Here is a 57,671-nt window from a genome sequence, read left to right on the forward strand (position 1 = left end):
ATGTTACCGATGTTATCGGTGTCCAAAACATGGAGCTGGAAGTGCCTGTGAAAATGGATGCGCTGCCGTCAGGACAATACGCATCGCTTTCGGCTTCCTTTCACATTCCGAAGTATCTATCTGTAACTGGAGTGGAATTCAAATCTGAAAATATCGTGGGGGACCCTTCATTTACTTATGCCGATAATCGGCTGCAGGTAAAGGTTTCTGGAGAAAATGTGAATTTCACACATCAAGCTTCCGATTTGTTTGCGACAATTAAGCTGAAGGTTGAAGGCTTCGTTCCGACGGATCAAACGGCTGCCATCCAGACCGATTACATTCAGGTCGAGGGCGGGAATATTGGCTACAATGTCCATGAAGCAGTGGCAAACGTAGGATTAAAGAAGCTGGATACAGGCGCCATTGCCAAAATCCCAGGGTATTCCAATCCGCTTATGGACCATAAATTAGGGGCGGACCCCTATGCCTTGGCTTATAACGGAAGGGTTTATATTTATATGTCAAGCGATGATTACGAATATGACAGCAACGGAAACGTGAAAGACAATACGTTCAGCAATCTGAATCGAGTTTTCGTCATTTCTTCTGATGATATGGTCAACTGGACAGATCACGGTGCCATTCCGGTGGCGGGACCTTCTGGTATTGCCAAATGGGCAACGTTCTCTTGGGCACCGGCAGCCGCACATAAGCAAATAGACGGCAAGGATAAATTCTTCCTTTATTTTGCAAATGGTGCAGGAGGTATTGGGGTACTCACAGCGGATAGTCCGATCGGTCCGTGGACAGATCCGCTAGGAAAAGCACTGATTACGGGCAATACTCCTGGCGTTCCTGGCGTTGTATGGCTTTTTGACCCGGCCGTATTGGTTGACGATGATGGTAAAGGTTATCTGTATTTCGGCGGAGGAATTCCTGGCGGTAACAATCCGACGCAAGCGCAAGTTGCAAATCCTAGAACGGGCAGAGTCATGGCATTAGGCGATGATATGGTCTCTACTGTTGGGGAAGCGGCTTTAATCGATGCTCCTTTCTTGTTTGAAGACTCGGGTATTCACAAGTATAACGGTAAATATTATTACTCATATTGTTCGAATTTCGCCGGTACGCATCCGGAAGGGACACCTCCTCCAGGTGAAATTGCTTACATGGTGAGCGATAACCCGATGGGACCTTTCACTTATGTCTCGCCTATTCTGAAAAATCCTTATGAATTCTTTGGCGTAGGCGGCAATAACCATCATGCGATTTTTGAATTTAAAAACGAGTGGTATGCGGTATACCATGCCCAAACCGTCAGCAAAGCGCTTCTAGGTGACGGAAAGGGATACCGTTCTCCTCATATTAATAAGGTTGAGTTCTACGAAAATGGATTAATCAAGGATATCAAAGGTGATATGGAAGGTATTTCGCAGATTGCGGAACTTGATCCATATAAGAGAACCGAGTCTGAAACGATTGCTTGGAATGCCGGCATTCTGACCGAGAAATCAGGCGCGCCTGGCAGTCTGGTAGAAAGCGTTAATCTTCATGTCACGGACATTGATAATGGAGACTGGTTTGCCGTAGCAAACGCTGACTTCGGAGAAAAGGGAGCGGCATCATTCGAAGCCAATATTGCGGCTGCAGCAGGAGGCACAATCGAAATTCGCCTGGATAGTCCGATTGGCGAAGTGATTGGCACTCTTGACATCGCTCCTGCAGGCGGAGAGCAAGTATGGCAGCTGCTGAAAACAAACGTAGATCATGTCAAAGGGATTCACAATGTCTTCTTTATGTTTAAAGGAGCGGGTGCTCGTAACTTATTTAATATGGATTATTGGAAGTTCACAGCTGTTGATCCGGGACCAAATGTAACTCCTGTACAATCCGTTAGTATCACAAGTGAGGCGACAGGGGTTAAGGTGGGGGAAACATTAACGGCAGGCTCGACGATTAATCCATCCCATGCAACAAGCCCGATTTATCAGTGGACATCTAGCGGAAAGATAAGCATCGTTGGCGACAGCAACAAAGCTGCGGTTGTCATCAAGGGAGTTTCTGCCGGAACCGGCACGCTTACATTAACGGTCACTGCCGGCGGTTCGGAAAAGAAAGCCGAAATGGAATTCACGGTTACCTCTGCGAATAACGGCGGCGACGGTCCACCGGCTGCTCCGCCTGTTACCGGCAATACAGTCGTCGATATTCTTATCAACGGCAAAGCCGAAAGTGCGGGTACGGCTGTGAAATCCGAAAGGAATGGCCAATCGGTGACCACGATTGCAATTGACCAGAGCAAGTTGGGTCAATGGCTTGCAGCGGATGGAGAACAAGCAAGTATCACCATTCCGGATAATAGCGAGTCCGATATCGTAGCCCTGCAGTTGAATGCGCAAATGGTCAAAGAGATGGAAGCGAAGAAAGCGGTACTGGAAATACAAACGAATCGGGCAACGTATACCGTTCCTGCACAGCAAATCGATAGCAGCGCAATTTCTAAGCAGTTCGGCGCATCGGTCGCTTTGAAGGACATGACGATCCAGATCGAAATCGCCGTACCGGATGCGGCAATGGCAGAACTAGTTGAGAATAAGGAAATCAATGGAGAATTTACATTGGTTGCGCCGCCAATTAACTTCACGGTTACAGCCCGATACGGTGACAAGATCATCGAAATTTCGAAGTTCAACGCTTATGTAGAGCGAATGATTGCGATTCCGGACGGCGTCGATCCAAACAAGCTTACAACAGTCGTTGTGGTCGAACAGGATGGAACGGTACGCCATGTGCCGACAAAAATCGTCACAATTGATGGCAAGCTTTATGCTAAGGTGAACAGTTTAACGAACAGCACATACGCTGTTATCTATCATCCGGTAGAGTTCTCGGATGTCGCTCAGCATTGGGCGAAGGATGCTGTAAACGATTTGGGTTCGCGGATGGTCATCACCGGTATCGGGAATGACCGGTTTAATCCGAGCGCAGATATTACGCGTGCCGAGTTCGCGGCAATTGTCGTACGGGGATTAGGCTTGAAGCAGGAGAACGGTACAACGCCATTCTCGGATGTGAAAGCTAAGGATTGGTACAGCAGCGCCATAGTGACGGCACAGTCATACCAGCTGATCAATGGCTTCGAAGATGGCACCTTCCGTCCGCAAGACAAGATTACGAGAGAACAGGCTATGGTTATCATTGCCAAAGCAATGACGATCACCGGCCTGAATGCAAATCTTGAGAACCAAACAGCTGATGTTGTATTGCGCCTTTACAAAGATGCTGCAGATGCGTCAAGCTGGGCGAAGAATGCAATCGCTGACAGCATTCAAGCAGAAATCGTCTCAGGAAGAAGCGCAGCAGTGCTTGCTCCGAAAGCTTATATTACAAGAGCCGAAGTTGCTAAGATTGTACAACAGTTATTGCAAAAATCTGACTTAACTTAAAACAGAAGAGCAGTATCAATTCTATGAGCATATAAAATCAAGCAGAGTCACATGGTGACTCTGCTTGATTTGTTGTGCCCGGAATGGAGAAAGGTAGCAGCCAGCGAGCTCCTATATTACTCTGCAGGAAGATTGGGATAAATCATAACTTTAATGCTGGTATCTTTCCGTGTACGCGCCGTCTCTACCGCTTCTTTGATATCCGTCAGTCCGTACCGGTGCGTGATGATGGACTCGATGTCTACGGAAGAATGCTGCAAGGCCTGGATAGCTGCCGGATAAGTGTTTGCATACCGGAATACGCCATAGGCGTTGATTTCGCCATCGATTAGGCTGGCCATATCCATGGGCACCTCGTCGGAAGCCGGGAGCCCGACAAATACAATCCGTCCGCCACGCTTGACCAGCTTCACCGTATCAGCCATCGCTCTGGCATTGCCCGACGATTCTACGACGAGCGTGATGCCGGCACCTCCGGTCAACTCATCCAGTCTCTCGGCTACCTGATCCGTGGATGGATCGAATACCGCCTTGAAGCCCATCTCAAGCGCAAGCTCCCGCCTATAAGCTACCGTATCCGTTCCATAGATTTCGGTTATACCGAACAGCTTCGCCGCCTGTCCGGCTAGCAGGCCGATCGGACCCAGTCCCGTTATCAGTAGGCGATCGAAAGGTTTGGCTTCACCGCGCTGCATCGCATGGAATCCGACCGATAGCGGCTCGAGCAGCGCCCCTGCCTCAAAGCTCATCGAATCTGGCAGCTTGAACAGGTAGTCGCTCGGCATAACGATATATTCCGCCCAAGCCCCGTTCACGGGTGGAGTCGCTAGAAAGATAACATCGGGGCACAGATTGTAGCGACCGGATTTGCAATACTCGCAGCGCCCGCATGTCACGCCAGGCTCCACGGCGACCCGGTCGCCCGGTGCTAAATGCGTGACCGCTTTACCGACCTCCACGATCTCGCCGGCCACCTCGTGGCCAAGCACAATCGGCTCCTTCACGACATACCGTCCGATTTGGCCATGCTCGTAGTAATGAATATCGGAACCGCACACGCCGATGCAGTGAACTTTAACCAATGCTTCGTTATCCCCCGGAATGGGGATGTTCACCTGCTTAACCGCTATAGATAAAGGTTTGTCCATAATTGCCGCATTCATCATGCCTGACTTCATTTGCTTTCGCTCCTTTGGATTATAAAATTTTCACGAGTGTCCCGGTTCGGACTCAAACCACCTGAAATACGGGATGAACCGGTATAAAGTGTACCGGAAGACCAGGATACGATTCCTGCAGCCGTTCTGCCAAATAACGCATGCCGGACTCTTCGCTCTCGGCATGTCCCAGTACAAGCAGCGATTTCGGCAAGCCCTGATACGTAGAGTCCCCCACATATTCGGGTGTTTCCCATTCAGGTCCCTCGCCCGCGATAATCAAGTCGAGCTTCTTCTCGCGGAATAGTGGAATGGCGTTGACGCCTCCCCCTCTGTAGCCCACTAGAATTCCGATGCGGCTGCATGTCATGTGCCGATCGCCAGCGATCCGTACATAAGGGATAGAAAGCTGTGTTTTGGCGTATTCCGCAATTTCTATGGCACGCATTTCAGGTATACGAAGCACTGCTGCCGCAGGCATCATTTCCTCCACGCAAGATTCCCACTTCAGGTTATGAAGCAAACCGGCCATGATGGTATCGGGCTCCATCCTATGGCAATAATCATGATGACGATAGATAGCGAGGCCGGATTGCTGAATAAGTTTTTCCTTGTTTTGAAATATCGGATCTTCGTTCAAGAGCCCGTTCGACATCCGATGGCTGTAGTAGGCGCTCTCATGGGAGATAAGTAAATTCACGCCCAAGGACAAAGCCTGTTCGATGACCTGCTGGGATGCCATATGCGTCGTCGCAATCCCAAGTACTTCGGTTCCGGGATTGCCCGGCTCCAAACCATCGACCGTGTTCTCAATCGGTTGGACGGAAGAGCGCAGTCGATCGATTACATTTTGAATCGTAATCCTCATGGTTACTATTCCTTTCTACGAGAGTTAATCCGTCCTCCTACACTTCGATGCCTAGAGGCGTACTCCTTGTTTTCTTAGCGTCGATATTAAATAATGGCAATCAGTTTCAAATTGTACATTGACTTGATTCGAAATTGTCGGTACAATCCACGAATTGCGGAATGGAATCAGAAGATCGGTTAGGTATAAAGTAAATCAGCCATCAAAGACCAGAACGAATATGGGGGAGAGGGTTATGTTGCGTCAATACGTACTTTTACCGTAAAAGAGGAATCGCCGACGAGCAGGGACGAAAGATTTATTAGAGACCTGTATCGCGATAAGGGTTAATAATTCGATAGATCCAACCTAAAGAAACGGCAGAAATGCCGTTTTTTTGTCGTTTAGTACCGTATAAGCGCTAGCTGAAAGTAAACCGAACATGACAAAATTGTAACTATTCCCCTCCTGCTTATCATCTGAATCGAACGACAGTGCTTTATGGTTTCCATACAATAAGGATGCTGGAACTGCCCGTTCATTCTGACTTGGTTAACCCAAATTTAATGAAAGCAAGGAGAGGATTTTAGTTGAATAAAATGCCGGAGATATACTTGGCTTCAGTTCGCTGCTATGGCTGCTGCCTGACCGGAAAACGGGTGTCTTCGCTCTTCTTACCGTTATTTATTTATTATCGCCGTATTGTGAGGTCGGCGTTGTAGCGATTAAGCCACCGAAGGGCCGTTTATAAAAAAATAGGAAGTAGGGACCTCTTGTCCAGACTTGCTGTTTTTTTCTATTTTATTGCGTGTTTCTAAATACATAAAGTTATGAATTTATTCACATGAAGATTTTGTAATAGCGTAAGTCGGCGCGTTTTAGTATCTTTAGTAATAAATGCTTTCATTAAAGAAAGTTATATAGAGATCTTTAAGAATTAGAGGGGGTCATGTGATGAAAGTGGGGAGTCAAAGAAGAGGGGGCACTTTATTTACCCATCTGATTATTTCATTCACCTTACTGGCCGTTGTCTTGATCGGTCTTGTAGGAAGCTACCTATATGTCCAAGCTAATCGCTTAATGATTGATGAGATCGCTAGGGACAGCAAGCAACGCTTAGTGACATCGAGCGATTTTGTTAAAAATACGGTGCTGCAAAAATACGAGAACAGTATCCGGAACCGTACGGTATCCACCTTATCATTAGAGAGCCAATCCATGCTGAATTATTTGCTGGACAGCCATTGGGAAGGCAATACGAGCGGGATATTGGCTTTTCGCAAAGACCTTGAAATTTTCAAGGTTGCAAATGAAGGCGTTTACAAAATATCCGCGTTCTTCGAGAAAGGTAATTATATCGTAGATAACAGCCAATTTTACTCGAAGCAGGACAATTCACCGGATGCCGCGTTCTTGAAAGACTCGCTTCGATCCGCATTAAACCGTTGGACGTATAGAACGTTACCTGACGGAGAAGAAGTATTGACTTATGCAATTGCCCTTCCATACGGTACCATGTCGAACATGTCGGAAGGGGCTATGTATATTGACGTTAGCTTGGAATATATCAATCAATTGGTTTCCAGCACGATGAGCTCGCCGATGGAAAAGCTGTACGCCTTTAACGATGAGGGCAGCTCTATTATCCATACAGGCCTGAATGACGAAAAGGGTCTTTCGATTGCGAAGCAGTGGATGGAGTCAGATCGGGAAGATAAGGATCTTCATTATAATAAACGCGAGAAATACGTGTTGTCCTACATGGAAGAACAGGCAGCGGATACTCATTGGAAATATGTATTAATACGGCCGATGAACACCTTCGTATCCTCGTCGGAGCAGCTGAAGGGCCAAATATTCGGCAGCTGCCTTCTCGTATTGCTAATAGGCTTGCTTATTTCTTATGTGATTTCCAGACGCGTATATGTTCCAATGAAGGCACTTCTATCCAGCATTCGCGGCTTCTATCATCCGGGAACTGCCTATTCTTCGCAAAATGAGTATGCAATTATTGGAAGCGCAATAACGACGTTAGGGCAAAAAATAGAAACGTTAGAATCCAAAGCTAAAGTGAATGAATTAAAAAACCTCGTTTTAGGCGCAGGGATTGGTTCGGAGTATAACGATTATTTGCCGCTGCAATGCCATTACTTGATAAGCTATATTCGTATTTTGGAAGGTGATGGCGAAGTCTTCAAGGCTTATTTTGAACAGCATGCTATATATAGCTATTATAAATTCGTTCGATTAAATGCTCAGGAAGCGGCAGTTATTTACTTCTGTGAGCAGAACTCCGCTAAGGAAGAGCTGGAGCAAACATTGCTGACCCAACTGAACCGCATAAAAAATATCGCAGCCGAACCATTACGCTTTGGCGCTGCCATCGGTTCGCTCGTTCAAGCTCCTGAAGACATACCTTTCTCTTATCAAAGCGCCCTTCATGCGTATCGCTATCGGTTTTTCTATGGTTCAGAAGCCGTTGTATTGCATTCCCATATCCCATCAACGCCATTGAAGCCGCAGTTATTATCCTTTGAGATTTATAAAAATGCGATAAAGGCGGGGAATGAAGTTGCCATGAATCGCTTTTTAGATGATTTTCGAAAGGCTACGGAGAATGGCGATATCCAATTGGAAACGGTCGAGCTTGGGCTTCTCCAATTGGTTACGGTTTTGTATGAGTCCGTTATTGAGCTTGATCTACAACAAATCGTTCCGCCTTCAAGCTTGTTTGATGAGTTGAAGAAGGAGACGCTGGCAGACACGCTTGAATCCATACGGGCCCTGTCCGCTCGAATTACGGCTCATGTTCAAGAAATCGGCAATCATGCCCATACGGAAATCATTCTTAAATTAAAAATGTTTATCGATGACAATATCCATGAGGATTTATCGCTTCATAAACTTTCCGAAATCGCCTCATTGGCGCCATCTTATATTTCCACTTTGTTTGGATCCGTCATGAACGAATCATTTACTGAATATGTGACCCGAGTGCGGCTTGAGAAGGCTGCTGCTTTGTTAAGAGAAGATAAGAGGATTTCCGTTGCGGAAATATCGGGGCTCGTTGGCTACCGCAATCCGCAATATTTTCACAACAAATTCAAAACGCGTTACGGCGTCACGCCCGTCCAGTACCGGAACGTTGCGGAAACAAACGCTTAGCCTGCCCATGATCTGGAAAAAAGCAATCGCCCATGCGATTGCTTTTTCTTTTGCCTATAAAATCATAGCGGCTATGCGATGAATCTTTAGTGATTTTAATGAAATTGCAATAGAAAAAGCGCTTACAATGACCTAATGTAAGGGGTGTTCAGACCAAGTCTCAACGCAAAATCGTATTCGGAAGGAGAAAACAACTATGAACCCGGCAAGCGCTGCTGGCATTCACAAACAGGGAGAAAGCCTTGAACCTAAAGTCTCGGGGTGGACACTCACTTGGCGGCAATATAAGAAAAATAAATATTTATTTTTGTTGTTAGCTCCCGTGCTGGTCTGGTATGCCGTATTTGCATATGGCCCGATGTATGGCATTCAACTAGCTTTCAAAGATTATTTTATCCGTGATGGGATCTGGGGCAGCCCATGGGTAGGCTTCAAGCATTTCGAATATTTGTTTACGGCTTCGCCCGACTTTTGGAAAATCATGAGAAACACGATCATTATCAGCTTTTACCATATATTATTCGGGTTCCCGGCACCGATTATATTGGCTCTTTTATTTAATGAGCTCAGATTCTCACTATTTAAGAAAATTGCGCAGACGATATCGTATTTGCCCCATTTCCTATCCTGGATCGTAATCGGGGGCATTATGATCACTCTTTTATCCCCAAATTCGGGTGTCGTCAACTATATTATTCAATCGTTCGGCATGGATTCGATTTACTTTCTGGGCGGCGAAAAGTATTTCCGGTTTACTCTCGTTATGTCAGGAATATGGAAGGAAATAGGATGGGGGACGATTATTTATTTGGCTGCTTTGACGAGTATCGATTCCCAGATGTACGAAGCGGCAGTCCTGGATGGAGCGAATCGCTGGAAGCAAACATTATACATTACGCTTCCTTCTATTCTTCCGGTCATTGCAATCCTGCTCATCTTGCGGGTGGGCGGTGTGCTGGATGCCGGATTTGATCAAATCTTAACGCTCTATTCGCCTGCCGTATATGGAGTAGCGGACACGCTCGATACGTATGTGTACCGGATCGGTTTGCAAAACTTCCAGTTCAGTCTGACGACGGCCGTAGGATTATTCAAAAATGTTGTCGGCCTCATGCTGGTTTTGTTTGCAAACGTAATAACGAAAAAAATGGGGCAGGAAGGTCTCTATTAACCTATGCAAGAAAGGAGCGGCAAAAATTGAAAATATCCGCTGGAGAAAAATTATTTCAAGTCTTTCTCATTTTATTTGTAATCGCGCTTAGCGTTACGATGATTTATCCCTTTATGCACGTGCTCTCCATCTCGTTTAGCACACCTGCGGAAGCTTTGCGGCCAGGCGTTCATTTCTTTCCGAAAGAGGTTTCTTTCTTTGCTTGGAAGCGCGTCTTGACGACGGAAACGGTGTGGCAAACGATGGGGAATACCGTTTTCCGCACGGTTGTGGGAACGGGACTGACACTCGTTTTCCTGTCGCTGGGCGCCTATCCGTTATCTCGCAAATATTTGCCGCACCGCGGATTTTATACGATGTTCATTGTCGTAACGATGTTTTTTGGCGGCGGTCTTATTCCTACCTATCTGCTGATCAAAGGACTGGGACTCATTAATTCGTTATGGGTGTATGTTATCCCTGGGCTTCTCAGTACGTTTAATCTTCTGCTTCTCCGCAACTTCTTTATGGGCATACCCGAGGAATTGGAGGATTCAGCGAAGATCGATGGCGCCAATGATATGCGAATCCTATTCACGATCATTATCCCCCTCTCGAAACCGGTATTGGCGACGCTTGCGCTTTGGACTGCCGTCGGCCACTGGAATGCCTGGTTTGATTCCATGTTATACATGCAGGACCAATCAAAGATTGTGCTTCAGCTCTTCTTGAGACGGCTCGTCATTTCGGCTGAAGGAGACCCGATGCTGCCAGTTCCTACGAACGAACAGGCTCCTGAAATGGTTAAAGCTGCGATCATTATGTTCACGGCGCTGCCTATTTTAATGGTCTATCCCTTTCTTCAACGGTTCTTTGTCAAAGGAATTATGGTTGGGTCGCTTAAAGGCTAATTTTGACGGAACGGTTTAAACAGACCGCTATATCCGCGAGCTGTCTAAATATATAATAGGAATAGAAAAGGGAGGAAGTAAAAGAAATGAACCACACAAAAAAGAAATGGCTGGGATTTGCTGCGATAGCCCTATCGGTATCGCTTGTCATGAGCGGGTGCAGCAGCAATAATACGGGGAATATCAGTACCAACGAGCCGAAGTCGACGAACAATGGGGAATCGCCGGCAACAGAGGCGTCGATCGAAATTACTTGGGCAAATAACTTTAATACGCCCGAGAAGGACGGCAACTATGTACAAACCGAGCTTGAGAAGAAATTCAATGTCAAAATCAAAAACGTCAAATTGGAGCGCGGTACTTGGAAAGAGCAATTTTCGGTGCTGCTAGCCTCAGGCGATATTCCCGATATTTTCCCGATTGATGCAAATGAAACAGATATGGTGCAATGGGCAGATCAAGGCATCATTGCGGTTATTGACCAAGCTGAAATTGAGACCTATATGCCGAAATTTACGGCAGCATTAAATTCGGTTGATTCCGGCGCATGGGGTGTCGGCCAATACAACGGCAAAAACTGGGGCATTCCGAAAGTTTGGCCAGGCGGCCTTGACGGATTTATCCCGGGCTACAATGAAGCATGGCTGAAAAATATCGGCTACTCCGCGCCTCCTAAGACACTCGAAGAGGTGGAGGACGTACTTACGAAATTCGTTAATGACGATCCTGATAAGAATGGGAAGAAGGATACGTATGGCCTGATCGGCCGAGGCAAGCTTACGGAGCAATTATTTACCAGCATTTTCTCGGCGCATGGCGTTTCGCCATATCAGTTCAAGAAGGACGCAGCCGGTAACGTCGTTTATGGCGGTATAACGGAAGAGACGCGTACAGCATTGACATTACTCAGCAAATGGTACAAAGCGGGTCTTATCGATCCTGAATTCATTACTAGCGATAATAACGAGATTAATATTAAATTTGCCGACCAAAAAATAGGTATGGTTGATAACGGGAAGTGGGGCAATTTTTACAAAGATTCAGGATTTGTCGCAAAACCCGGCCTTGAGAAGGGACAAATATTCCAGCCTGGAACGCCGTTTACGGCACCAGACGGCGTTGCTTATTCTTTCGCGTATGGCGCAAGACAGGCGCCTGTATTGTTCGGCGTTCAATTAGAGAAAGAGGATAAGAAACGTCAAAAGATTATGGAAATCCTTGAGTATGTAGCAACGGATTCCGAAGGTTTTCTGCTGACGGGCTTCGGTCAATTAGGCGTAAGCTATGACATGGAAGGGGACCTCGCCATTGCCAAAACGGATGAAGCGGTTGCCGCTCCGAAAATGGGAGCAGGTAACTTCTATAATCCGTTAAGCTCCACGGACGTATCGATGCAGAAGCATACGACAAAACAAGAGCTGCTGGATCTGAAGGATAAGCTAACTGTAGGAGTCACGCCGTTGCTTGATGTACTGGGTCCGGCCGTATTGACAAGCAAACCAAAATATTGGGGCAATCTGAAAACATTGCAGGATACGTATGTTATTAAGGCGATTACAGGAGAAGCGAACACCGGGAAAGATTTTGACGGTTTCAAAGAAAGCTGGTTGAAATCCGGAGGACAGGAAATAACCGATGAAGTAAGCAAAGTGTTAGCGGAGCGTAAATAGCAGACTTATACGGGGATAGAGCAGTAATGATAGGCTGGAGCATGAATAGGCTTCAGCCTATTTATTGATGCCTGAAGCATAAGAACCCTTGCGTAATGGAGGTAGAGATGAGCGAATTAATTATTTATGGGCAACCGGATGGGGCTATTGGAATAGACGATTTTACAGTGAGTGCGCGAAAGCCCGGCGGGGCGTGGCGATCGCTGTTTGTTTTTGAAGCGAAGGTGGACATGCACCATGTTCGCAGAGCATCTATGGTTTATTTTGATATGGAAGGTACTATAGAGGTCACTGTTATTTCCAACAAGCAGCGGATTGAGCAGGCCGTTATTCGCCCTTTGTCGGCCCAAATCCCGTTTCAAATCGAAGGGGATGCCATCACTTTTACATTGGATCGGCCGTGCAAGCTTTCGATTGAAATCAATGAGGAACGCTTTAGCAATTTGCATCTGTTCGCTAATCCGATCGAGACAGCGCCGCCTATGCCGGACGATGCAAACGTACTGCGTGTTCATGCAGGAACACATAAATTTGCGGATATCGCCGAAAATGTACGGGGTATGTCCGAGTCTGCTGACGGAGAGCAAAAAACGATTTATTTCATGCCGGGGATTCATCATTTTGAAAATCCGATGCTGCATATCCCGTCGGGAACAACGGTGTATATTGCCGGAGGCGCTGTACTTTACGGTTCCATGATCTGTAAGCATGCAGAGAATATCGTTATACGCGGTAGAGGCGTGTTGTATATGTCCAATATGGAGAAAACCACTTATTTAAGAGGCGTACAGATCCAATTTTCTAAACAGATTGAAGTCGAAGGCATCATCACGCTTGATCCTCCGCATTACAGCATTTATATAGGGCAGTCCGAACATATTCGCATCCATAACTTCAAATCGTTCAGTACTCGCGGGTGGTGCGACGGAATTGATATGATGGCCAGCTCGAACGTGGATATTCGGGATGTTTTTCTGAGGACCTCCGATGATTGCATAGCGGTCTATGGCAGCCGCGGTGAATATTATGGTGACTCACGCAACATAACCGTCAGCAATTCCGTATTTTGGGCGGATGTCGCCCATGCCATGCATGTGGGCATTCATGGCGATCACCAAAATAATGGGGATACCGTAGCCAACATCCGTTTCGAAAATATCGATGTGTTGGAGCATCATGAACCACAGGAAAATTATTGGGGGGTCATGGCCATATGCGCCGGGGATAACAACACTGTTCGCGATGTGACATTTAATCAGATCAGGGTGGAAGATTTTGAACTCGGACAGCTGTTCGATGTCCGCGTAGTCTGGAATCAAACCTATAATCCGGTACCAGGCAGACAAATTGAGAACATTGTGTTTAGCAATATCACATATAACGGCAAAAACACCAATCCTTCGCGTATCTTCGGTTATGATGAGGAGAGGCGGGTATCAGACATTCTTTTTTGCAATGTTCAAATTAACGGCGAAGTTATTACAAGCCTGCAAAACAAACATTTTTTAGTGAATGAATTTGTTAGCGGTATTTATTTGCAGGTATAGTTTAATAGAAAAGGTGAAGATGGTGCCGGGTGATTGTCGCCTAACCGCCCTCCGATGAATACATCTGAAGCATAAGATGTAACAGGAGAGGGTGTTAACTATGCAAGCTGTTCCTCATGATCTCGTTCAAGGATGGATCGCTTACACGTCGGACCGCGGAGGAAATTTCGACATTTGGCTGTACCGGCCGCAGGACGGTCTTACGATGCAGCTTACACAGGGGCTTGGTGCAGAATTTTCCGTTCCTTATTGGTCTCCGGACAGCAGGAGGATTGCCTTTATCGGCATCGGCAACGTGGTCCACGTGCTGGATACCGTTACGCTTTCCGTCGCCCGAATCGACCAAATCGAAACCTCCACGCTGCTGGACTGGTCCCCGGACAGCCGTTTTCTTGCGTATGTCAAAAACGGGAGCATTGTCATTTATAATACTTTCTCACATAGCAGCTACGCGATCCGGGAGCCGGGAGCCAGCGATGTCCAGTGGTTCCCTTCGGGGATGGAACTGCTCTTTGCGGCGCCGGATGCCACGGGCAACACCCAGCTCTTCCGCATTCGGAACGATGGCACCGACCGGAGACAAATGACTCAAAATACCGACGGACCGCTCCATGACGTTCGGCTTTCCCCAGACGGAACCTTCGCGCTATATACGTTTCCCGGTGCGAGCATCTCTATCATTGCAACGGTGGATCTAGCCACCGGCAATATTTACACGCTGGAAGGCGGACCACTTGCCAAAAACTATTTTCCTGCATGGTCTCCGGACTCCCGAAGCATTGCCTACAGCGCAACCGCCTATCAGGAGCCGAATTATTATTCACTCATCCAAACCGACAGCCGTACCGGTCAGAGCCAAAGGACGTTAGCGGTATCCGACTGTTTCGCCACTACTGTCGGCTGGTCGCCTGACGGTGGCAGGATCGCGTATTTATCGGGATGCGCGGGTGTAGAAAGCGCAAGTGAGCTGTGGATCGTCGGAGTCAAGGAGAAGGCTCCGGCAATCGTCCTCAGAGGCGGCCGGATTACCGCCTTGCAGTGGTCTCCTGGCGTCAGAAGAATTCCGGAAAACATCTACACGAGTTTCGTATACCGGGTATCTTTTCCGTATCCCGCAAGCTGGCGACGGGTCAGCGAGGAGAGGTATGAAGGGCCAAGCGGATTTTTTCAGGTATCCGCGATCTCAGCGGGGGACAGGATTTCCGAGGTATGCCGTTCCGAAGCTTTTCATCCATTGATGCCATATGGCTCATCTCCTCGCATTGTTATGACAACGATTCAAAACCAAGAGGCATGCTTCATTTTTCCGTCGGCTGACCAACCGGCGGAGATGAACACACAGGCCGCCCTTATTGTGAGATATCCCCGCCCAGTCCAGATCGGGGAAACGTTCTACAATTATTTTATCCTGTGGGCCGACGTCAACCATATCCGCCAAATTGGAAGGAGGCTGTCGTTCCTTTAACCAATATGGGCACCCGCAGCCTGCGGCGATTGTTGCCTTCAATGACGGCATTGTCACAAATGAGTTCCGTTAATCGTCATGAATGCATTAGACCGGAAAGGATTGATATTCATGACACAGAATCGTACGGAATCGAAATGGGACATTGTTATTATTGGAGGCGGCATTGCCGGATTAACCGCTTCGATTTATTTGGCGCAGGCAGGCCGGAAAGTAATGCTGCTTGACAAAGGCACGAAGCTCGGCGGACGCGCCGCTTCGAACGAGATTGCCGCAGCGCGCGTAAACTTAGGTGCGCATGCCCTTTATAAGAGCGCGCTCCCTATTTTGCGGGAGGTTGGCGTTACACCCACTGGAGGGATGCCGAAGCCGACAAGCACCTTCGTGTTCAAAGGCGCAAATGGCGGGAACGAAGCGCTCCCGTTCTCGCAGCTGCTGCTCGGATCGTTCCTTAAGTGGCATGAGAAAACCCAACTGCTTCGATTTTACAGCCGGCTCCGCAAGACAGACACCGCTGCTTTGCACAAGGTTAGCCTGCAAGCTTATTTGGAATCCCAAATCTCCAGTCCGCGCGTGCGCAATGTCGTGCTTGCGCTCGTTCGCGTGTCCACGTACTGCGATGCTCCGGAGCTGCTAAGCGCCGGCGCCGTATTCGAGCAGCTCAAGCAAAGCCAAGTGATGTACGTGGACGGAGGCTGGCAAACGCTTGTGAACAAGCTGACGGAACAAGCGCAGCAGGCAGGGGTTTCGATCCGTACGGGCTCACCCGCGCGGGAAATTACCGGCAGCTATCCCCGAATGACGGTCACTTTAAAGGATGGAACGCAGCTGATGGCCAGTTACGTGTTATCCACTGCCGGACCAGCCGATACGCTGGCTCTCCTTAATCCGGCGCTTACCCCTGCGGAAGCCGCAGCCTATGAGCAGCTGATTCCCGTTCGCGCGGCATGCATGGATCTCGTCGTTGCCGGGCTGCCTCAACCAAAAACGAAATTTGCATTAGGCGCCGATTATCCATGGTATTACTCCAACCATTCCGCCGTTTCCGCGTTTTCCGATAATCCGGCACACGCGGTTATACATGTCATGAAATATTTGCCGGCTTCGAAGGATTCGGAGCCCTTGCAGGATGAACGCGAGCTGGAAGGCTTTCTCGATTTAATACAACCGGGTTGGCGCAAGCATGTCGTTCAGCAGCGCTTCCTGCCGCGAATGCTAGTTTCGCATGCTGTCGTAACCGCCGCGAACGGCGGTCTCTCGGGCAGACCCGGTCCTGCGGTCGAAGGACGGCCCGGGCTCTATGTCGCCGGCGATTGGGTCGGATCTTCGGGCATGCTGCTAAATGCATCATTGTCTAGCGCGAAAGAGGCTGCTCGGAGTATAATAGCCGGTAAAGAACAAGATAAAGAAGGAATGCATCGTGGAGCTTGATTCCGTGTACCGAAAGTACAGACCGCTTCTTCTCTCTATAGCCTACCGGATGTTAGGGTCTGTCACGCATGCCGAGGATTTGGTGCAAGATGCTTTCGTAACGGTGCAGCAGCAGAATAGCAATAAGGAAGGCGGGCCCGTCCGCAACCTGAAAGCATACTTATGCAAAATCGTTACGAACCGCTGTCTTGATTACTTGAAATCCTCGCGCAACAAAAGAGAGGTTTACGTCGGCCCCTGGCTTCCGGAGCCTCTCGTACAAAACTACGCGTCCGTGCCTGGCGCGGCCTCTGCCGAGGGACAGGATCCCCTCCAGATGGTCGTGCTGGAGGATACGATATCGTATGCTTTCCTATTCTTGCTCGAGAGGCTTACTCCCATAGAGCGCGCGGTATTCATTCTTCGCGAGGCCTTCGAATACGATTATCGCGATATTGCGGATTTCGTTAACAAGACGGAGCTTGGATGCCGCAAGATCTACAGCCGTTTGAAACGGAAGATCCAAGACGAGCCGCCCGCCGAGCAGATCTCCAGCACGCAGTCCGAACAACTCGTGCTGCGATTCCTCCATGCGACGGCGACGGGAGATATGGAAGGGCTCTTCGCGATGCTCGCCGAGGACATCGTGCTGTACAGCGACGGTGGCGGTAAAGCCATGGCGGCGATTAATCCTATTACATCAAGCAAACGCGTCCTCGCATTCATTCAAGGACTTACGTCCAAGGGCGACGGACAAGGAAGCGTAAGGCTCGTGATAGTCAACGGCCAGCTTGGCTTTGTTCTAAGCAGTCCCTCCGAGCCTTATCCCACCGTCGTCAGCCTGGAGTTCAAAGACGACCGCGTTCAGCGGATTTATCTCGTGCGCAATCCGGATAAGCTGCGGCATTTGAATCTGGGATAGAAAAATAACCTCCCTAAGTTAGTATTCCACTCGCAAAAAGCCATAATAAACGAAAAACAGCCCGTCATGGGCTGTTTTTTTATGCTGCCAAAACGGATAGGGGGAGGGATGTCTAACCTTTAAAAAACGCCGCAAGCTCGGCTGCAATGATTTTAGCATCGAGTTTTTTCGTATGGCCGAGTCCCTTTTTACTAAGCAGCTGAGCATAGGGGAGCACGCGGGCAAGTGCTTGGGCACCATGGCGCAGCGCAGACGGGCTTTCCGTACCTTCGAGCACTAGCGTCGGCATCGTGACTTTGCTCCACAAGTTGGCAGGGAGCGGTTTTCCGTCCATATATCCATTCAATAAAGCCGCATCATAGGGAAGCGTGTGGGCCACGGCCATGAGTCTGGCCCACACCCCCGGCATGATGCGCATCAAGCTTACGACGAATGAAGGCGCACCCATACCCTTGGTCATAAAATATTGGATGGCCTCAGCGCGGCGGTTAGCGGAAATCAGCTCATTAATATGGGCTGTAAAATTTTTCGGCGGCTTGCGGTCCGCATCATCGACCACGAATGGAGGTTCATGCAGGGCCAGTTTCTGGATGTTTACCCCTGACGCTGCAGCCTGCAGGGCAAGAACCGCGCCGGATGACAGCCCCCAAACATTTGCCGTGCCGCCGGCTTCATCGATCAAGGCCTGAAGATCTTCAATCTCTCGCGCGATATCATAGGGCTGCGTGTCTCCGCTGTCGCCGCGGCCGCGGCGATCGTAGTTGTAGACCGTGAAATGCTCGGACAGCAGCTGAGCGAGCTGCACCTGCCCCGGAAATTTCCGATAGCTGAATGCACCTGTTACCAGTAGGAGTGCCGGTCCTTGACCAGATTTGTCATAAGCGATTTTGGTTCCGTCTTTTGAAATGAATGCGTACATGGTAGGTCTCCTTTGCCGAGGTTTTGGGCTTATATGAAGACGACGATCCGCAGACGGAAAAATCGACACCTCCGGAAAATTTTTTCTGAAAATGGTTCGACGGATCCAATAAGTTTATTTTCACTAATAAAGGACATGCTGATAAGGAGGGAACGCATGTTCTTTTCCATGTGGTCTAAACCCTTAATGAATCGGAAATGAGATGATGATATGTTTGAGATTATTGAGGATATTGAAACGAAAATTATCGGGCTGCAATCACAAATAACAAACCGGAAATCTTTTGAGAGGTTTAATTTCAGTTACGAATCAGATAACCAATATAAAATCTTTGTATTGACCTTGGAGCTGGAGAAGTGGGAAGCATTACTGAACCTGCTGGTGCAATACCAGAAAAAGAGATGTATCCCGATCACAAGAAAAAGCAAAGATTTCGAGAAAACAATCCAGCTTCAATTGAAAGACGTCCCTGGAACCATTAGAAGAGAAACATGTTCATCTATGATTGAATACATGAAGCAATTGGAATGGGAAATCGAGAATAGGAACGGCATTTTATTGGAAGGTTCGGGGAATTAGGGCTATCCATGGATATAATTCTTCTTCGATTTTTATGAGCGCTTCTATTGACGGCGGAGAGCAGCGATTATTATAATTGATGTTAGTCAATACCGATTTTATCCAATAAACGGTACATCCCCCTCCACAGATCCTCCTGGTCATTGCTGCCCGCGAGGGTCCAGCTAAGCGTAATTTATGGTCGCACAAATGAACGGCGCCGTTAAATGGGCTGGATCAATCGGAGGTATGGTAATGAAAGCAATCTTATGCCCGGAATACGGTTCACCTGATGTGCTTCAGTTCAAAGAAGCTGAAAAACCTGCTCTTAAGGACAATGAAGTTCGGATAAGAGTTTTTGCGGCAATCGTAACGCAAGCGGACTGCTCCTTCCGTAAGGCCGACCCATTTATTATAAGAATAGTGTTTGGCCTTATGAGACCTAAATATCCTATATTGGGGGTTGAGCTGGCCGGGGAAATTGAAGCAGTCGGCAAAGATATTAAATTATTCAAAGAAGGAGACCAAGTTTTTGGCATGAGCAATGCTAACTTTGGGGCTTATGCCGAATACAAATGTCTGTCTGAAAGCGCCCCGTTGGCCATAAAATCAGCTGCCATGACTTATGAAGAAGCCGCCGCTATCTGTGATGGGGCGACAACCGCGTTGACGTTCCTTCGGGATACCGCGAATATTCAGCGCGGACAAAAAGTACTTATTAATGGCGCTTCCGGTGCAGTAGGCGCGTATGCTGTGCAGCTTGCCAAGTACTATGGGGCAGAAGTTACCGGAGTATGCAGTGCCGTAAATTCAGAATGGGTGAAGACTCTGGGAGCAAGCAAAGCAATAGACTATACCAAAGAGGATTTCACCCAAAACGGTGAGCGCTATGACGTGATTTTCGATACGGTAGGCAAACGTTCATTTTCACAGTGTAAAGATTCGTTAACGCAAAAAGGAGTTTATCTTACAACGGTCCCGTCGCTGGCCGTTATGGCTCAAATGGCTTGGACCGCTAAGTTCGGGAGTAAAAAAGCGGTTTTTGTGACGGCGGGATTAAAGCAGAATAAAGAGAATTTAAATTTCCTTAGGGAGCTTTTTGAGGCGGGGAAAATAAAAGCGGTTATCGATAGATGTTATCCGTTGGAGCATACTTCCGAGGCTCACAGGTATGTTGAAAAAGGACATAAAAAAGGAAACGTAGTCATCACGGTATGAAGGAGAGGCTGGAATAGGCCCCTCCACGATGTTCTTTCTGGCACCCGTGCGCATCGTATTCGATTTGTGTTGGCAGGCCATTACTTTACAATCGAATAGACCGGGCAAGACGGAAGCCGAGGTCATCGATGCAAAATGACGGATGGCTGCGACGACGGCAGGTTGCCCCGCAGCCTCTGGCCTCTTCAGCCCAGCTGCCGCCGCGAAAAATCCGATAGGTGCCATAGACCTCTTCATCATATAGATCCCAACACCATTCCCATACATTTCCCAGCATGTCATATAATCCCCATGCATTCGGCTCCTTACTGCCTACTTCATGAATCCTGCCTTCTGAATTTTCATTGTACCAGGCAATCTTGTCTATTTCCCCATATCTATAGCCGGCTGTTCCTGCTTTACATGCGTACTGCCATTCGGCTTCCGTAGGAAGGCGATAGCCGTCGGAGTCCCAGTCGCAGATGATCCTTTCACCATCGATACTTTCGGAATAACAAGGCTCCAGCCCAGCCTTCCGTGAAAGCACATTACAAAAAGAAATGGCATCCTGCCAAGAAATATTAACAACCGGCGTTTGATCTCCGTCAACAGAAATAAACGGGTTTTGGATGTTGGCAAAATACAAATCGTTAGTCACGGGATGCGGGGCAAGTAGGAAGGGGCTTATTTCGGCCTTCCATTTGCTTTTTTTCCTATCGTCTCGTAATTCAATTTCTCCGCCGGGAATTTTGACCATTGGATAAAGTAGGGTAAACATAGGGAGGCTCCCGCCTTTCATTTGTGTCCATTGTCCGCGTAGTCTGCGGCGCGTTTCTTGAACACCAATATACCGTCATTATTTTGTTAAGTCCATTAAAAAAATGGAATTATTAGGTTTTTTTATGTTTTTCCGAAGGGAGATAGGATGGGTCCATTCACCTCTCCGATCAAGCCTTTACAAAATCTACTTTCCTATTTAACAGATAAACTATACTTCACCTATACCATTAGAGAGGAAGCATCGAATTTGTATAAACCGGGAGGAGAAACGCGATGAAATTAGTACTAATGGGAGATTTGCATTATCACGAAATCGATCATTCGATTCTGGGATTGCCGGAGGCGCGCACAGCATTCTATCATACCTTGCTTGAACGTTTTCTGGATATCAACGCAGATTTGCATATATCGCTCGGAGATCTTACCAATTTGGGATCGTCCTTGGAGCTCCAAGAGGTATACGAGTTATTAAGGCTTAAGGATAGAACGTTTATTCACGTGCTTGGCAACCATGATCTCTATACGCAGACGAGAAGGGAAGTACTGGAGATTACGGGCCAGCATCGTTATCACGCCATGGATACCGAGAAAGCGATGCTGATCTTTCTGGATACGGCGAAGGAGCTGGATTTCGAAGACTGGGGCGGCTGGATCGATGATGAACAGCTGCAATGGCTTGAGAGGATGGTCGAAGCTTCGGGCTCGAAGCCGCTGCTTGTATTTGGCCATCATCCTGTGTATAACACAACGGCAAGATCAGAGAAAGACAAGGGCTCGATTCATCCAAGCATCGATATGTGGCGCATTTTGAACCGGAAAAATGGGGTTGGCATCTATTTCAACGGCCACACGCATGTAGATTCAATCATCACGCAGAATAACTGGACATTCGTACAGCTATCCGCCTGTCTGGATCAGCACGGATTCCGAATTCTAGAGTTTACGGATAATGAGATTCGGATCTCGGCCATCGATATCGCGGACGAAGACGTTCAGAAGCATGCTTCTATGCTGCATCAGCATATGAAGCACTTCAAACCTAATCCTGACGCCCGGGGAAAGGATTCGGATCGGGAAATTATGGTTTCCTTGATGATGAGGGAGCAACCGCAAATATAGAAGCGAGGTTATAGGGATGAAGAACGCAGGCCATCATGACGCTTTCTTGAAACGGCTCGCCACGCATAAAAAGATCGCTTCGATTAAAGATCCGAGGCATATCGAAACTGCGCTGGCGTATCGCAGCCAATTAAGCGGCATTTTTCTACTGACAGGGCACATCGGCATCGTGAAAAGCTACGTTGACTTGTTCAAGGACCATCAACTGCCCATTTTCCTGCATCTCGAGAAGATAGGCGGACTCAGCACGGACAACTACGGTCTCGAATACTTGGCGAAGGTCATTAAACCGACAGGCATTATTTCGACGAAAACCAATGTAATCAAAACAGCGAAAAGATTGGGCCTGCTAACCATTCAACGCTTCTTCCTCGTCGACACGGAGGGGCTTGATAATATTGCCAAGAGCTTGTGCCAAACCGAGCCGGACATCATTGAGGTCATGCCTGCCCGGATTCCCGACATGATCGGCAAGGTGAAGGCTTTTACCTCCATTCCTATTATTACCGGGGGCTTATTGTATGAGCAAAGCCATGCGGAGGAATGCCTAAAGCACGGTGCAACCGCGATCTCTTCTTCGAAGCCCGAGCTTTGGAGCGGCGCGGAGCCGTTACCAAGCAAGAAGAAAGTTAGACAAATCATATAGTCTATCGGCAATAGAATGAATTCATATAATCTTTGCAATCAGATAACATAGTTTTAATAAACATCGGTTATGATTCATTATGAAAAGTAAATAGCAATCGGTTGGAGCATTGGAGAAACCTTATCCGCTGCGGACGCTTATGTCCTCGGCAGGATTAAGGTTTCTTTTTTTGATGCTTTCGGCCACAGAGACAGGCATCAGCCAATTAAAAATGGAAAAGGTGGAGTTGGACAATGGTTAAAAGGTTAACGGCACTAACGCTTGCTATTTTCATGGCAGTAGTACTCGCGGCATGCGGGTCAAACGGTACGGCAGCGAACAGCGGCAACGCTAGCAGCGGAGTTAACGCGGAGAGCGCGGATGCCGCAGCGTCCGAAAAGATCACCATTAAGTATTGGTACGCATTCGGCGACAAAATTGAAGAGGCAAAGCTGCATATGGTCAAAGAGTTCAATGAATCCCAGGATAAAATCGAAGTGATAGCCGAGCATCAAGGCGACTACGAAGATCTTCATGCCAAAGTGCAGGCGGCATTCGCAGCAGGTGATGCCCCTGCCGTTACCGACCTCGAAATCGCGTCTACCGGCGTATTCGCTCGCTCCGGCATGCTGGAAGAGCTGACGTCTTACGCGGAGAGAGATAAGGATCAGCTTCAGCTTGAAGACTTTAATCCCGGTCTAATGGGCAACGCCTACGTAGACGACAAGCTGTACGGGCTTCCGTTTATGCGCAGCACCCCGATTTTGTACAAAAACGTCACGATGCTGAAAGACGCCGGTCTTGATCCGGCCGGTCCTAAAACATGGGATGAGCTTGAACAGTATTCCCGAGTGTTGAAGGAGAAGGGAAAAGTAGGCATGACGGTAGCGGCCGATATTTGGTTCTATGAAGGCCTGGTTGCCCAAAGCGGCGGACAAATGCTTAGCGAAGACGGCAAATCGGCTGCGTTCAACTCGCCAGAAGGCGTGGCGCCGGTAGAGTTCTGGAAGAAGCTCACCAGTGAAGGGCTTATCAAAATGCCTGTAGGCGATGAAGCGGGAGCGACAGCGGATAAAGATTGGGCAAATCAAGTGTCTGCCTTTAAGTTCGGCTCCACTGCCGGCGTAACAGGCAGCCTCGAAATCGCAAAGGGCAACGGCTTTGAATTGGAAACGGCGTTTATGCCTGCTAACGTCAGCTACGGCGTTCCGACCGGCGGCTGTCAGCTCGTGATGACGTCAAAGAGCAGCGATGAAGAGAAGGAAGCGGCTTGGGAATTTATCAAATGGATGACTTCCAAAGAAAATACGATCTACCAGCATAAGCATGTCGGTTACCTGCCGACCCGTCTATCCGCTGTGGAGAGCGATGAGCTGAAGAAGCATTTTGAAGAGTATCCGCAGTTCAAGGTAGCCGTGGACCAATTGGAATATGCAAGGCCGCGTCCGATGGAGAACGCTTATCCGGAAATCGCAAAAATGATCAAGGAATCGATTCAAAAGGCCATTATCGATCCAAATACGACTCCGCAGGACGCGCTTAACCAAGCTGCGGAGAAAGCCAACAAGCTGCTTAGCAAATAAGGAAAGCTTCGCGATGACAACTGTTCCGCCGGGAGAGGGCATCAGGCTTGAAAGCCCTCTTCCTCCCATTATATAAGCTGAGAGGTACATCCTATGATCAACGAAAAATGGTTGTCTGACATAAAAATCATTATTTTTGATATGGACGGCACGCTCTATCAGGAAGACAAGTTTCTGGAACGGTATATTCGCCATTTGCTGGCAGGAACGGAGTACGAGGGGGAGACAGAGGCTGCCATTAGCGCGGGCAGGGACATTTTGACGGGGAAGCATCCCTTCCAATTCGGACATTTCTATCATAAGCAGGACGATTTGACGCTGGTGCGGAACGAGGATGGTTTCATTCAAGGCTATACATGGGAGGGCACCGCGATTGAAGAGCGCGCACTCGCGTACGGACCGCTGTCCTCGCAAGCCCATCATCTGATTCAAATTGGCGATCCGTGGGGAATCGCGGCAGTCGTCAGCCATAAATACAAGCTTCCCGAAGAGAAGCTGCAATCGGCTTTCAAGCGTGTTCGCAGGGAGATGCTCCTCGAACCTTATCAGTTCGAACTGCACAGCGGTTTATTTGAAGCCATAGAGGAGCTTACGGCTAGCCATCAAATCATTCTCATGACGAATACGTTTTTGGAATCCGGAATCGATTTCCTGAATTACATGAAAATCCGTCATTTGTTCGAGGAAGTGTATTGCGGCGCCGAGAAGCCGCTAGGGATGGATAACTATATCTCCACGCTGCTTGCACAGGGGTATCAGGCACGTGAGATTTTGTCGATTGGGGATAACCCGTGGAATGATTTGCATCCGGTCAAGCGTAAGGGCGGCAGAACCTGCTTTATATCCCCTTACCCGAGCAGTGATCCGGAAATCTGGGATTTGCGGTTGACATCTCTCGATGAGCTGGCGCAGCTCATGCAAGCGATTCGGAAATCCATTACAAGGAGGCCAATATCGGATGGCGAAGATCGAACTGAAGCATATCAGCAAGAAATTCAAAGATGAAACCGTCATTGAAGATCTGAATTTAACGATTAAGGACGGCTCGTTTACCGTGCTCGTAGGACCGTCCGGCTGCGGTAAGTCGACGACGCTTCGCATGGTAGCCGGGCTGGAGAAGCAGTCATCCGGAGAAATATGGATCGACGGCAAATGCGTGAACGATACCCCGCCTGGACTGCGTGACGTCGCGATGGTTTTTCAAAATTATGCCCTGTACCCAACGATGACCGTACGCGGCAATATCGAATTCGGCCTAAAGAATAGAGGGATTCCGAGAAGCGAGCGCGAGAAGCTGATACAGGATATTTCGGAGATTGTCGGGTTAACGCCGCATCTGAACAAGAAGCCGCAGCACCTGTCCGGCGGACAGCGTCAACGGGTTGCCCTCGCCCGGGCGATGGTGAAGAAACCCAAGGTGTTCATTCTCGATGAGCCGCTTTCCAATCTGGACGCCAAGCTGCGCAACCAGATGAGGACGGAACTCATTCAGCTGCATAAGCGGCTTGGAACCACCTTTGTCTACGTAACGCATGATCAAGTAGAAGCCATGTCGATGGGTGATGAGATTGTGGTGATGAACAAAGGGGTCATTCAGCAGGCCGACTCGCCGATGAAGCTCTATCACGATCCGTCCAATCGATTTACCGCGGAGTTCATCGGAACTCCAGCCATGAACATGATAAATAGATCGGATGTCCATGGACTGGATATTCAGACGAACGCCAGCATCGGCTGTGTCGGGTTCCGTCCCGAGCAGGCGCTCCTCGGCGGAAACGCGGCGGACGAAGGGTTTGTCATAGAAGGCAAGATATTAACCCGCGAGAGCCTGGGCGCGGAGCATATTTATCAGATTCAAGCGCAGGCTGGCATCTTTTTTGTCAAAACGTTCTTAACCCCGGTTGAGACTGCCGAGCATGTGAAGGTTACGGTTCCGCATGAACATCTCTATTATTTTGGGCGGAGCGGAGAACGGCTCCGAGGCATTCAGGCCGGCACGAAAAGTCTGATTGCTGCTGGAGGGATCTGATATGACCGTATGGGGAAAGCTGCGTCCTTACGGCATGGTTGCACCGGCTATTATCATTTTTTCGTTGTTCTTCATCTATCCGATCTTTTACATGATCTATTTGAGTATGTTCGATTGGAATTTTATCAGCCCGACCAAGACATTCGTAGGCTTCCAGAACTTTATTGATCTGATCTCGGAGCCGGATTTCCGGCAGGTGCTCACCAACACGACGATCTATACGGTGATGACGGTAACGCTGACGACAGGTTTCGCTTTGCTGCTTGCGTTATGGCTGAATGGGAAGAGCTTCTTCCACGGGTTCGTGCAGGGGGCTATCTTTAGCCCGCATATCATTTCGCTTGTGTCCATCTCGCTGCTGTGGAGCTGGCTGATGGATCCCGAATACGGCCTGCTGAACTGGGTGATCGGACTCTTTGGCTTCGGCAAGCTGGACTGGTTGTCCCATCCGAGCACGTCGTTGATCTCGCTGGTCATGGTAGCCGTTTGGAAAGGGCTCGGATACAACGCCCTAGTGTTTATTGCGGGTTTGCAGAGCATACCGGCCGATATTTACGAAGCAGCGTCCTTGGACCGTTCGAAACCTTGGACCACATTCACGAAGCTGATTCTGCCGATGCTGTCGCCGACGATCTTTTTCCTTGTGATCATCAACATGATCGGATCGTTCCAAGTATTCGAGACCATCGCGATCATGACGCAGGGAGGCCCGGTCAATTCGACCAACACGCTGGTGTATTACATTTACGAATACGGCTTCCGGTTTTTCAAGATCGGCTATGCTTCCGCTGCAGGCGTCATTCTGCTGGTCATCGTAGGGATATTAACATTGATTTATTTCAAGCTGCTGTCGAATCGCGTTCATTACCGTTAGAGAGGAGTGGAGGTCTTGAAAGCCGTAAACCGTTCAATCGGCAGCAAGCCCGCTTTGGCTGCCGCCGATGACAAGTTGACTTTCATACGCAGTAAACGGGTGATTTTGCAAAAAGCTTTATGGGCCGCGCTGCGTGTATGTAATGTAATAGGGCTGCTGGCGCTGGTACTGATTTTCGCCATGCCTTTTATTTGGATGTTCTCCACCTCGCTGAAGACGCTGCCGGAGACGATGGTTTTTCCGCCGGAATGGATTCCGGATAAAATGGTTTGGCAAAATTACGCTGACGCTTGGAACACGGGGCCTTTCCTAAGTTATTTCATGAACAGCGTCATTATCGCGGTAGGCATACTCGTTTTGCAGATGCTGACGATTATTCCGGCTTCTTATGCTTTTGCAAGGTATAAATTCAAAGGCTCAAGTTTTCTATTTGGCATCGTTATGGTGACGTTGATGATTCCGGCCCAGCTCATCTTTCTTCCGGTTTACTTGGAGCTCAGCGCCTTCAAGCTGCTGAATACGCATCTCGGGCTCATTCTTCCGTTTGCTTCGAGCGCGTTTGGCATCTTCCTGCTGCGGCAGGCGTTCATGCAAATTTCGGATGAACTGCTTGAAGCGGCAAGGCTTGATCAAGCAGCCGAGTGGAAAATCATTGTGCAAATTATGGTGCCGATGGTAAAGCCGGTGCTCATCACCTTTGCTTTATTCAGCTTTATTGCCCACTGGAACGACTACTTCTGGCCGCTCGTCATGACAACGAACGAAACGGCAAGAACGCTGCCTCTCGGCATCGCCAAGATTAGGGAAGTAGAGGGCGTAACGACATGGAACATTCTGATGGCCGGCAACATGATACTGGTCGCTCCGATTCTGGTCGTGTTTTTCCTATCCCAGCGTCAGATCATTAAGGCATTTGTTTATAACGGGGTTAAATAAAAGTGCGGAAGGAATGAGTTCATATGATAACAATCGTTGCACACCGCGGATGGTCGGGAGAAGCGCCCGAGAATACGATCGCAGCTTTCAAGCTGGCTATGACGGACCCGGATATTCCGATTATCGAGCTCGACGTGCACTTGTCTAAGGACGGAATCCCCGTCGTCATTCACGATCATGTGCTGGACCGGACAACGAACGGTACGGGTTCTGTCAAAGCGTTTACCTTGGAAGAATTGCGCCGATTGGATGCGGGCAGCTGGTTTGCTCCATCGTTCGCAGGAGAGAGGATTCCGACGCTGGAGGAGGTGCTTCTGCTTGCCAAAGGACGCTGCAAGCTTCATGTGGAGCTGAAGTCGATGGGCGACGAGTATGAAGGCATCGAAGAGAAAGCGATTGCGATCATTCAGCGCTGCGGCATGCAGGAGGAGGTCCATCTCTCTTCCTTCGATCATGATTCGATGAAGCGTGCGAACGAAATCGATCCTACAATCCGGACGGGGCTTATTTTCTTAGGCAAGCCTACGCTTCTGATCGAACAGCTTCGGTATACGGGAGCTGCGAGCGTGTCCATGCATTACGCATTCATTACGAGCGATTTCGTAGAAGAGATGATGCAGAACGGCATCGATATAGGCGTGTGGACGGTCGATGACCCGGAGATTCTTGCCCGTATCATCGATCAATACCCCGATATGCGCATTACGACGAATCATCCGGACCGCGTGCTTCGAATCGTGAGAAAGGATCGCGTTAATTCGTAAGCCGGCGCTTCACACTTAAGAAAAAAGGAGGAGGAGCAATGGCCAGTCGAAGAGCATCCGTGGTATGGCGTAAGATCGGATTGGTATTGTTCATCCTATGCAGTGCGGCACTAACGATGTCTGCAGCCGGTTCCCATTCGGCAGAGGGGTTTCTTATCATCGCGCATCGCGGGGCTTCCGGTTATGCCCCCGAGAACACGATGGCTGCCTTCGAGCTGGCCGAGCGGATGGGCGCCGATTTCATCGAATTCGATGTACAAATGAGCAAAGACGGAGAGCTTGTCGTCATCCATGACGTTACGGTGGATCGAACGACGGCTTTCACAGGCAATGTAAGCCGCTATACGCTCAGCGAGCTGCAAGGAATGGATGCGGGAAGCTACTCCCATGCGGATTATGCGGATGAAACGATCTTATCCTTTCAAGAAGTGATGAGCCGATTCGCTGGGAAAATTGGCTTGTTGATCGAGATAAAAGAACCGTCGCTCTATCCTGGCATTGAAGAAAAAGTAGCGGATGCCGTACGGCGGTACGGGCAAGGGCTACAAGTCGCGGGATTAAGAGATACGGATCGTTTACAGCGAATGGCGAACATTGAAAACAGCCCAGCCATTATTATTCAATCTTTCGACCGCGTATCGATTCGTAGAATGCATGCCCTGCTGCCCGAAATTCCCGTTGCGGTTCTGGTTCACAAGGATCAACATCCATTGCCTGCCGGGACGCTGGATGAACTCGCTTCATACTCGTCCTACATCAACTACAGCCATGATCTGCTTGACGGGGAGCTCGTACGGGAAATCCATAAACGCAACCGTAAGGTAATGGCCTGGACCGTAAGGAATGAACGGGATATGGAGCGGATGAAGAAGCTTGGCGTGGACGGGATTATTACAGATTTTCCGGGTTAATGCAAACAAGAAATCCATGGCATGCTGCAGCAGGCCTTTGATTAGGTGCTGCATGTTATGGTTTTTTTTATGCTGCATCTGGAACCATTTCCAATTAACAATAACTTCAAACGCCGATAATACAGCTCTGATTTTTTGTTCCTATCATTAAGTTTGGAAAATAAATCCTGAAGAGAGAGGCTGAAGGATTAGTGTTCGTGCATAAGGCAATTACAATCTAAAGAAAAGAGTTGATTGAAGTTGAAATTGAAGGGCAAGGAAAGAAAAACGGCGCAAAAAATCATGTCGGTCATGATTGCGGCAGCCGTTATTTTTGCGGGTACGGTTCCTGCTCCGTCAACGTTTGCGGAGGATATCGGTTCATTGCAGGGCGATGCTGGACAAGCTGCCATTGCAAGCGAGACAGAAAAGCCGGTCATTACCTTTGTACCGAATACAACACCGATCGAGCAGCAAGATTATACCGTTACGGCTTCCGTATACGAGAGCAATGGCGTTCCGAACGTGACCTTGAACTATGAAGGCGAAGACGGCGCTTTCGTGCCGGTTCCCCTGACAAGCGGTCCGAATGTGGACGGTACAGCCGCATACTCGGGCGTTATCCCAAAAACGGCCATGAACGGCAGGACAAGCCTATCCTATTATTTGGAAGCGAATAACGGAACTTCGGCTGTACGCAGTCCGGAAGATCCCGCTAACTTTTACACGTTGAATATTGAGCCGGTGGAAGGCAAAGGCCCTTATTTGCTAATTACGGAAATCGTTTCGAATGCACGCGCTGCCGGCAAAGACCTGCCGGAAAGCTGGGAATATGTCGAGCTTTACAACAACAGCAATCGGACGGTTCCGCTGAACGAATATAAGGTCTTATACGGCTATCCGAACCTGGCCACTGCGCCGGTTCAGCTTGATTTGAAGACGGAAAAGATGCTGCAGCCAGGGGAAACCGTCGTGCTGTGGAACTGGATTGAAGGGTCAAGCGGTGACCTTGCGGGTTTTAACGCCAATTACGGAACCAGCTTGACGGAAGACCAAATCATAAGATTCGGCAATTATAATTTTAAAAACGATTCCGGACGAAGCGTTTCGATCGCTACCGATGCGGGCGAGGTTATTGCAACTGCCCGTTACAATGACAGCGCAGACGGTTCCAGCTTTGTCGAAAGCGGTACCCATGACAACTTGGACCATTCCAGCATCATTTACAAAGCCCATGCAGACGGCAATGCGATGATGGCGAAGATCGGCTCCAAAGTGAAGCCGGCAACGCCAGGCAGACTGCTGGCCGAGCAGCAGCCGGAGGCGGGAATGACGATTCCCGAAGATTTCCTGAAGCCGACGGTTGAGCATGAAAGGCCGTTCTCTTCGACGGTTGCGGAAGACCTGGTCCTTACCGCCAAGGTAAGGGACGATCAGAAGCTTGAGAGCGTGAAGCTCATGTACAAAAAAGTGGATGCGCCTGAATTCACGTCATTGCCAATGACGCTGACCGATGTTCAGGACGTATATGGCGCTTTGTTAACTAAGGATAAGCTGCTCGGCGCAGGCATGATTCTCTACTACTTCGAAGCGGCTGACGGTGCCAATACGGTTCGTTATCCGGCAAATAATACGTTGAAGTTCCAAGTGACGGATACGCTTCAGCCGGTTGCATCGCCGCTTCTTATTACGGAAGTGCTGCCTGACAATAAAGGCGGCGATGCCTATGAGTACGTGGAAGTGTACAACAATACGAACAGCTCCATTCAGCTGAAAGACTATCATATCCGTTATACGAGCCGCTATGGCGATTACGTGGCCTGGGATATCAATACGGACACGGTTATTCCGGCACAGCAAACCGGTTTGATCTGGGTGCAGTCGGCAGCGAGCAAAGACAAGCCGGTCACGGATTTCCTCAGCCATCATAAAATTAGCTTCGACAGCTCGCGCGTAGCGGTACTTTTCGCTGACGGCATGTCCAATAGCGAAGAAGGCCGAATTGTATTGACAACCGATGCGGGAGATATTGTCTCGCAGGCCTGGTTCAGTATAGCGGAGGATCAAGCCTTCGATGACGGCACGTCGATCGTATACGAATATCCGCAAGACGGCGGCAATCGGATGGTCGAGCGCGGCTTTAAGCAAGCATCGACGCCGGGGCAGCTGCTCAGCGGACAAGTTCCTGCCGATGCGATTCAGCTGGAGGCGGATACGGAACAGCCGGTTATTACGCATTCCTCAGCCGCTGACCCGCAAGCCCGGGGCAATCTGTCGCTCGAAACGACGGTAACCGATAATGGGCAAGTGAAGAAAGTGACTTTATTCTATAAGCGCAGCAATGAAACGGAATATCGCAGCGTTAATATGTCACGGACGTCAGATCATGTTTATAAATCCGAAGGCGTGCTTGCGCAGCATTTTCTGAATGCCGACGCGGTCGATTATTATTTCGAAGCAACGGACGGATTGCAAACCGCAAGCTCGCTGTCCGGAAATGGAGGCCAGCCTTACCAGCTGAAATATGAAACCTCCGAGCAAGCTCCGCTGCAAATCAATCTGCAAAACGGAGAGATTATCAGCGGGAAGAAACGTGTGTCAGGCGCAAGCCAAGATCCAGCGGCTGCATTGACTTTAGAAATGGATAGCATGCCGTTAAGCACATCCAAAACGATGCAAAGCGACGCTTTTCTGCTGCTCGAAGTAAACGACATGCAAGCGTCTTTCAAAAACGGGCTGTATATAAACGGCGAATATGCTGCTTTATTGCCGGGCAGCAGTAAATATATTCAAATTGCCGTTCCGCTTGCGGCAAACTTATTGCGAACAGGCAGCAATACGATTACGTTGACTGCAGGGAACGGAAAAAGCCCAACGGAACAGGAAGGCAATAACGATGATTTTACGATCCAAAGCGTTCAGGTCGTTTTGTGGAACGGTGACAAGCTGGCGATTGAATCGGGACGAATTCTAAATGCCAACGGTTCCTATACGAATGTCGATTTGAACGCTCCGCGGACAGCCATCGGTGACGGCAGTTCGAATGATGCGGCAGCCAAGCAGCTGGTCGAGTACACGGTTACGCTGCCGGTTGAAGCATTCAATGCCGTGTCCGCCGAGATCGATACCGCTGCTCTGCTTGACGGCGATCATACGCTGTTGCTTTCTTCGGACAGCGGAACGGCGCAATCGAAGATTATTGTCGACAATACAGCGCCTGTCATCGCAGGCCTATCTCTTGAAGAGGGTAAGGTTTACCGCGATACGCTGTCGCTCGCTGCCGATGCTTCGGATGCTGTGTCCGGCATTGCTTCGATCACCGGAACGCTCGACGGCCAGCAGGTCGCTGTTCCGTCTACGATGAAAATCGCGGGATGGAAAGAAGGAGCACACACGTTTCAGGTAACGGTAACGGATAAGGCAGGCAACGTATCGGAGGAATCGGTTACCTTCTTGATTGAAACCGAAAATCCGGAAAAGCCAAGCGAACCCGCGCCTGCCGATAAGGCGTCTGAAACCGGAACGAACCCTAACCTAAGCGTGAAGGTAACGGATCCGAACGGCGATGCGATGGACGTTACGTTTTACAAAGGCTACCGGTACGATTTCTCGGAAACAAGCACAAAGGCTGCGTACTGGAATGCTGTGGATCGCGAGCCGCCGCTCGAACTGACGCCGGCAGGGGAAACGGCGATGACGCCGAACGAAATCGAGCAGCTCAGCAAGCTGGATGGCCGTTATTTCACGAATAACGACCAGGAGAAGTTCCCGTATCAACGCTTTGACTTTACGGTTGCAGGTGAGCTTGCCGCCGACAGCGAGGTCGAAGTCGTATGGCAGGGCCATTCCATGCCGGGAAGGCAGGTCACGCTTTATACGTGGAATTACAATACGGAAGTATGGGAACGCGCCGCTTCGGGGGTAGGCGAGACCGATTTCGAATTGCGCGCAAAAGTGAATGTCGGCGATATGGTTCGGAATCAAATCGTTCACGTGCTAGTTCAAGATCTAATCCCGTCGGCGCAAGAAAAATTCACGTTCGCTTGGATAAGCGATACGCAATATTATTCGGATTCTTATCCTTATATTTATAAATCAATGACGCAGTATATCGCGAATCAGAAGGATATCCGCAATATCGCGTATTCCGTTCATACCGGGGATCTCGTCGATGATTGGGACCGTCCGGATGAATGGAAAACGGCGAGCGACAGCCAGAAAGTGCTTGAGGATGCCGGCGTGCCTTACGGCGTCGTTGCGGGCAATCACGACGTGAACCATGAAGCAGCCGATTATATGGAGTATTACAAATATTTCGGCAAGGACCGTTATGAGGATCAGCCTTATTACGGGGACAGCCCTAACAATAACCGCGATCATTACGATCTGATTTCCGCAAGCGGGCAAGATTTTATCATCATGTATTTTGGCTGGGGGATCGAAGCGGACACGATTAAATGGGCGAATGAAGTATTGGCTAAGTATCCTGACCGCCATGCGATCATTGCCACGCATGAATACATTTCCGCGAGCGGTGCATATTCCGGCGACGGAGAGAAAATATGGACGGAAGTCGTCGCGAATAATCCCAACGTGTTCATGGTGCTCTGCGGCCATATTCACGGTGCGGCCTACAATGTCAAACATGCGCCTGACGGACGCGTTGTCGTGGAAATGCTCGCCGACTATCAAAGCGGACAGGAAGGCGGCGGCGGTTTCATCCGCTTCCTGGAATTTGATACGGCGAACGAGAAAATCCATGTGTCTACTTATTCGCCATACAAAAATGACGAGAACTACTATGAAGACCCGGGACATGATAACTTTGATCTTCCATTCCTACCGATTGCTCCTGACAAGCAGGTAGCTACGGATTATATTGGCTTAAACGTATACACGAAGGAGCTTATCGGCAGCCAGAAAAAAGTGGCAAGCGGCTCGCGTGCTTCCGTCAACTGGCTTGGACTAGCCGGTGAGCAAACGTATAGCTGGTATGCGGCGGCGGCTGACCCGTATGGAGGAACAGCCGTATCCGATATTTGGTCCCTATCAACCGGCAAGCCAAACGTAAACGGCGGTGACGGCGGCAACGGTACCGTAGATACGGGCAATGGCAGCTATGGGCCTGACACGCTCGTCGTGAAACCTGCGGCGATTTCCGATCCGGACGGCGACGGCAAAGTAACGGTCACGTTATCAGATGGGCAGCGTTCCGTATTATTTACCGCAGATGCGCTGCAGCAGCTGAGCAATATCAATCTAACGATTAAGAACGGCGAGGACAATATCACTCTTCCTGGAGCGTACTTTACAGCGTTTTTGTCCAAGTACTCCAAAGGCGACCAGCTGCTCGTTTCGATTAAAGCAGCAGTTGCTTCCGCGGCGCAGCAAGCTTACCTCGGGAAAGCCGGCTCGTCTGTGGAGGTAACGGCAGCCGTCGTACAGCAGGACGGGAAAACGGCAGCCATGGAACAGCTTGAAAGCAAAGCCGTGCTGTCGCTTGAAGCGAATGGCGTGCGCAATTCCCGTTTAGCCGCGATTTACTTGATTGGATCTGACGGCTCGCTTCAGCGGGTAGAAAGCCGCTTGGAGAATGGCATTTATGCGGCGGATATTAGTAAACCGGGCATCTATGCAGTCTTGGAGTATAACAAACCGTTCGTCGATTTAGCGCAAACCCACTGGGCTTTCGATTATATTCAGGAGCTTTCCTTCCATGAGGTCATAAACGGTGTGGATGCGGATCATTACAAGCCTGGTACGGCTACGACAAGGGCAGAATTCGTGAAGCTAATCGCAGGCGTGCTCGGCTTGAAGCCAAGCGGAACAGCCGAATCCTTCTCCGACGTGAAGAAGGATATATGGTATGAGGATGCGATTATGGCTGCAGTCGAAGCCGGAATCATTCAAGGGTCAGGCGATGGGAAATTTGATCCAAACCGCCGCATTACCCGTGAAGAGATGGCGGTTATCCTGGTTAATGCGTATCAATTCAAGAACGGCAGCGGCACGGGGCCGGTCATTATCAATCCAGCATTCAAAGACGCCAGCCAAATAAGCGAATGGGCGAAGCATGCGGTCACGCAAGCGGCTGCGCTCGGCTTTTTGGAAGGACAAGGCGGCGACTTGTTCGCTCCGGATAAGCAGGCCACCCGGGCGGAAGGTGCGAAAGTCATCTATATGCTTATGGAGGCTGTAAAGTAAAGAAAGATCGGTTATACGGGTAAGCAAGGAACACAGCTCCGCATTGGACCGTCGTTCGTTATGATGGTTTCAGCAGCGGAGCTGTGTTCCATTATCTTTATGGGAACATCCCTTTTCGAGATGGAGGATATGAGACGGATGACGGTTTATTGTGAAAGATTCATACGAAAGCCCGAAATTAAGCTGGCTTCAGCATTATTCGCTCTTCTAGCCGTGCTGTTGTTTACGGGCAATAAGGCCGAAGCGCATATGAACACGATTGGTTATTCGAACATCACGGTCGACGGAAGCTCCGTTGCATACGAGCTGTATCTGGATCCCCAAGAAATTAATCAATGGGTGGACTACCAATCGGATGGCGTATTCATTATTGATCCTGGCGCCAAGCCCCGCAAAGAAGGGGAGGCTGGTTGGGCAAAAGCCGATATGGACAGGCTGATCGCCGATCATTTAGCTGTAAGCAGCGGCAGGCAAACCGTTCAAGGCAAGATCGGGGAAGTATTGATCCAAGAGAAGGAAAACAAACCGTCGGCACGCATTCTCATCGATTATAATTTTTCGCAGCCCGTGGAAAAGCTGGATATCCAGTACGATTTCTTCTTTGAAGATCTCGATCCGCAGCATCAGAATTTCTCGACGATCCATACTGCAAATGGCGATATCGAGACGGTATTTCATCAAAACCACCGTACGGTTACCTATGCGCTGGCGGAAGGAGCAGACGCGGGTACGGTAACAACGGAAGTGAAACTGCCGCGATGGGCCGTGACGCTGTTCGACTACGTATGGCTCGGCATGGAGCATATTTGGTCAGGCTATGATCATCTGCTGTTTGTGCTTGCGCTGATTTTGCTGAAGCAGCGGCTGCGTAATTATTTCGTCATTTTGACGGCATTTACGGTGGGGCATAGCATAACTATCGCTTTATCCGCGCTGGAGGTGATCCATCTGCCTTCAAGCATCGTTGAGCCATTGATCGCTCTAAGCATAGCTTATGTGGCGGTGGAGAACATTTGGTTCAAACGGATGGAATGGCGCTGGGTGATCGCTCTGGCCTTTGGGCTCATTCACGGCTTTGGCTTTGCGGAAGTGCTGCGGGGTGCGCTCGGAGACGGGTATATTTTACCGCTGTTCTCGTTTAACTTGGGCGTAGAGATTGGTCAGATCGCAGTGCTTGCCGTCGTTCTGCCGCTCCTTGTCTATGCCGGCCGCTTGCAGTGGTACCGCTCGGCGGCTTATGGTCTATCCGGTTTAATTACGCTGGTTGGCATGTACTGGTTCATCGAGAGGATATGGTTTTAACTCTAGAAACCCCTTCGAGTTTGCGGGCGTGGCGAGAAAGTGCCACGACGCTTACGCCAAGGGGTTTCGTTTTTCTAATATTTACATTGTTTTTTTATGGACAGCAGGTCTGTGAACAACTTTGATAGACTGGCCATAGAAAAGCAGGATATATGCAATATCCAGAAGAAAGATCAAGATATACATGATCGTTAATAATAGGGATTGCGGATAAAGCGAGTAGCAGAGAATGGACGCAAACAGGGTGCCTATCATTTTGAAATATGCAATAGATAGGGATTGGCCTTGAAGCTCTTTGGTCAGCAGCATTTTGATAAAGAGGATGGACATCAGCAAATTGATGCCAAAGGCCGAATAAATCCCCATTTTATCATGGAATTCAACCGCCATCCCGTAATGCAGCAGAAAAGCAATGGCAAGCAGGGAGAGGACGGAAGCATAAATGGTCCGTTTGGGGTATGAACCTTTGGAGTAATAGAGAAATTGGAGCAAAATGATGACGTCTAGAAGAAACCAGATTAAGGTTACGATTTGCTGAAGCGGATGAAACGGCATGATAAACGTTAATAGGAATTCCCAAGTAATGTTGGCGCATATGGAGGCCATAGGCATTCCGCAGGAATGATCCCTGAACCCTTTATAAATGACGAGAATATAGACGATTGTCCAAAATAAAGCAATTCCAATAAGCAGAAGAAACTCTAATTTTAATGGCAAGAGATGCTCCATACGACGGCAATCGCATCCTTTCTTAAATGGTTCATTCTTCTAGAACATGGGTGTGGCTCGTCTATGTATATGAGCCAAGCCCTCCATGTAGACCATCTGCAAGGATAATACGAGCACAACCCCAACGTTTTGCGGTACGGTGTTTTCATTGGATTTTCCGATATGATATACTGTTTATGTTGTAAACAATTTATGAAGCCGATATGGACATGCAAATAAACCGATACTTGTTTAACCATCATGGGGGATTTGAAACGATGCAGAGCGACGACTATTTGGATAACGAAGCCATTAAAAATTTGCCTCATGGCGTGAAATTGAGCTGGGGTATCGTCAAACAACAAAAAAGAGGACCAAAAGGCGAGCTGAGCATCAAGCAAATTGTCGAGGCGGCCGTCGCAATCGCCGACGAGGACGGACTTTCCGCTGTCTCTATGAATCGAGTTGCCCAGTCCCTGGGCTACTCGGCGATGTCCCTCTACAGGTACATTACCAGCAAGGAAGATCTTCTCATACTCATGCAGGACGCGGTTTGCGATATTCCGATTCCGCCTGAAGGTACGGTTACAGAATGGCGTGAAAGCATGCGGGAATACGTTAGGGCCAGCATTCTTATTTTTCGGGAGCATCCTTGGTTCGGCGATATCCCGATCATGAGCATTCCGACTACCCCAAACAATCTTCAAATCGTCGATTGGGTCCTTCGGTCCATGCGCGATCTCCCGTTAAATGATTATGAAAAAATGTCGAATATATTGCTGTTAAGCAGTTACGCAAGATCAGCGGGGATTATACAAAGGGATATGGAACGCGCCGTCCAGGCGGGATCAAGCCCTGGGGCCGTAAGCGGATTTGAGTATACGGCTGCGCTTAAGCAATTGGTTAAGCCGGAACGTTTTCCGGATCTGGCCCCGATCGTCGTCTCCGGTGCTTACACCGGAGAGAATGAGAGCGAGAATACGGTAGGCGACGACTTCGATTTCGGTTTGGAACGAATTCTTGACGGCATCGCGCATTACCTCGAACACAAGAAGTTATCCTAATCGGATAGGATTGGTTTCCTCAGGACTACAAAACAAAGAACAGCGGTAGGTTAGAGCCGCTGTTCTTTCTTTTACTTACTACACAAACAACTTGACGCTACCAGCTAAGGAGTAATGCTAGTGCAATACAAACGATTAAAACCTCCCATTAGAAGTAATCCTAGATTTATTAGGCCTAATGGGAGGTTATTTTATGAATTTGAGTGAATTATGGAAGCTGTATGAAGCTGCTAAACGGTTTCAGGGATTTTCCATTTATTTATGATCTAAACCACATCAGTTTTTTTTATACCCGTCGACTCTCTAAATTTAAGTTCTGTTTTTACATGCGTAATCTGGTATGGCTTTGTTGGTGTTTTTATTCTGGAAAGCAGCATGTCTGCGGCAATATACCCCATCTCGCTGTTGGAAATATGAACGGTCGTCAAGTGAGGCTCAACGATTCTTGATTCCGGTGCATCATCGAAGCCACATACTGCAATATCATTGGGAATTTGTATGTTCATTTTTTTTAGAGCTTTCATTACGCTTACCGCGATAAAATCATTTGCACAAACAAAAGCTGTAGGCAGCTCCTTCATTTTGTCCAGTTGTCTATCCATAAAGTTGGGTTCTGAAAAATAACGATCTTCCTCGATTACGCAATAAGACATATTTATCTCAATCTTTGACATTGCCAATGCCCTATTGAATCCATCCCATCTTTCATTAAAGCTCTTACAATGGTTGTAATCCCCCACGAAGCCTAATTTAGTATGGCCATCGTCTATGAGCTTCTTCGTAACTGCGTATGTCCCGTATTCATTTTCCATAAGAATCAGATCAGCCTTTAAGTCACTATAAAAAACGTCAGCCGCAGCATCTATAAATATGGTGGGGATGCCTACGTTGCAGATCATCTCACTATATTTTTTATCAAACATTTCAATGCATATGATTCCATCCACCTTTGACGGATCAAAGTTATTCGGAAGACTTAAAGTGTTAATATCCGCCTCACGAACAATATGAATGGATAAGTTATAGCCCTCGGAGCTGATTTTAATTTCAAGACCGCTGATAAGCAAGGATCCAAAATGGGAACTAATAGGCAAATTACATGTTAAAAGCGCAACATTTCCAGGTTTTATTGGCATAATACTTTCTGAGTCAACAAATGCAAACTGTTTATATTTTAATTCAATCGCTTTCTTTATTACTTTGTTACGTGTTTCATCAGGTATGCTTTCGACTCCGTTTAAGGCTTTGGAGGCGGTATTTCTTGAAATTCCTAATGAATCCGCTATGTCTTGTATTGTAATTTTATCTTTGGCCATTTTTACGGTTCCACCTTTATGGATAGATAACGTTATTTAATCCTATAACCTTAATGTATTATAGATTGACTAAAATTTCAATTTATATTTACAAATGAACAATTGAATTGGTGTGTTTGTTCTTTCTAAAACATGTTTACAAATGTAAATATTATTGTGTGTATAGTTGATTGGTGGATTATAAATAAAAAATCTAAAGAGAATCTAAAGAGATAGAATTGATTAAAACTAACCATAAAAATGAGGTTTTATAGGGGTAAAACCATTTTTCATGTTTAAAATAACAAAATTATTATTACATATGACTAAATTAATTTAGTTAAATGTATTGACGAATGATACTATTGTTTGATAAATTGTATTTGCAGATGCGAATGTAAGCCCTTTCTAAAGGTGCGAATGTTACTTTTCGTTTCTTTAAATATTTAGAACGGGGGTTAAAGGAGTGCAAAAGGTATTGTCAAACCTGGGTGGTAAAAGAATCGGAAAAAGGAGTCAAGGCGGCATTAAAAGTAAAGCACAGTTCATAAAGAATAACTATTTTCTTTATTTGCTGATGGCGCCGGCTGTTATTCTTACGCTTATCTTTAAATACGTACCGATGTACGGCGTAGTTATCGCATTTAAAGATTACAGCTACAGCAAAGGGATTTTAGGGAGTGAATGGGTAGGCTTCGAATATTTTATGAAATTTTTAAATGCCCCTAATTTTGAGCCTATTTTTTGGAACACGCTTAAATTAAGTGCCTATGGACTTATCTTATCGTTTCCGATACCAATCATATTGGCGCTTATGCTGAATCAATTGCGCAAGGTGGGCATTAAGAAAAATATTCAGTTAGTTCTCTATGCTCCGAATTTTATATCCGTAGTCGTGATTGTTGGTATGCTGTTTGTCTTTTTGTCTCCGACCGGACCGATTAATAAAATCATTGCGTTAACAACCGGTCATCCGATTACGTTTATGTCTGATCCGGAATATTTCCGAACGATTTATATTTTATCGGGAATTTGGCAAGCTGCAGGTTGGTCTTCTATTATCTTTGTTGCGGCATTGGCAGGCGTCGATCCAGAGCTCCATAACGCCGCGAACATAGACGGGGCAAATTTATTGCAACGGATATGGCATATTGATTTGCCTACATTAAAACCGGTTATGGCTATTTTGTTTATTTTGTCTGCCGGAGGAATTATGGCGATTGGGTTCGAGAAAGCCTATCTGATGCAGACAGCACTTAATTTGCCGACGTCTGAAATCATCGCAACTTATGTATATAAAGTAGGATTAAAAGCAGGCGACTATTCTTACTCGGCCGCAATCGGTTTATTTAATTCCGTAATAAATATTATTTTGCTTGTCCTTGTCAACTTCGTTGTTAAGAAATTAAACGAAGGCGACGGACTCTACTAAAGAAAGGAGTCGCATGATGACTATTAAGCCTACGCCTTTGGATCGTGTTGTTCTCATGATCACCTATATTCTATTAACACTTGCTGTACTGTTGGTGTTAGGGCCTTTGCTATACGTGGTCGTGGCGTCCTTCATGGAACCGACGGCACTACTGAATAAAGGAATTTCTTTTAACCTCGCTGATTACAGCGTCGAAGGCTATAAGCTCATCTTGGGTAATGAGGCCATGCTGCGCGGATTCGTAAACGCTATTTATTATTCGGCTGCATTTACAGTCGTTACCGTGCTTATATCCGTATTTGCAGGATACCCGTTATCGATTGATGATTTTGTCGGGAAAAAATCGTTTATGTCCTTGTTTATCATCACCATGTTTTTTGGCGGGGGACTGATTCCTACATTCCTCGTGGTCAAGCAATTGGGAATGCTGAACACGGTTTGGGCGATCATTCTTCCATCGGCTATCAATGTTTGGAACATCATTTTGGCAAGAACCTTTTTCAAAGGAATACCGAAAGAGCTGAAAGAGGCTGCTAAAGTGGATGGCGCATCCGAGCTGCTCATTTTTTTAAGAATCGTAATGCCGCTTTCTAAGCCAATTGTTTTCGTACTGGCGCTCTATGCTTTCGTAGGTCAATGGAATTCCTATTTCGATGCCATGATCTATCTGGAAGACCAAAAATTATATCCGTTGCAGCTCGTACTCAGATCTATCCTCATTCAGAATCAAGTGGATCCGGGGATGATAACCGATCGTTTGGCCATGGCCGAAATGAAAAGGTTGTCTGAGATCATTAAATATGCATCCATCGTGATTTCAAGTCTTCCGTTAATCGTTATGTATCCGTTTTTCCAAAAGTATTTTGAGAAGGGTGTCATGGTCGGTTCGTTAAAGTAATGAATCGATTGACATATAGAGAGCTAAAAAATGAGGAGGGTTTTGTTTGAAAAATTTAAAGAAAACAGCAGCAGTCATTTCACTAGCGACAATTATGGCAGTAACAGGGTGCAGCGGCAATTCGAATTCCAAAAATGCCGATTCTGCATCGGGCAGCAGCGGTTCAAAGCCTACGCTCAATTTCATGACGCAAAGCAATGTATTGGCGCCGGTGGATCCGAATGAAAAGCTTATTTTTAAACGCATGGAAGAGAAGACGGGTATTCATATCAATTGGAAAAACTACACAAACGATGTGTTTGCGGAAAAGAGAAATTTGGCGCTTGCTACAGGTGAGCTTCCGGATGCTATTTTTGATGCGGGACTAGCCGACTTTGACTTGTTGAAGCTGGCTAAGGACGGGACGATCATACCGCTTGACGATATTATTGAAAATCAAATGCCTAATTTTAAAAAAGTGCTGGAGCAAGCGCCGCAATATAAAGCAATGATTACAGCGCCTGATGGTCACATTTATTCGCTGCCATGGATCGAGGAGCTGGGTGCTGATAAGGAAAGCATTCATACCGTTAACAATATTCCTTGGATTAATGTGGAATGGCTTAAGAAGCTTGGTTTGAAAATGCCAACGACTACGGAAGAACTGAAGCAAGTGCTGATTGCCTTTAAGACAAAAGATCCGAACGGAAACGGAAAAGCCGACGAAATTCCATTGTCCTTTATCAACACGAATGGCGGCGGCGAAGATATCGGATTTTTATTCGGGTCGTTTGGACCGGGACTTAACTGGGATATGACGCTTGTAAGCGACGACGGCAAAGTTAATTTTGCTGCGAATAATGATGGATTCAAAGAAGGAGTCAAGTATTTTAATGAGCTTTACAAAGAAGGATTAATTGATGTCGAGTATATGACACAGGACTGGAATACTTATATCGCGAAAGGCAAAGAAGATGTCTATGGGCTGTATTTCACTTGGGACAAAGCGAACGTTACCGGAGCAAACGATAAATATGAGCCAATGCCTGCGCTTGTTGGGCCGACTGGTTTGAAAAACGTAGCGAGAACGAACGGAATGGGCTTTGACCGGGGCAGAATGGTCGTAACAAAAGAAAACAAGGATCTTGAAGCCACTGCCAAATGGATGGATCAATTGTACGATCCGCTTCAATCGGTACAGAACAACTGGGGTACTTACGGAGATGATACGCAGCAAAATATTTTTGAATTCGATGAAAGCACACAAATGCTGAAGCATTTGCCTTTGGAAGGTACGGCTCCAGGCGAATTGAGAGGTAAAACGAGCGTCGGCGGTCCACTAGCTATTTTAGACTCTTATTACGGCAGCGTGACGACAAAACCGGATGATGCGGCTTGGAGACTTGACGTCCTGAAAAAAGTCTACGTTCCTGATGTAAAAGCTAAAAATATTTATCCAAGAGTATTCTTCTCCTTGGAGGACGCAGAAAGACTTTCTGCCATTGAAGCTGATCTGTTCCCATATGTACTCAGAAAGCGTACGGAATGGACGGAGAACGGGAAAGTGGACAAAGAATGGGATGAGTACTTGAAGGAATTGGATCGTCTAGGCTTGCAGGAATATCTGACTATCAAACAAGCAGGCTATGACCGAAATGCAGGTAAATAAATAATAGATAAATTGGATAGAAGTATGCTCTAAATTTAGAGCATACTTCATCATTATAGGATTAAGGGAGTGGAGTACATGTCAACGATTAATTATAGAGAAAAATATCGCCCACAGTTTCATTTTACACCGCCTGCGAATTGGATGAATGATCCGAACGGTATGGTGTATTTTGAAGGAGAATATCATTTGTTTTATCAGCATCATCCGGATGGAACGACATGGGGTCCTATGCATTGGGGGCACGCGATAAGTTCGGACTTGATTCACTGGGAACATCGTCCGATCGCGCTTAAGCCGGATGAAAATGGCGCTATTTTCTCCGGCAGCGCAGTAGTAGACTGGGCTGATACAAGCGGATTTTTTTCCGGCAAACCGGGTCTGGTCGCTATATTTACACATGCTGATCAATATCCAGATTCCGACCGACCAAGACAACGGCAAAGTCTTGCCTATAGCACGGACAAGGGAAGAACCTGGTCGTTGTATGAAGGCAATCCTGTACTTTGCGATGAGCAAATCATAGATTTCCGTGATCCGAAGGTATTTTGGCATGCCGATTCACAACGCTGGATCATGGTGATCGCAGCTGGAGATCGGGTTAACATTTATACTTCTCCTAATTTGATAGAATGGAAATTTGCAAGTGAGTTTGGAGCTGTAGAAGGCTCGCATGATGGTGTGTGGGAATGCCCGGATTTAATAGAGTTGCCGGTAGAAGGTCAAGAAAGTGATAGTAAATGGGTAATGATCGTCAGTATTGGAGATAATCCTGCATTTCAAGAAGGTTCAAGAACGCAATATTTTGTAGGCCATTTTGACGGTCAAGCTTTTACGAATGATGTTTCGCCTGATACAGTATTGTGGCTCGATCACGGTAGAGATAACTATGCTGGCGTAACCTGGTCGGATGTGGATAGGACGGACAATGGGAAGCTATTTATCGGATGGATGAGTAACTGGAAATATGCGAATTTAACGCCAACAGATAGTTGGAGAAGCGCAATGACTTTGCCTAGATCGCTCTCTCTGCGTTCCGTGCGGGACGGTATTCGATTGATTCAAAAGCCGATAACTGACGTTCAGAAGCTTCGTCAACAGACGCAGCTTTGGGAAGAAGTTACTGTAAGCCCTGACCAAAACCTCCTCTCAGACATGCAAGGTGATACCTATGAAATAGAGTGCGAACTGGAAATCGGGAATGCCTCTGAAATCGGATTTAAACTTCGTAAATCTGATCATGAGGAAACCGTTGTGGCTTATAACGTCACTACTCAATCCCTTTATATTGACCGCTGCGTTTCTGGCGAGAAAGCATTCCATGAATCATTCGGCTGCAAGCATGAAGTGCCGCTGCAACTGGTGAATGGAAGGTTAAAGCTGCATTTATTTGTCGATCAGTCCTCTCTTGAAGTTTTTGCGAATGATGGGGAAATCGCGATAACGGATCAAATTTTCCCTGACCCATCCAGTACGGGGATGGAGATTTATGTTCGCGGCGGCAGTGCAAAAGTGATTTCCCTTTCTTTGCATAGCTTGAATTCTATCTATTCTGCAGCAGCAGTGTAAAGAAATGGTTAGAAGAATGCGAGGTATAATTCATTGACATTATTAGGAGCTATTGAAGGCGGAGGAACGAAGTTCGTTTGCGGAATTGGAACACCAGAAGGAGAAATCATAGAAAGTGTTGCTTTTCCAACAACGACACCTGAAGAAACGCTCGGCAAAGCAATGAACTATTTTGAAAATAAAGAAATACAAGCTATAGGGATAGGAACATTTGGTCCGATTGATGTTAATCCCAAAAGCCCGAACTTTGGTGTAGTTGGTAAAACACCTAAGCCGTATTGGAGCGGTTTTCCGATTACGGATTATGTAAAGCGGCATTTCGATATTCCGATCGGATTTGATACGGATGTCAATGCAGCCGCGCTGGGTGAGGCTACATGGGGAGCGGCAAAAGGCATAAATAACTGCTTGTACATGACGATCGGAACGGGGATCGGGGCAGGGGCAGTTGTTGAAGGGAAGCTCGTTCATGGCTTGACTCATCCGGAGATGGGACATATACTCATTCGCCGGCATCCTGAGGACAAATATATAGGGCATTGTCCTTTTCACCAAGATTGTTTGGAAGGGCTTGCTGCCGGGCCGGCAATCGAAGCTCGTTGGAGCAAGAAAGCATACGAATTGAATGAAATGCATCCAGCTTGGCTAATGGAGAGCTACTATATCGCCCAAGCACTCGTGAATTATATTCTTGTTTTATCTCCAGAAAAAATGATTCTGGGAGGCGGCGTAATGAATCAATTACATCTTTTTCCGATGATTCGTGATCAGGTTGCTGTGTTGTTAAATGGTTATGTGCAGCATTCCGTTCTTTCCGGAGATGCGGAAAGCTTTATCGTTCAGCCTGGTTTAGGTGATAAGGCGGGACTTACGGGTGCTCTTGCATTAGCCATAGGTGCACTTGGCAGAAACGCATAAATTCGAAAAAGGCGACGAGATCATTCGACGCCTTTTTTGAGTTGTTCAGGTATAGCGTCAGCAAGCCATTGCAAATCCATAAGTTTGGTGAGGTGCACTAAATGAACTTTGAACCAATTCGTCGAGATGAAGGCCGTTTTCAACAACCGCTACAGCTTGAACTTACTTTATTTCCGATCGAATTGGGGGTGAATCCTGTTGAACATAAAAGTTGAAGAAATTATTCGCGAAGTACCAGAGTTAAACCATGAATTCCTAAGTTTTGAAAGTCTTAATGGTGGACTGTGCAACCAAACATACAAGATACAAACGAAACAGAGTAAATACGTTCTTCGCATCAATAACAGGCAAAATGAGTATTTGAACCTGACGCGCCGCTCTGAAGTAGAAGTGATGAAGAAGGCAAACCGCGAGGGATTTGCTCCTAGAGTGATTTCCAGCAATTATCCGGAACAATTTATAGTCACGGAATTTATTGAAGGTCGAATGCTTGAGAAAGATGATCTGAAAGACGAGAATATCAAAGGAATGATAATGGATCGTCTCAAACGAATACATCGTATGGAAGATCAAAGTAGAACATGCACTCCTTTCGATTTAATTCATGGATATTTGAAAGGCGCAGATCAGTTTCAAGTCAAGCATCCTGATGGATTAAACCGAATTTTGCATCGAGTAGAGAAAATCGCGCATGATCGGAGTAATGACAAAGAATATAACAACAAATTCTGTCACAATGATTCCTTTTTATGCAATATGATTTACACAGGTCAACAGTTGCAATTCATTGATTGGGAGTTGTCTGGAGCCGGAGATGTGTTTTCCGAATTGACGCTCATTCCGTTTACAAATCAGTTCAGCGAAACAGATGAGCGTGAATGGTTGAAGTTATACTTCGGATATTTCGAGGAGGAAACATTCCACATTTTACAGGACATGAAATTCGTGTCGATGGCTCGAGAGGTTGCGTGGGGAATGTTTTACAGCGGACTTACTAAGGAGGAAAGTCACCATGACTTTGATTACTATAAGTTTGCCGAAAATTGCATCCAACGAATAGAACAGGGAATTTTTCAATTATAATGGTGTAGATGCTCTCACTTCATTTTATTTTTAACTTTATAAAGACTAACTTTAAGCAAACGGTTAACTGAGCATTATGGGTTATTGCATGCACTGAGTGCGGTACTCATTGGCATTGCCATCTCAGGGTTACTGACCAGATCAGCTAGACCAGTACAAATTAAGAATACTTCACTTTATGACGAGAGAGGATTGGGTGTAAAACATGAAAACTGAAAAACAAAAAATGCTGGATGGAGAACTATATATGGCTTGGGATCCTGAACTGACACGTGAGAGGGCATATGGCAGAAGGATGACGCGCATGTACAACCAAACTACCGAAATGGATGATGGGCTGAGAGTAAAGATACTTAAAGAACTGCTTGGATCAACAGGAACTAACCTTGGTATGGAGCCAAACATCAGATTTGACTATGGTTATAACATACATGTTGGTGAGAACTTCTATACAAACTTTGATTGTACTATTCTTGATGTGTGCGAGGTTAGGATTGGCGATAACTGTATGTTCGGACCCGGTGTACACGTATATACGGCTACGCACCCTGTTGATCCGTATGAACGAATCAAGGGACCAGAATACGGCAAGCCAGTAACAATAGGCAACAATGTATGGGTAGGGGGACGAGCTGTTATTAATCCAGGTGTAACTATTGGCAATAATGTTGTTATCGCATCTGGTGCTGTGGTGACTAAGGATATTCCGGACAATGTGGTTGTTGGTGGTAATCCAGCGAAAGTGATTAAAAAAATTGACATATAATTTAGATATCTGTTGCTTTTGAAGGGCCTGCAAAGGGTTATATAAACGTAGACAACCCTGGCGGTTATTATAATAGTACTTTACCAATTATAGCCTGATTCCATCGATTGGGGTTATTTCAAAATGTTCGTTTATCTTCTGATAGCTCCACGTCTCCTCTACATGCAAACGAATGGCCTCACGCTTTGTTTCATCTGAATACGTCTTGAACTTTTGTCCCTTCATTACCACAAATATACACCCCTTAGAATTCATCGGATTAACCAAGGGGTTTTCCAATGTCTATTCTATGGGGTTCACTTCACCATCCAGTCAAATACTTTTTTCTTTGAACAGTTACAAACGGGCTACAGTTTTAGCATCGACAAACCCAGTAAAATCAATAAAATTGGTTCCAGACTTTTTTATCATCTGACATTTGTGCACGAATCTCCATCGCGCATTATCTGCGAGCGGCTTTCTTGCGGAAAACCAGTATGCACCATACGAGGGAGACGAGGAGAATGGCTGTACACCAAACAGCGGCTAACCATACGCTATTCTGAATCGGGGTGCCGGTGAGCAGTCTGCGAATCGTCTCGATGACCGGGGTGATCGGTTGATGGTTCGCTACGCCGCGCAACCAGTCCGGCATGGTTTCTATCGGGACGAAGGCGCTGGAGATGTAGGGGAGAAAAAGCAAGATGAATCCATATCCGCTCGCCGCAGTGGGATTGCCGCTGGCTAGACCGATGGTTGCAAACAGCCAAGTAAAGGCGAGGATGAATAGGGTGATTACGCCTAATGCGGCAATCCATTCCCATAGATTTGCGGATGGGCGAAAACCGACGAGATAAGCTACGCCAATAACTAATCCGGTTGCCAAGAGGTTGCGGGCAACGCTTGCGATAACATGCCCGGTGATGACGCTCATGCTGTGAATCGGCATGGTCCGGAAGCGGTCAATGATGCCGTTCGTCATGTCTTCAGCTACATTAACAGCGGTAAAAGACGAACCGAATCCGGCACATAAAAGAATGATGCCCGGAACCACGTAATTGACATAGTTGCCGACAGGATCGATTGCGCCTCCAAAAACATAGGTAAAGAGCAGCATTAGCATGATAGGCAGCATAATAGCCATAATTAAGGCTTCAGTATTGCGCAGGCTGAGACGAAGGCTTCGACCGATGAAAACCGCATTGGTCGTGACGAAGGATGCGGGCTTACTTGAAGATTGCGGGGTTATCATGACTATGTTCCCTCCGTTCGCTGGGTTGTTAAAGCAAGAAACACGTCATCCATGCTTGTTTTGCGAAGATAGATGCGCGTTTGATCAGGAACCGATTGAGCTATCTCATTGAGTGTTTGCCTGACATCGTGAATGCTTCCTGTAGTAGATACGATCCGGATAACTTCGTCCTTCTCGTCGCGCAGCTCCAGCACTTCCCCGCCAACGCGCGATTTCAATTCCTGCGGGGTACCGGTCGCTACGACACGGCCGGCGGTAATGACAGATACCATATCCGCCAATTGATCGGCTTCTTCCAGGTACTGGGTCGTGAGAAAAATGGTTATACCGCGTTCTTTCAGCTTCAGAATGATTTCCCACAACGCGCGCCGGCTCATTGTATCTAAACCTGTAGTTGGCTCATCCAGAAATAGTACCGGACGGTCAATTACCAGGCTGATCGCGAGATCTAACCGGCGTCGCATACCGCCCGAATAGGTCTTTACACGCTTGTTTGCCGCTGGCGTCAAATCAAAGTGTCGGAGCAGCTCAGCTGTCCGGTTACGGGCTTCGGCTGATGTAAGCCCGGAGAGCCTGCATATCATCCGTAAATTTTCCTCGCCGGTGAGCACTTCATCGACTGCCGCGAATTGGCCGGTGAGACTAATGGACCGTTTGACTTCTTCCTTGTCGGCAGCGACATCGTAACCGAACACTTTAGCAGTTCCTTCATCCGCGGTCACGAGTGTTGTCAGAATATGAATTAGCGTGGTTTTGCCGGCCCCATTGGGTCCCAGCAGGGCATAAATCGTGCCGGCAGGAACCGCAAGATCAATGCTGTCAAGAACGGCTTGATTTCCGAATTTTTTGCGCAAGCCTGTCACTTCAATGGCCAAGTTACTCATCTCATCTCAACTCTCCTTGTTTAATTCATAATAATTGCGGATCATATAAACAGTATATGATATATACAGTGTATTATGTATACAGTAATTCCGCAACGGTAAATCTATGAAGGAACCTGGATGAATGAAACGATGGGAACGAGCGGAGGGGATGGCGTGCAGCTTTTTATTCTACGGCTGCTTGCCGATCAAATGGACTTTAGATTCGAAAATAGGCGTTCCGTCTTCAATAAATATTGCTGGCGTATCTCCAAGCTGCGGTCTTCCATTCCGGTGTAGTTATGCCATTTGAGATTGCGAATCCCCATTTTACGAAAAGTGCCGCGAAACAAAATTTTTGTAATCGGATTCCCGAATATCCACTTATATACAAAATTAGGCGTACTCATGACGGTCAATAAAGAAACGCCTTTTATTTTTGGAAGCAGGCTGACAAACGGACGCCCGGGCTTTGGCTCATCAAATAAAATTCCTTTAACAAACACCTTATCAATAAAGCCTTTCGTAAGTGCGGGCATTGACTCCCACCATATCGGAAAAATAAAAATTAGGTGATCCGCCGCAATGAGGCGCTGCTGATAATTGGCTGCGAGAGGATCATTTGTCTGCTTTTGCCTCCATGATGAAAGATCGGAAGCCGATGTAACGGGGTTGAATCCATCCGCGTGCAAATCGATGAGGTCAATCGTATGGCCATTTGCAGCGAGTCCTCGCGTGACAGCGGCTAAAAGCGCGGCGGAGTAGCTTCTTTTATGCGGGATATTTTCGGATGCAGCCGCTCCGTAAGGATGATCAAAAACAATGACACAATTCATAAGCAATCACTTCTCCCTTTTGATTCCTAGAATCAATATTTATTCAGTGAAACAATCGTAATGTTTTGTTTCCTTGTTGTCAATATTGTTTCTGGGAATATTTATTTTAGTCACATTACTTGGTATACTGAATGCAATTGCATATAGGGGGAATAAGCATTGACCCATTCTTTGGATCCGCAGGTTAACGCGGCAGATAGCCTGGAGAAACAGCTGTTAATAAAAGAAATGATGTATCAAGTCGCAAATGTGCAAAAAAGATTTCAATCCGAAGGCGAAGACGACGAGAGAGGATGGATGATAGCAAAGGCGAAGGATCCGATTCTCGTGGAATTCCTTAAAGAATCCACAGTCATCATGCTTCATGTCATAGATGCGATAGGCGAGCTGGAGCCGGTAAACGGGATCACGATTTCTAAACAATTCGGCATTCCAAGGGGGAGCGTGTCGAAGATCACACGTAGGCTCGTCGAACAAAAAATGGTACAATCCGAATTTCTTGAGGGCAACAAAAAAGAGGTGTTGTTTCAGTTAACCCCGCTTGGTCATCAGGTTTTTGAATTGCATAAACGGCTGCATGTCCATATCGAGCATAATGTAAGGAACTTCCTCCGGCGATATGATGTCGAACAGATGCGGTTTCTTGTTCAGTGCATGAAGGATACGTCAGAAGCATCATGGGTCCAAGAGGAATCCTTAGATAACATGGCAGCAAAGGCGCATGGGAATGCAGTCGAACCAACGGTCTCGGAGCGATTATCCCAGGAGGCGCTAACGATAAGCGAAATCGTATCCAAGCTTCAGCAGCTGGATGCCCGCAATCTGAAGAAGGCGAAGGATTTGATTCAAGTCGCGTTTTTTGATTAAATCAGGGGCGTTGCAATCATGCGTCCAAAGCGGATCACGAAAAGTCGGACCGGTTCAAGTTTGTCATGTTACTCTTGCAATGAGGGAGGTGGTTATTGGTTATGCTTGAGCCTATGAATCGTGCATTAAGCTATATTGAAGAGAATCTTGCGGATGAGATGGATATGAAAGAAGTTGCGAAAATAGCTCTTTGCTCCGAATATCATTTCAGAAAAATGTTTTCATTTCTGTCAGGCGTATCACTTTCGGAATACATCAGGCGCAGGCGTCTGACGCTTGCGGCTTTTGAGCTTCAAACCAAAGAGGCCAAAATTATTGATATCGCGATGAAATACGGCTATCATTCGCCCGATTCTTTTACAAGGGCTTTCCAACACCTGCATGGCATAACGCCGTCAGAGGCCAGAAATAACGGTCAACCGTTAAAAGCATATCCAAGAATGACCTTCCAGTTAATCATTAAGGGAGGAAATGAAATGAACTTTCGCATCGAAAATAAGGAAGCATTTCGGATCATCGGAATCAAGAAGAGAGTCAGCATTGTTTTCCATGGGGTCAATCCGGAAATCGCTTCGATGTGGGCAAGTTTAGATGAAGAGGCGATCCGTTTACTTAAGGGCCTTTCGAATGTTGCCCCATTGGGATTAATCAGCGCATCGACGAATTTCTCGGAGGGGCGAATGGAGGAAAAAGGGGAGCTGGATCATTATATCGGCGCAGCCTCGACGAAGGAATGTCCGGTTCACCTGGCGCAGCTTGAAGTGCCGGCATCCGAATGGGCTGTATTTGAAGCCGTTGGACGTTTTCCCGACGCTTTGCAAGAGGTTTGGGGACGCATCTATTCCGAATGGTTTCCTTCTTCTCAGTATGAGCAAATAGAAGGTCCCGAAATGTTGTGGAACGAATCGAAGGATATCGCATCGCCGACGTTTAAAAGCGAGATATGGATATCGGTTAAGAAAAAGCAGTGATCGCTTGAAGATTGAAAAAAAGTAAAGAAGCCGCTCCGATCCCAAGGATCGAAGTGGCTTTTGATTCGTAAAAGTTCATGCCTCACTCTTTCATTCTATCGCCGTGAAATAGCGGAGCGATCAGGTCAATACGATTCGTCCAAATGCCGCCGGAATAGCCGTATGGCAGACGTTTGATATCTTCGGCGGTATCAAATCCGCTTGAAAAATCGCTGCCGTCACCGCCAACGACAATGACGGGAGTTCCTGCATTTTCCATTCGGTTCAAGAAACGGTTCGGCCATCCCCATAACCATGGCGCTATTTTCTCAGGGATGTGCAGTTCCGTATTTTTGCATGCTGATGGCAGATAACCCGTCCAGCCGGCTCCAATGTAAGGAAGCAAGCAGCTCTTCATCATTGCTTTGGACATGGCGCGGATATCAGGTAGATGAACTCTTAATGCGGCAATAGGTTCATCTCCGCCATAAACGGTTATTTGCTTTAAACGCTCCTTTGGCAATGTCGCGAGATATTCGGCCAGATGCTCGCCTTCCTTCGGATCATTGCTTTTCATATGAACCAAGAAAGTTCCCACCGGAAAATATTCCAGTACTTCCCCAATTGATGGCATTAACCCCATTCCAAGCCCCCGAAACGGGTAGGTTTTTCCATTGTCTGCCGTATATCCGTAGCCAATATCCATTTTCTTAAGCTCAGCCATCGTGTATTCGCTGGTTGATCCCGTCGCATTTGTCCGGCAATCAAGCGTCCAATCGTGAAAGACAGCGAATTGTCCGTCTTTTGTCGGTTTGATATCGAATTCCACGATGTCCGCGCCTGCTTGAAATGCGGCTTCCATCGATGGAATCGTATTTTCCAGGAAAGGATGCTCCGGTTCATAGATTCGTTCAGCCGTACACGTATCATTTTTGATGCCTTCCATCGTAAAGGTCTGGGCTAGACCGCGGTGGGCGAGCAGAAGCGGGGCATCACTGCGTTGTTTTGCAAATAGTGAACTATTATTCACGTAAATGAAAACAATAAGCAGGGTAAGAAAAATGACGAATTTATTTTTCAGTATTTTCTTCAACCTAACCATTCTAGATCCCCTCCAAACCATAAGCCGCATGCATGAATCCTCAAAAAAGCAGAATAGTTTCCTTTTTTTGAATATAGTTTAAAAAGGTTCCCATTGCAATATGGCTCATCATATACGGTTAGAGGTTACGTGCTAAGCCAGCTTTGAACCGAGTGCTTTCACCTTATTCAGCCATTTGGCGCGAAGCTCCGGTGATGAAGGCTTAACCGGACCGATCTCAGTCACGCGAACGGGCGTGATCCCGCAAAACTGTAAAATATTGCGTTTCATTACATTATGGCCGGCACGTCTGTAAATCCAGCGGTTATACCAGGACGGAGTATCCATTGTAACGATGAGATGCGCGGATTTGCCGGTTAGCAGCTTATCCCAAAGGCTGGAATTCTCGCGGTATTTGAAAGCGAAGCCTGGCAAAAAGACACGGTCAATAAATCCTTTCAGGACGGCCGGCATCGCGCCCCACCACGTTGGATAGACAAATACCAGATGATCGGCCCAGCTGATAAGCTTTTGGGCTTCGATCAAATCTTTCTCGAGCTCTGTTCGTTGCCGGTATCCGTATTTGAGGTTCAGCTCGAAATCGAGTTTGCTCAGATCAATCGTTCGAATTTCAGCTCTATTGGCGGCAGCCCCTTCCGCGTAAGCCTCGGACAAGGCTTTGCAAAAGCTCTGGGAATCGGGATGTCCGTTTATAACGACAATTTTTGATTTCATATCCATGTTCCTCCTCTGATTAACGCCGCTTATTCGGATGAACACTGTCCATCCTGCATGTTTTCGATATATGATAGTGATGCAGCACTACAATTAGCTTAGTATGAATGAAGAGATAAATGAATGATCAACGACGCAAAAATATTGCTGATTCGCGCAAAGGAGGAATAAAGCTTGAAAAGCGACGGGGTCGCAATCTCAATGGTTTATCCGATTATGAAATCAATCGTACAAAAAGGATATGATACCGATCAGTTTTGCAGCTATGCTTCGTTCGACGCTAGTATCATGAAGGATTTGGAAGCCCGTATAACCGGGGAGGAATTGGAGCGGTTGATGATTGCTGCCGCTGAATACACGCAGGACGATTATTTCGGCCTCCATCAAGGACAAATGACGGAGTTCGTCGATTTAGGCGTTCTCGGATACGTTATGATGCATTCCCTAACGATAGCCGAAGCGTTATCGGCTTACCAAAGATATAATGTCATCCTTTGCAGCGGGTTCAATCTGGACTGGGAGGTACAAGGAGACGAGTTGCTGATCCGGTTGTTCTTACAGTTTCCCGGGCGGATGTCCCGTCATTGCGTGGAGGATATGGCGAGCTCTTTATTTCGTTTGATCGGCAGGCTCAGCAACCGGCGCATCCCCTTAACCGAAATACAGTTTGAACATGCAGCGCCGGCTGATTTGACTCCCTATTTGACCGCATTTGGGAAAGTGCCGCGGTTTGAGGGGGATGCGACTGTTTTACGCATGGGCAAGGAAGTATTGGATTATTCGGTCATGTACTCCGATGCTAAGCTGCTAGGCGTATTTAAAGCCATTGCGCAGGAATCAAAAGATGAACTGACACAGGGAAGCGTGTTTTCAGAGCAAATTGTCCAATGGATGAAAAAGAACATGCCCTCTTTTTTTCCGACGTTACAGCAAACGGCCGCATTTTTCGGAATCAGCATAAGAACGCTGCAGAATAAATTGAAGGCAGAAAACACGACGTTTAATGATCTATCCACCCGCGTTCGCAAGGAAATGGCAATGGGCTATTTGAAAAAGTGGGAGTATTCGGTGGGCGATATTGCCTATGTTCTGCATTTCTCGGAGCCCAGCGCGTTTCAAAGCGCATTCAAAAAATGGACGGGAGTTACGCCGGGGCAATACCGGGCTAAAATTAGCAACTCAAAGTAGGCGAGCGGCAATGAGCGGAAATAATATCGAATGAATGGAAGCCTGTCTCCTCATGAGGCAGGCTATTTGCGATGAAAACCCAAAAGAATTCCCCATATCCAACTATTTTCTCCTATGCTTACATTCCCAATGGAAAATCTAAACGCTACAATAAGAGGAGATGATTTTTTCGCGATACCTTTAAGGGGATGTGAGGATGATTTCAACTAAAATGGAAATCTTGGTTGTCGATGATGAGCCCAAGCAGCGGCGCGGGCTGGCTGCGATGGTACGCTCCCTAAGGCCGGACTATAAGGTGCATGAGGCGAAAAACGGCAAGGAAGCGCTCGAGCTTGCGGAGAACCGTTCGCTGGACATTGTATTTACAGATATCCAAATGCCGATCGTGAATGGCATCGATTTTCTAAAGGCGTTAAACCACAAAGGGAATAACGTGCCCAAGGTCGTTTTTGTAAGCGTATTCCATGAATTTGGTTATGCGCAGCAGGCGCTGCGGCTCGGGGCGAAGGACTATTTGGTGAAGCCGGTTATTACCGAGCAATTAGAGCCTATCATTTCCGATTTGGAGCAGCAGCTAAGAAGAGAGAGCACGCTTCAATTGGAAACGAAGAGCCTGAACGAACAACTGGCTCATACGAAGCCGGTTTATATGGAGCATCTGCTGTATAAGTGGATGACGGAGGAATTGCAGGCCGCGGAGCGGAACGAGGTAAGAAAGCATTTTACGTACAGCGGCAGCGGCACGGTGGTGATCTTGGAAAGCAAGTCTGACGACCGCACAGCGGACGAGCTCGAGTGGAGGAGCATCTTGAAGCGTGCGGTAGTACAAGCTTTTACCCCTTTGGCGGAAGCGATGGTGGTGGCGCCCGAGCATGAGAAGGAGCAGCTTTATGCCGTAGCGGTTTGGCGGCAGGGCGTATCCAGTGAAGAAGGCTTGGCCCAGCTTCGGCGGGCGCTGCATCAGGTCGAGAATGTGTATAACCGGTCCATTAGCGCTGGGATTGGAAAGGAATTTGCATGCATAGAAACGGATATCCGCGCTTGCTGCCAAAGCGCAAGGCTGGCTTTGCAATATTTGTATTATTTT

At 47.3% G+C, this 57,671-nt stretch carries 45 protein-coding genes (2 of these 45 only partly in view); 34 read left to right on the top strand and 11 right to left on the bottom strand.

The genetic code is table 11. From position 1 onward, the window contains the following. On the top strand, window positions 1-3,428 hold the 3' portion of the coding sequence (locus MRBLPE1_RS30415; protein WP_364153429.1) for a family 43 glycosylhydrolase. The gene continues 2,761 nt to the left of window position 1, outside the view; the window shows 3,428 of its 6,189 coding nt (coding positions 2,762-6,189); its start codon lies beyond the left edge, outside the window; its stop codon occupies window positions 3,426-3,428. Between the two features lie 116 nt (window positions 3,429-3,544). On the opposite strand, the gene MRBLPE1_RS30420 is transcribed toward MRBLPE1_RS30415, so the two are convergent. Further along, the gene (locus MRBLPE1_RS30420; RefSeq protein ID WP_364153431.1) at window positions 3,545-4,606 is read right to left on the bottom strand and encodes an NAD(P)-dependent alcohol dehydrogenase; all 1,062 of its coding nucleotides are present in this window, start codon (window positions 4,604-4,606) and stop codon (window positions 3,545-3,547) included. A gap of 52 nt (window positions 4,607-4,658) precedes the next feature. Further along, window positions 4,659-5,453: a Nif3-like dinuclear metal center hexameric protein gene (locus tag MRBLPE1_RS30425; protein WP_364153433.1), complete on the bottom strand. Its 795-nt coding sequence runs from the start codon at window positions 5,451-5,453 to the stop codon at window positions 4,659-4,661. A gap of 933 nt (window positions 5,454-6,386) precedes the next feature. Between MRBLPE1_RS30425 and MRBLPE1_RS30430 the strand changes: the two genes are divergently transcribed. The 8 genes from MRBLPE1_RS30430 (at window position 6,387) to MRBLPE1_RS30465 (ending at window position 17,672) form a co-directional block, all read left to right on the top strand. After that, a complete protein-coding gene (locus MRBLPE1_RS30430) occupies window positions 6,387-8,597 on the top strand; it encodes a helix-turn-helix domain-containing protein (protein ID WP_364153435.1) in 2,211 nt (736 codons plus the stop codon). A 196-nt stretch (window positions 8,598-8,793) separates the two neighbouring features. Continuing rightward, entirely contained in the window at window positions 8,794-9,768 is a 975-nt protein-coding gene (locus MRBLPE1_RS30435) for an ABC transporter permease (RefSeq protein WP_364153439.1), read from the top strand. 26 nt (window positions 9,769-9,794) lie between these two features. Then, window positions 9,795-10,658, top strand: a complete 864-nt coding sequence (locus MRBLPE1_RS30440; RefSeq protein WP_364153442.1) for a carbohydrate ABC transporter permease — start codon at window positions 9,795-9,797, stop codon at window positions 10,656-10,658. Window positions 10,659-10,744: 86 nt separating this feature from the next. Then, entirely contained in the window at window positions 10,745-12,328 is a 1,584-nt protein-coding gene (locus tag MRBLPE1_RS30445) for an extracellular solute-binding protein (RefSeq protein WP_364153445.1), read from the top strand. A 107-nt stretch (window positions 12,329-12,435) separates the two neighbouring features. Next, complete coding sequence (locus tag MRBLPE1_RS30450; RefSeq protein ID WP_364153448.1) at window positions 12,436-13,875, top strand: glycosyl hydrolase family 28 protein; 1,440 nt, start codon at window positions 12,436-12,438, stop codon at window positions 13,873-13,875. A gap of 100 nt (window positions 13,876-13,975) precedes the next feature. Continuing rightward, entirely contained in the window at window positions 13,976-15,340 is a 1,365-nt protein-coding gene (locus MRBLPE1_RS30455) for a TolB family protein (protein ID WP_364153451.1), read from the top strand. Window positions 15,341-15,451: 111 nt separating this feature from the next. Continuing rightward, window positions 15,452-16,771: a phytoene desaturase family protein gene (locus MRBLPE1_RS30460; RefSeq protein WP_364153454.1), complete on the top strand. Its 1,320-nt coding sequence runs from the start codon at window positions 15,452-15,454 to the stop codon at window positions 16,769-16,771. Beyond that, window positions 16,761-17,672, top strand: coding sequence for an RNA polymerase sigma-70 factor (locus tag MRBLPE1_RS30465; protein ID WP_364153456.1), 912 nt, complete (start codon window positions 16,761-16,763; stop codon window positions 17,670-17,672). Before MRBLPE1_RS30460 ends, MRBLPE1_RS30465 begins: the two co-directional genes overlap by 11 nt. A gap of 112 nt (window positions 17,673-17,784) precedes the next feature. On the opposite strand, the gene MRBLPE1_RS30470 is transcribed toward MRBLPE1_RS30465, so the two are convergent. Continuing rightward, window positions 17,785-18,591 carry an alpha/beta fold hydrolase gene (locus MRBLPE1_RS30470; protein ID WP_364153459.1) on the bottom strand — a complete coding sequence of 269 codons (807 nt, stop codon included), beginning with the start codon at window positions 18,589-18,591 and terminating at the stop codon, window positions 17,785-17,787. Between the two features lie 210 nt (window positions 18,592-18,801). Between MRBLPE1_RS30470 and MRBLPE1_RS30475 the strand changes: the two genes are divergently transcribed. After that, entirely contained in the window at window positions 18,802-19,170 is a 369-nt protein-coding gene (locus tag MRBLPE1_RS30475; protein WP_364153462.1) for a hypothetical protein, read from the top strand. 234 nt (window positions 19,171-19,404) lie between these two features. After that, entirely contained in the window at window positions 19,405-20,367 is a 963-nt protein-coding gene (locus MRBLPE1_RS30480) for an NAD(P)-dependent alcohol dehydrogenase (protein WP_364153464.1), read from the top strand. A gap of 85 nt (window positions 20,368-20,452) precedes the next feature. Here MRBLPE1_RS30480 and MRBLPE1_RS30485 read toward each other — a convergent pair whose 3' ends face one another. Beyond that, window positions 20,453-21,124 (bottom strand): formylglycine-generating enzyme family protein, encoded by a 672-nt coding sequence (locus MRBLPE1_RS30485; RefSeq protein ID WP_364153467.1) that lies wholly within the window; start codon window positions 21,122-21,124, stop codon window positions 20,453-20,455. 275 nt (window positions 21,125-21,399) lie between these two features. Here MRBLPE1_RS30485 and MRBLPE1_RS30490 point away from each other — a divergent pair, with 275 nt between their 5' ends. The 11 genes from MRBLPE1_RS30490 (at window position 21,400) to MRBLPE1_RS30540 (ending at window position 37,452) form a co-directional block, all read left to right on the top strand. Further along, window positions 21,400-22,245, top strand: a complete 846-nt coding sequence (locus MRBLPE1_RS30490; RefSeq protein WP_364153469.1) for a metallophosphoesterase family protein — start codon at window positions 21,400-21,402, stop codon at window positions 22,243-22,245. 16 nt (window positions 22,246-22,261) lie between these two features. After that, on the top strand, window positions 22,262-22,891 hold the full coding sequence (locus tag MRBLPE1_RS30495) for a glycerol-3-phosphate responsive antiterminator (protein ID WP_364153472.1): 630 nt from the start codon (window positions 22,262-22,264) through the stop codon (window positions 22,889-22,891). A gap of 233 nt (window positions 22,892-23,124) precedes the next feature. Continuing rightward, the gene (locus MRBLPE1_RS30500) at window positions 23,125-24,453 is read left to right on the top strand and encodes an ABC transporter substrate-binding protein (RefSeq protein WP_364153475.1); all 1,329 of its coding nucleotides are present in this window, start codon (window positions 23,125-23,127) and stop codon (window positions 24,451-24,453) included. Window positions 24,454-24,546: 93 nt separating this feature from the next. Next, complete coding sequence (locus MRBLPE1_RS30505; RefSeq protein ID WP_364153477.1) at window positions 24,547-25,458, top strand: HAD family hydrolase; 912 nt, start codon at window positions 24,547-24,549, stop codon at window positions 25,456-25,458. Then, entirely contained in the window at window positions 25,412-26,482 is a 1,071-nt protein-coding gene (locus MRBLPE1_RS30510) for an ABC transporter ATP-binding protein (protein ID WP_364153479.1), read from the top strand. The genes MRBLPE1_RS30505 and MRBLPE1_RS30510 overlap by 47 nt, the downstream gene beginning before the upstream one ends. Before the next feature lies 1 nt (window position 26,483). Continuing rightward, on the top strand, window positions 26,484-27,356 hold the full coding sequence (locus tag MRBLPE1_RS30515) for a carbohydrate ABC transporter permease (RefSeq protein ID WP_364153482.1): 873 nt from the start codon (window positions 26,484-26,486) through the stop codon (window positions 27,354-27,356). Window positions 27,357-27,461: 105 nt separating this feature from the next. Further along, window positions 27,462-28,292, top strand: coding sequence for a carbohydrate ABC transporter permease (locus MRBLPE1_RS30520; protein WP_364153650.1), 831 nt, complete (start codon window positions 27,462-27,464; stop codon window positions 28,290-28,292). A gap of 23 nt (window positions 28,293-28,315) precedes the next feature. Next, window positions 28,316-29,056, top strand: a complete 741-nt coding sequence (locus MRBLPE1_RS30525; protein WP_364153484.1) for a glycerophosphodiester phosphodiesterase — start codon at window positions 28,316-28,318, stop codon at window positions 29,054-29,056. Between the two features lie 38 nt (window positions 29,057-29,094). Next, entirely contained in the window at window positions 29,095-29,967 is an 873-nt protein-coding gene (locus MRBLPE1_RS30530; RefSeq protein ID WP_364153486.1) for a glycerophosphodiester phosphodiesterase, read from the top strand. 240 nt (window positions 29,968-30,207) lie between these two features. Next, window positions 30,208-36,150 (top strand): S-layer homology domain-containing protein, encoded by a 5,943-nt coding sequence (locus MRBLPE1_RS30535; protein ID WP_364153489.1) that lies wholly within the window; start codon window positions 30,208-30,210, stop codon window positions 36,148-36,150. Between the two features lie 138 nt (window positions 36,151-36,288). Beyond that, complete coding sequence (locus MRBLPE1_RS30540; RefSeq protein ID WP_364153491.1) at window positions 36,289-37,452, top strand: HupE/UreJ family protein; 1,164 nt, start codon at window positions 36,289-36,291, stop codon at window positions 37,450-37,452. Window positions 37,453-37,533: 81 nt separating this feature from the next. Here the strand turns inward: MRBLPE1_RS30540 and MRBLPE1_RS30545 are convergent, their stop codons facing one another. Continuing rightward, a complete protein-coding gene (locus MRBLPE1_RS30545) occupies window positions 37,534-38,169 on the bottom strand; it encodes a hypothetical protein (RefSeq protein WP_364153494.1) in 636 nt (211 codons plus the stop codon). Window positions 38,170-38,438: 269 nt separating this feature from the next. Between MRBLPE1_RS30545 and MRBLPE1_RS30550 the strand changes: the two genes are divergently transcribed. Further along, window positions 38,439-39,224, top strand: coding sequence for a TetR/AcrR family transcriptional regulator (locus tag MRBLPE1_RS30550; protein ID WP_364153496.1), 786 nt, complete (start codon window positions 38,439-38,441; stop codon window positions 39,222-39,224). A gap of 266 nt (window positions 39,225-39,490) precedes the next feature. On the opposite strand, the gene MRBLPE1_RS30555 is transcribed toward MRBLPE1_RS30550, so the two are convergent. Further along, window positions 39,491-40,540, bottom strand: a complete 1,050-nt coding sequence (locus MRBLPE1_RS30555; RefSeq protein WP_364153499.1) for a LacI family DNA-binding transcriptional regulator — start codon at window positions 40,538-40,540, stop codon at window positions 39,491-39,493. A gap of 556 nt (window positions 40,541-41,096) precedes the next feature. On the opposite strand from MRBLPE1_RS30555, the gene MRBLPE1_RS30560 reads away from it, so the two are divergent. From MRBLPE1_RS30560 to MRBLPE1_RS30590, 7 genes are all read left to right on the top strand, one after another. Then, entirely contained in the window at window positions 41,097-41,951 is an 855-nt protein-coding gene (locus tag MRBLPE1_RS30560) for an ABC transporter permease (RefSeq protein WP_364153653.1), read from the top strand. A gap of 16 nt (window positions 41,952-41,967) precedes the next feature. After that, window positions 41,968-42,849 carry a carbohydrate ABC transporter permease gene (locus MRBLPE1_RS30565; RefSeq protein WP_364153502.1) on the top strand — a complete coding sequence of 294 codons (882 nt, stop codon included), beginning with the start codon at window positions 41,968-41,970 and terminating at the stop codon, window positions 42,847-42,849. Between the two features lie 94 nt (window positions 42,850-42,943). Next, entirely contained in the window at window positions 42,944-44,497 is a 1,554-nt protein-coding gene (locus tag MRBLPE1_RS30570) for an ABC transporter substrate-binding protein (protein WP_414698944.1), read from the top strand. A gap of 78 nt (window positions 44,498-44,575) precedes the next feature. Next, complete coding sequence (locus MRBLPE1_RS30575; RefSeq protein ID WP_364153507.1) at window positions 44,576-46,066, top strand: glycoside hydrolase family 32 protein; 1,491 nt, start codon at window positions 44,576-44,578, stop codon at window positions 46,064-46,066. A gap of 33 nt (window positions 46,067-46,099) precedes the next feature. Further along, the gene (locus MRBLPE1_RS30580) at window positions 46,100-46,984 is read left to right on the top strand and encodes an ROK family protein (RefSeq protein ID WP_364153510.1); all 885 of its coding nucleotides are present in this window, start codon (window positions 46,100-46,102) and stop codon (window positions 46,982-46,984) included. 198 nt (window positions 46,985-47,182) lie between these two features. Next, window positions 47,183-48,067: a phosphotransferase gene (locus MRBLPE1_RS30585; RefSeq protein ID WP_364153513.1), complete on the top strand. Its 885-nt coding sequence runs from the start codon at window positions 47,183-47,185 to the stop codon at window positions 48,065-48,067. Between the two features lie 205 nt (window positions 48,068-48,272). Continuing rightward, window positions 48,273-48,833 carry a sugar O-acetyltransferase gene (locus MRBLPE1_RS30590; RefSeq protein WP_364153516.1) on the top strand — a complete coding sequence of 187 codons (561 nt, stop codon included), beginning with the start codon at window positions 48,273-48,275 and terminating at the stop codon, window positions 48,831-48,833. Window positions 48,834-49,275: 442 nt separating this feature from the next. Here the strand turns inward: MRBLPE1_RS30590 and MRBLPE1_RS30595 are convergent, their stop codons facing one another. The 3 genes from MRBLPE1_RS30595 to MRBLPE1_RS30605 form a co-directional block, all read right to left on the bottom strand. Next, window positions 49,276-50,064: an ABC transporter permease gene (locus tag MRBLPE1_RS30595; protein ID WP_364153518.1), complete on the bottom strand. Its 789-nt coding sequence runs from the start codon at window positions 50,062-50,064 to the stop codon at window positions 49,276-49,278. Between the two features lie 2 nt (window positions 50,065-50,066). Further along, window positions 50,067-50,948 (bottom strand): ATP-binding cassette domain-containing protein, encoded by an 882-nt coding sequence (locus tag MRBLPE1_RS30600; RefSeq protein WP_364153521.1) that lies wholly within the window; start codon window positions 50,946-50,948, stop codon window positions 50,067-50,069. A 188-nt stretch (window positions 50,949-51,136) separates the two neighbouring features. Next, entirely contained in the window at window positions 51,137-51,763 is a 627-nt protein-coding gene (locus MRBLPE1_RS30605; RefSeq protein ID WP_364153525.1) for an NAD(P)H-dependent oxidoreductase, read from the bottom strand. 159 nt (window positions 51,764-51,922) lie between these two features. On the opposite strand from MRBLPE1_RS30605, the gene MRBLPE1_RS30610 reads away from it, so the two are divergent. Next, entirely contained in the window at window positions 51,923-52,630 is a 708-nt protein-coding gene (locus MRBLPE1_RS30610; RefSeq protein ID WP_364153528.1) for a winged helix DNA-binding protein, read from the top strand. A 101-nt stretch (window positions 52,631-52,731) separates the two neighbouring features. Then, window positions 52,732-53,601, top strand: coding sequence for an AraC family transcriptional regulator (locus tag MRBLPE1_RS30615; protein WP_414698940.1), 870 nt, complete (start codon window positions 52,732-52,734; stop codon window positions 53,599-53,601). Between the two features lie 82 nt (window positions 53,602-53,683). On the opposite strand, the gene MRBLPE1_RS30620 is transcribed toward MRBLPE1_RS30615, so the two are convergent. Together MRBLPE1_RS30620 and MRBLPE1_RS30625 are read right to left on the bottom strand one after the other, a co-directional pair. After that, complete coding sequence (locus MRBLPE1_RS30620; protein WP_364153534.1) at window positions 53,684-54,682, bottom strand: glycerophosphodiester phosphodiesterase family protein; 999 nt, start codon at window positions 54,680-54,682, stop codon at window positions 53,684-53,686. Between the two features lie 132 nt (window positions 54,683-54,814). Then, window positions 54,815-55,396 (bottom strand): NAD(P)H-dependent oxidoreductase, encoded by a 582-nt coding sequence (locus tag MRBLPE1_RS30625; protein WP_364153537.1) that lies wholly within the window; start codon window positions 55,394-55,396, stop codon window positions 54,815-54,817. 201 nt (window positions 55,397-55,597) lie between these two features. Between MRBLPE1_RS30625 and MRBLPE1_RS30630 the strand changes: the two genes are divergently transcribed. After that, window positions 55,598-56,584: an AraC family transcriptional regulator gene (locus MRBLPE1_RS30630; RefSeq protein ID WP_414698945.1), complete on the top strand. Its 987-nt coding sequence runs from the start codon at window positions 55,598-55,600 to the stop codon at window positions 56,582-56,584. A 196-nt stretch (window positions 56,585-56,780) separates the two neighbouring features. Beyond that, window positions 56,781-57,671, top strand: partial view of a response regulator gene (locus tag MRBLPE1_RS30635; RefSeq protein WP_364153543.1) — the 5' portion only. Its footprint extends 714 nt past the window's final position; the window shows 891 of its 1,605 coding nt (coding positions 1-891); it begins with the start codon at window positions 56,781-56,783; its stop codon lies off the right edge, out of view.

Source organism: Paenibacillus sp. LPE1-1-1.1, from assembly GCF_040676435.1.
Taxonomy (GTDB): Bacteria; Bacillota; Bacilli; order Paenibacillales; family Paenibacillaceae; genus Pristimantibacillus.

Excerpts from the sequence above, each read along its gene's own strand:
- MRBLPE1_RS30420 (WP_364153431.1), bottom strand. The coding sequence starts at position 4,606 with ATGAAGTCAGGCATGATGAATGCGGCAATTATGGACAAACCTTTATCT.
- MRBLPE1_RS30425 (WP_364153433.1), bottom strand. The coding sequence starts at position 5,453 with ATGAGGATTACGATTCAAAATGTAATCGATCGACTGCGCTCTTCCGTC.
- MRBLPE1_RS30430 (WP_364153435.1), top strand. The coding sequence starts at position 6,387 with ATGAAAGTGGGGAGTCAAAGAAGAGGGGGCACTTTATTTACCCATCTG.
- MRBLPE1_RS30435 (WP_364153439.1), top strand. The coding sequence starts at position 8,794 with ATGAACCCGGCAAGCGCTGCTGGCATTCACAAACAGGGAGAAAGCCTT.
- MRBLPE1_RS30445 (WP_364153445.1), top strand. The coding sequence starts at position 10,745 with ATGAACCACACAAAAAAGAAATGGCTGGGATTTGCTGCGATAGCCCTA.
- MRBLPE1_RS30450 (WP_364153448.1), top strand. The coding sequence starts at position 12,436 with ATGAGCGAATTAATTATTTATGGGCAACCGGATGGGGCTATTGGAATA.
- MRBLPE1_RS30455 (WP_364153451.1), top strand. The coding sequence starts at position 13,976 with ATGCAAGCTGTTCCTCATGATCTCGTTCAAGGATGGATCGCTTACACG.
- MRBLPE1_RS30460 (WP_364153454.1), top strand. The coding sequence starts at position 15,452 with ATGACACAGAATCGTACGGAATCGAAATGGGACATTGTTATTATTGGA.
- MRBLPE1_RS30470 (WP_364153459.1), bottom strand. The coding sequence starts at position 18,591 with ATGTACGCATTCATTTCAAAAGACGGAACCAAAATCGCTTATGACAAA.
- MRBLPE1_RS30475 (WP_364153462.1), top strand. The coding sequence starts at position 18,802 with ATGTTTGAGATTATTGAGGATATTGAAACGAAAATTATCGGGCTGCAA.
- MRBLPE1_RS30480 (WP_364153464.1), top strand. The coding sequence starts at position 19,405 with ATGAAAGCAATCTTATGCCCGGAATACGGTTCACCTGATGTGCTTCAG.
- MRBLPE1_RS30485 (WP_364153467.1), bottom strand. The coding sequence starts at position 21,124 with ATGTTTACCCTACTTTATCCAATGGTCAAAATTCCCGGCGGAGAAATT.
- MRBLPE1_RS30490 (WP_364153469.1), top strand. The coding sequence starts at position 21,400 with ATGAAATTAGTACTAATGGGAGATTTGCATTATCACGAAATCGATCAT.
- MRBLPE1_RS30495 (WP_364153472.1), top strand. The coding sequence starts at position 22,262 with ATGAAGAACGCAGGCCATCATGACGCTTTCTTGAAACGGCTCGCCACG.
- MRBLPE1_RS30500 (WP_364153475.1), top strand. The coding sequence starts at position 23,125 with ATGGTTAAAAGGTTAACGGCACTAACGCTTGCTATTTTCATGGCAGTA.
- MRBLPE1_RS30505 (WP_364153477.1), top strand. The coding sequence starts at position 24,547 with ATGATCAACGAAAAATGGTTGTCTGACATAAAAATCATTATTTTTGAT.
- MRBLPE1_RS30510 (WP_364153479.1), top strand. The coding sequence starts at position 25,412 with ATGGCGAAGATCGAACTGAAGCATATCAGCAAGAAATTCAAAGATGAA.
- MRBLPE1_RS30515 (WP_364153482.1), top strand. The coding sequence starts at position 26,484 with ATGACCGTATGGGGAAAGCTGCGTCCTTACGGCATGGTTGCACCGGCT.
- MRBLPE1_RS30525 (WP_364153484.1), top strand. The coding sequence starts at position 28,316 with ATGATAACAATCGTTGCACACCGCGGATGGTCGGGAGAAGCGCCCGAG.
- MRBLPE1_RS30530 (WP_364153486.1), top strand. The coding sequence starts at position 29,095 with ATGGCCAGTCGAAGAGCATCCGTGGTATGGCGTAAGATCGGATTGGTA.
- MRBLPE1_RS30540 (WP_364153491.1), top strand. The coding sequence starts at position 36,289 with ATGACGGTTTATTGTGAAAGATTCATACGAAAGCCCGAAATTAAGCTG.
- MRBLPE1_RS30550 (WP_364153496.1), top strand. The coding sequence starts at position 38,439 with ATGCAGAGCGACGACTATTTGGATAACGAAGCCATTAAAAATTTGCCT.
- MRBLPE1_RS30555 (WP_364153499.1), bottom strand. The coding sequence starts at position 40,540 with ATGGCCAAAGATAAAATTACAATACAAGACATAGCGGATTCATTAGGA.
- MRBLPE1_RS30560 (WP_364153653.1), top strand. The coding sequence starts at position 41,097 with ATGGCGCCGGCTGTTATTCTTACGCTTATCTTTAAATACGTACCGATG.
- MRBLPE1_RS30565 (WP_364153502.1), top strand. The coding sequence starts at position 41,968 with ATGACTATTAAGCCTACGCCTTTGGATCGTGTTGTTCTCATGATCACC.
- MRBLPE1_RS30570 (WP_414698944.1), top strand. The coding sequence starts at position 42,944 with ATGGCAGTAACAGGGTGCAGCGGCAATTCGAATTCCAAAAATGCCGAT.
- MRBLPE1_RS30575 (WP_364153507.1), top strand. The coding sequence starts at position 44,576 with ATGTCAACGATTAATTATAGAGAAAAATATCGCCCACAGTTTCATTTT.
- MRBLPE1_RS30590 (WP_364153516.1), top strand. The coding sequence starts at position 48,273 with ATGAAAACTGAAAAACAAAAAATGCTGGATGGAGAACTATATATGGCT.
- MRBLPE1_RS30595 (WP_364153518.1), bottom strand. The coding sequence starts at position 50,064 with ATGATAACCCCGCAATCTTCAAGTAAGCCCGCATCCTTCGTCACGACC.
- MRBLPE1_RS30600 (WP_364153521.1), bottom strand. The coding sequence starts at position 50,948 with ATGAGTAACTTGGCCATTGAAGTGACAGGCTTGCGCAAAAAATTCGGA.
- MRBLPE1_RS30605 (WP_364153525.1), bottom strand. The coding sequence starts at position 51,763 with ATGAATTGTGTCATTGTTTTTGATCATCCTTACGGAGCGGCTGCATCC.
- MRBLPE1_RS30615 (WP_414698940.1), top strand. The coding sequence starts at position 52,732 with ATGCTTGAGCCTATGAATCGTGCATTAAGCTATATTGAAGAGAATCTT.
- MRBLPE1_RS30620 (WP_364153534.1), bottom strand. The coding sequence starts at position 54,682 with ATGGTTAGGTTGAAGAAAATACTGAAAAATAAATTCGTCATTTTTCTT.
- MRBLPE1_RS30625 (WP_364153537.1), bottom strand. The coding sequence starts at position 55,396 with ATGAAATCAAAAATTGTCGTTATAAACGGACATCCCGATTCCCAGAGC.
- MRBLPE1_RS30630 (WP_414698945.1), top strand. The coding sequence starts at position 55,598 with ATGGTTTATCCGATTATGAAATCAATCGTACAAAAAGGATATGATACC.